44 protein-coding genes and 3 pseudogenes are annotated in these 42,192 nt (G+C 45.6%); 15 read left to right on the top strand and 32 right to left on the bottom strand.

What is annotated here, in order from left to right; genetic code table 11:
• Window positions 1-122: 122 nt before the first annotated feature.
• The 6 genes and pseudogenes from NDI35_RS26280 to NDI35_RS26305 all read left to right on the top strand — a co-directional run bounded on the left by NDI35_RS26280 (window position 123) and on the right by NDI35_RS26305 (window position 4,384).
• Window positions 123-1,424, top strand: a complete 1,302-nt coding sequence (locus NDI35_RS26280; RefSeq protein ID WP_445315298.1) for a group II intron reverse transcriptase — start codon at window positions 123-125, stop codon at window positions 1,422-1,424.
• 69 nt (window positions 1,425-1,493) lie between these two features.
• Window positions 1,494-1,757: a hypothetical protein gene (locus tag NDI35_RS26285; protein ID WP_445315339.1), complete on the top strand. Its 264-nt coding sequence runs from the start codon at window positions 1,494-1,496 to the stop codon at window positions 1,755-1,757.
• 204 nt (window positions 1,758-1,961) lie between these two features.
• A pseudogene (locus NDI35_RS26290) lies at window positions 1,962-3,033 on the top strand (IS630 family transposase).
• Between the two features lie 61 nt (window positions 3,034-3,094).
• A complete protein-coding gene (locus tag NDI35_RS26295; protein WP_445315299.1) occupies window positions 3,095-3,337 on the top strand; it encodes a hypothetical protein in 243 nt (80 codons plus the stop codon).
• 250 nt (window positions 3,338-3,587) lie between these two features.
• Window positions 3,588-3,959 (top strand): annotated as a pseudogene (locus NDI35_RS26300) (Hsp20/alpha crystallin family protein).
• A gap of 245 nt (window positions 3,960-4,204) precedes the next feature.
• Window positions 4,205-4,384 (top strand): hypothetical protein, encoded by a 180-nt coding sequence (locus NDI35_RS26305; RefSeq protein WP_445315300.1) that lies wholly within the window; start codon window positions 4,205-4,207, stop codon window positions 4,382-4,384.
• Window positions 4,385-4,441: 57 nt separating this feature from the next.
• Here the strand turns inward: NDI35_RS26305 and NDI35_RS26310 are convergent, their stop codons facing one another.
• From NDI35_RS26310 to NDI35_RS26385, 16 genes are all read right to left on the bottom strand, one after another.
• Complete coding sequence (locus NDI35_RS26310) at window positions 4,442-5,224, bottom strand: 3'-5' exonuclease (protein ID WP_445315301.1); 783 nt, start codon at window positions 5,222-5,224, stop codon at window positions 4,442-4,444.
• A 116-nt stretch (window positions 5,225-5,340) separates the two neighbouring features.
• Entirely contained in the window at window positions 5,341-7,275 is a 1,935-nt protein-coding gene (locus tag NDI35_RS26315; protein WP_445315302.1) for a hypothetical protein, read from the bottom strand.
• Window positions 7,197-7,667 (bottom strand): hypothetical protein, encoded by a 471-nt coding sequence (locus NDI35_RS26320; protein ID WP_445315303.1) that lies wholly within the window; start codon window positions 7,665-7,667, stop codon window positions 7,197-7,199. The genes NDI35_RS26315 and NDI35_RS26320 overlap by 79 nt, the downstream gene beginning before the upstream one ends.
• 2 nt (window positions 7,668-7,669) lie before the next feature.
• A complete protein-coding gene (locus tag NDI35_RS26325) occupies window positions 7,670-8,134 on the bottom strand; it encodes a hypothetical protein (protein ID WP_445315304.1) in 465 nt (154 codons plus the stop codon).
• Window positions 8,037-8,477, bottom strand: a complete 441-nt coding sequence (locus tag NDI35_RS26330; protein ID WP_445315305.1) for a hypothetical protein — start codon at window positions 8,475-8,477, stop codon at window positions 8,037-8,039. Before NDI35_RS26330 ends, NDI35_RS26325 begins: the two co-directional genes overlap by 98 nt.
• 75 nt (window positions 8,478-8,552) lie before the next feature.
• Window positions 8,553-8,909 carry a hypothetical protein gene (locus tag NDI35_RS26335; RefSeq protein WP_445315306.1) on the bottom strand — a complete coding sequence of 119 codons (357 nt, stop codon included), beginning with the start codon at window positions 8,907-8,909 and terminating at the stop codon, window positions 8,553-8,555.
• 68 nt (window positions 8,910-8,977) lie between these two features.
• The gene (locus NDI35_RS26340; RefSeq protein ID WP_445315307.1) at window positions 8,978-9,184 is read right to left on the bottom strand and encodes a hypothetical protein; all 207 of its coding nucleotides are present in this window, start codon (window positions 9,182-9,184) and stop codon (window positions 8,978-8,980) included.
• Between the two features lie 11 nt (window positions 9,185-9,195).
• Window positions 9,196-9,363 (bottom strand): hypothetical protein, encoded by a 168-nt coding sequence (locus NDI35_RS26345; RefSeq protein ID WP_445315308.1) that lies wholly within the window; start codon window positions 9,361-9,363, stop codon window positions 9,196-9,198.
• A gap of 221 nt (window positions 9,364-9,584) precedes the next feature.
• Window positions 9,585-9,788: a hypothetical protein gene (locus NDI35_RS26350; protein WP_445315309.1), complete on the bottom strand. Its 204-nt coding sequence runs from the start codon at window positions 9,786-9,788 to the stop codon at window positions 9,585-9,587.
• Window positions 9,789-9,818: 30 nt separating this feature from the next.
• On the bottom strand, window positions 9,819-10,142 hold the full coding sequence (locus tag NDI35_RS26355; RefSeq protein ID WP_445315310.1) for a hypothetical protein: 324 nt from the start codon (window positions 10,140-10,142) through the stop codon (window positions 9,819-9,821).
• Window positions 10,143-10,148: 6 nt separating this feature from the next.
• Window positions 10,149-10,478 (bottom strand): hypothetical protein, encoded by a 330-nt coding sequence (locus NDI35_RS26360; protein ID WP_445315311.1) that lies wholly within the window; start codon window positions 10,476-10,478, stop codon window positions 10,149-10,151.
• A 34-nt stretch (window positions 10,479-10,512) separates the two neighbouring features.
• The gene (locus NDI35_RS26365; protein WP_445315312.1) at window positions 10,513-10,698 is read right to left on the bottom strand and encodes a hypothetical protein; all 186 of its coding nucleotides are present in this window, start codon (window positions 10,696-10,698) and stop codon (window positions 10,513-10,515) included.
• A gap of 312 nt (window positions 10,699-11,010) precedes the next feature.
• Window positions 11,011-11,607, bottom strand: coding sequence for a hypothetical protein (locus NDI35_RS26370; RefSeq protein ID WP_445315313.1), 597 nt, complete (start codon window positions 11,605-11,607; stop codon window positions 11,011-11,013).
• Window positions 11,585-11,923 (bottom strand): hypothetical protein, encoded by a 339-nt coding sequence (locus NDI35_RS26375; RefSeq protein ID WP_445315314.1) that lies wholly within the window; start codon window positions 11,921-11,923, stop codon window positions 11,585-11,587. Before NDI35_RS26375 ends, NDI35_RS26370 begins: the two co-directional genes overlap by 23 nt.
• Window positions 11,924-12,036: 113 nt before the next feature.
• On the bottom strand, window positions 12,037-12,222 hold the full coding sequence (locus tag NDI35_RS26380) for a hypothetical protein (RefSeq protein ID WP_445315315.1): 186 nt from the start codon (window positions 12,220-12,222) through the stop codon (window positions 12,037-12,039).
• Window positions 12,219-12,806 carry a hypothetical protein gene (locus NDI35_RS26385; RefSeq protein ID WP_445315316.1) on the bottom strand — a complete coding sequence of 196 codons (588 nt, stop codon included), beginning with the start codon at window positions 12,804-12,806 and terminating at the stop codon, window positions 12,219-12,221. The genes NDI35_RS26380 and NDI35_RS26385 overlap by 4 nt, the downstream gene beginning before the upstream one ends.
• 194 nt (window positions 12,807-13,000) lie before the next feature.
• Here NDI35_RS26385 and NDI35_RS26390 point away from each other — a divergent pair, with 194 nt between their 5' ends.
• The 5 genes from NDI35_RS26390 (at window position 13,001) to NDI35_RS26410 (ending at window position 18,435) form a co-directional block, all read left to right on the top strand.
• Entirely contained in the window at window positions 13,001-13,285 is a 285-nt protein-coding gene (locus NDI35_RS26390) for a hypothetical protein (RefSeq protein ID WP_445315317.1), read from the top strand.
• 318 nt (window positions 13,286-13,603) lie between these two features.
• Window positions 13,604-13,834, top strand: coding sequence for a hypothetical protein (locus tag NDI35_RS26395; RefSeq protein ID WP_445315318.1), 231 nt, complete (start codon window positions 13,604-13,606; stop codon window positions 13,832-13,834).
• 31 nt (window positions 13,835-13,865) lie between these two features.
• Entirely contained in the window at window positions 13,866-14,369 is a 504-nt protein-coding gene (locus NDI35_RS26400) for a hypothetical protein (protein ID WP_445315319.1), read from the top strand.
• A gap of 287 nt (window positions 14,370-14,656) precedes the next feature.
• Window positions 14,657-18,091: a DUF3854 domain-containing protein gene (locus NDI35_RS26405; RefSeq protein WP_445315320.1), complete on the top strand. Its 3,435-nt coding sequence runs from the start codon at window positions 14,657-14,659 to the stop codon at window positions 18,089-18,091.
• 110 nt (window positions 18,092-18,201) lie between these two features.
• Complete coding sequence (locus NDI35_RS26410; protein ID WP_333180220.1) at window positions 18,202-18,435, top strand: hypothetical protein; 234 nt, start codon at window positions 18,202-18,204, stop codon at window positions 18,433-18,435.
• Window positions 18,436-19,123: 688 nt separating this feature from the next.
• Here the strand turns inward: NDI35_RS26410 and NDI35_RS26415 are convergent.
• Both NDI35_RS26415 and NDI35_RS26420 read right to left on the bottom strand, forming a co-directional pair.
• Window positions 19,124-19,252 (bottom strand): hypothetical protein, encoded by a 129-nt coding sequence (locus tag NDI35_RS26415; RefSeq protein WP_445315321.1) that lies wholly within the window; start codon window positions 19,250-19,252, stop codon window positions 19,124-19,126.
• Between the two features lie 20 nt (window positions 19,253-19,272).
• Entirely contained in the window at window positions 19,273-19,437 is a 165-nt protein-coding gene (locus NDI35_RS26420; RefSeq protein WP_445315322.1) for a hypothetical protein, read from the bottom strand.
• Window positions 19,438-20,378: 941 nt separating this feature from the next.
• On the opposite strand from NDI35_RS26420, the gene NDI35_RS26425 reads away from it, so the two are divergent.
• The 3 genes from NDI35_RS26425 to NDI35_RS26435 all read left to right on the top strand — a co-directional run bounded on the left by NDI35_RS26425 (window position 20,379) and on the right by NDI35_RS26435 (window position 23,169).
• Window positions 20,379-20,801 carry a hypothetical protein gene (locus NDI35_RS26425; protein WP_445315323.1) on the top strand — a complete coding sequence of 141 codons (423 nt, stop codon included), beginning with the start codon at window positions 20,379-20,381 and terminating at the stop codon, window positions 20,799-20,801.
• Between the two features lie 56 nt (window positions 20,802-20,857).
• Window positions 20,858-21,211 carry a hypothetical protein gene (locus tag NDI35_RS26430; RefSeq protein WP_445315324.1) on the top strand — a complete coding sequence of 118 codons (354 nt, stop codon included), beginning with the start codon at window positions 20,858-20,860 and terminating at the stop codon, window positions 21,209-21,211.
• Window positions 21,212-21,306: 95 nt separating this feature from the next.
• On the top strand, window positions 21,307-23,169 hold the full coding sequence (locus NDI35_RS26435) for a tyrosine-type recombinase/integrase (protein ID WP_445315325.1): 1,863 nt from the start codon (window positions 21,307-21,309) through the stop codon (window positions 23,167-23,169).
• A gap of 61 nt (window positions 23,170-23,230) precedes the next feature.
• Here NDI35_RS26435 and NDI35_RS26440 read toward each other — a convergent pair.
• The 4 genes and pseudogenes from NDI35_RS26440 to NDI35_RS26455 all read right to left on the bottom strand — a co-directional run.
• Window positions 23,231-23,389 (bottom strand): annotated as a pseudogene (locus tag NDI35_RS26440) (DNA/RNA non-specific endonuclease); the annotation flags it as partial.
• Between the two features lie 114 nt (window positions 23,390-23,503).
• Window positions 23,504-23,788, bottom strand: coding sequence for a hypothetical protein (locus NDI35_RS26445; protein ID WP_445315326.1), 285 nt, complete (start codon window positions 23,786-23,788; stop codon window positions 23,504-23,506).
• Between the two features lie 160 nt (window positions 23,789-23,948).
• The gene (locus NDI35_RS26450; protein ID WP_333049748.1) at window positions 23,949-24,200 is read right to left on the bottom strand and encodes a ribbon-helix-helix domain-containing protein; all 252 of its coding nucleotides are present in this window, start codon (window positions 24,198-24,200) and stop codon (window positions 23,949-23,951) included.
• Window positions 24,197-24,787, bottom strand: coding sequence for a nucleotide-binding protein (locus NDI35_RS26455; RefSeq protein WP_445315327.1), 591 nt, complete (start codon window positions 24,785-24,787; stop codon window positions 24,197-24,199). The genes NDI35_RS26450 and NDI35_RS26455 overlap by 4 nt, the downstream gene beginning before the upstream one ends.
• 555 nt (window positions 24,788-25,342) lie before the next feature.
• On the opposite strand from NDI35_RS26455, the gene NDI35_RS26460 reads away from it, so the two are divergent.
• Window positions 25,343-25,687, top strand: coding sequence for a hypothetical protein (locus NDI35_RS26460; RefSeq protein WP_445315328.1), 345 nt, complete (start codon window positions 25,343-25,345; stop codon window positions 25,685-25,687).
• Between the two features lie 769 nt (window positions 25,688-26,456).
• Here the strand turns inward: NDI35_RS26460 and NDI35_RS26465 are convergent.
• The 10 genes from NDI35_RS26465 to NDI35_RS26510 all read right to left on the bottom strand — a co-directional run.
• Complete coding sequence (locus NDI35_RS26465) at window positions 26,457-27,479, bottom strand: phage tail protein (RefSeq protein ID WP_445315329.1); 1,023 nt, start codon at window positions 27,477-27,479, stop codon at window positions 26,457-26,459.
• Between the two features lie 77 nt (window positions 27,480-27,556).
• Window positions 27,557-29,815 carry a putative baseplate assembly protein gene (locus NDI35_RS26470; RefSeq protein ID WP_445315330.1) on the bottom strand — a complete coding sequence of 753 codons (2,259 nt, stop codon included), beginning with the start codon at window positions 29,813-29,815 and terminating at the stop codon, window positions 27,557-27,559.
• A 64-nt stretch (window positions 29,816-29,879) separates the two neighbouring features.
• On the bottom strand, window positions 29,880-30,302 hold the full coding sequence (locus NDI35_RS26475) for a GPW/gp25 family protein (protein ID WP_445315331.1): 423 nt from the start codon (window positions 30,300-30,302) through the stop codon (window positions 29,880-29,882).
• A 153-nt stretch (window positions 30,303-30,455) separates the two neighbouring features.
• Window positions 30,456-31,574, bottom strand: coding sequence for a type III secretion system chaperone family protein (locus tag NDI35_RS26480; RefSeq protein WP_445315332.1), 1,119 nt, complete (start codon window positions 31,572-31,574; stop codon window positions 30,456-30,458).
• A gap of 89 nt (window positions 31,575-31,663) precedes the next feature.
• Window positions 31,664-32,044: a hypothetical protein gene (locus NDI35_RS26485; protein ID WP_445315333.1), complete on the bottom strand. Its 381-nt coding sequence runs from the start codon at window positions 32,042-32,044 to the stop codon at window positions 31,664-31,666.
• A 21-nt stretch (window positions 32,045-32,065) separates the two neighbouring features.
• Window positions 32,066-36,655, bottom strand: a complete 4,590-nt coding sequence (locus NDI35_RS26490; RefSeq protein WP_445315334.1) for an eCIS core domain-containing protein — start codon at window positions 36,653-36,655, stop codon at window positions 32,066-32,068.
• 185 nt (window positions 36,656-36,840) lie between these two features.
• Window positions 36,841-37,338: a PAAR domain-containing protein gene (locus tag NDI35_RS26495; RefSeq protein WP_445315335.1), complete on the bottom strand. Its 498-nt coding sequence runs from the start codon at window positions 37,336-37,338 to the stop codon at window positions 36,841-36,843.
• A gap of 18 nt (window positions 37,339-37,356) precedes the next feature.
• Entirely contained in the window at window positions 37,357-39,057 is a 1,701-nt protein-coding gene (locus NDI35_RS26500) for a VgrG-related protein (RefSeq protein WP_445315336.1), read from the bottom strand.
• A 15-nt stretch (window positions 39,058-39,072) separates the two neighbouring features.
• Complete coding sequence (locus NDI35_RS26505; protein WP_445315337.1) at window positions 39,073-39,717, bottom strand: CIS tube protein; 645 nt, start codon at window positions 39,715-39,717, stop codon at window positions 39,073-39,075.
• Window positions 39,718-39,747: 30 nt separating this feature from the next.
• A partial coding sequence (locus tag NDI35_RS26510) for a hypothetical protein (RefSeq protein WP_445315338.1) occupies window positions 39,748-42,192 on the bottom strand: 2,445 nt, incomplete at its 5' end.

The raw sequence follows: 42,192 nt of genomic DNA on the forward strand, positions 1-42,192 counted from the left end.
GTAACATTTTCTATAGATGGGGTTGTTTAACGATATTGACCCCATCTTTTTTTACCATAAATCGGTCAAACCTTTGTTAGCTATGGGTTTTAACGGGGTTGTCACCCCGTCAGCGCCTAGACTTGAGCCTCAATCTCAAGTCAAATGTTAACAAATGGAAGCACCAAAGGCTGAGAGAAATTCCCATACCCAAAAAGGATGGGTCAACCCGATTATTAAAAGTGCCAACAATGTACGATAGAGCGTGGCAATGCTTAGTCAAATACGCTATTGAACCTGCACACGAAGCACTATTCCATGAACGGAGCTATGGATTTAGACCAGGCCGAGCAGCACATGATGCTCAAAAATACCTGTTTCAAAACCTAAACTCTCAAGGTAAAGGAATAACCAAACGAGTCATCGAATTAGACATCGAAAAGTGCTTTGACAGAATCAGCCACACTGCCATTATGGATAGACTCATTGCCCCAATGGGCATCAGAAACGGAATCTTCCGTTGTCTAAAAATAGGAGTAAACCCAGAATTTCCCCAACAAGGAACACCGCAAGGTGGAGTAGTCAGCCCACTTCTGGCAAATATAGCATTAAACGGGATAGAGTCCCTTCACCCATCCGTCAGATACGCTGACGATCTGGTGTTTTTTCTCAAACCAAAAGATGACGCACAAAAGATCCTTGACAAAATCCGTCAGTTCCTTGCAGAAAGAGGGATGAATGTTAGTGAAAGAAAGACAAAAATAACCGCAGCGACAGATGGATTTGACTTTCTAGGATGGACTTTTAAAGTTCAGAAAAACGGGAAATTCAGGAGTTTTCCCTCAGTGGAAAACTTCAAGAAGTTTCGACAGAAGGTAAAAAAAATCGTCAATAACTCGAATTATGGGGCAAAGGTAAAAGCCAAAAAGCTGGCTCCTATTGTCAGAGGTTGGAGAAACTACCACCAGTTTTGTAAGTTGGATGGCTCCAGATTTAATTTATGGTCACTCAACAATAAAACATGGAAGGTATTTAACAAAGAAAGTAAGCTAACCCGCTACCAGGTCAATCACCTGATAGACCAAGCATTCCCAAAAATTGGATGGCACGAAAATAAATTCGTGATGGTAAAAGGGGATAAATCACCTTTCGATGGAGATATCCTTTACTGGACAAAACGCAACAGTGCGTTATATGACGGTATAACCTCTAAGATGCTCACAAAGCAAAAACATACTTGTGGACACTGTGGACATCTTCTTACGGGAGAAGAAAGAGTTAATTTACACCACAAAGACGGCAATCATGAAAACTGGAAAGACACAAACCTGATGGTTGTACATGAAAGCTGTCACGACTATATCCACATGAGCAAACAAGATTGTCGGAAGCTGGATGCAATGAAAGTTGCACGTCCAGATTTAAAAGAGAGGGGCGAGACATAATAGCCTCCCTCGACTCTACCCAAAGCTGACGGTCAAACGTTCTACAAAATTGGCATTACAACTCGCCTGATCGAGGAACGCATCGCGGAAGTGCAGCGGGATGTGAGAGTGCATTACTCGGATGTTGCCGTCAACTTGCTGGGATTGTGGGAACACCGGGGGAATGTCGAGCTGTACTTCAAACATCGGTATCAACCCTTTAACTACCGGATTGGGAAACTGACAGAGTATTTTGCGTTTCCGTTCGTCAAGGCGGTGCTGAATGATTTGTACGGGATGGAACCCAAGGTTCTGTCGGCTGCCCTCGTCGGATGCGATCGGCGATCGGGATAAAAGATGATGTGAGCCAAAACCAGATGTCAACGGATTAGATAAGTGCGTAGAAGGCGTAGCCATCGCTCCCAAGTACAACCATTGACTCTTACACAGTTTAGAGAAACGCTTTGGGCTCTTACGACATGGTTGAGCTAACGACACATAATACCATTTTTTTAAAGATGTGATAGACTTGTGTAAAAAGTAAAGGCGAGAATTACAATGTCTGGTCGTCCTCATATAAAAATTACAGAATCTGTAGAAGATTTACGAGAAATCCTCAAGCAACAAAAAAGAATACTAGCTTATAATAAAGTTCAAATGCTTTATTTGTTTCAGTCAAAACAAGTAGAAACTGTTCGGGAAGTATCCACAGTTTTAGGTAAAAGTGAGGCAACGATTCATCGCTGGCTCTCCCAATATAGAAAGGGCGGTCTGAAAAATTTGTTAAAAAATAGGCAGGTTTTCGGTCGCCCAAAAAAGTTCTCAGTTGAAGTAGCAGCTTCATTGCAACAAGAGTTGCGAGACCCCGAAGGGTTTCAGAGTTATAAAGAAGTTCATCTCTGGCTCTGGTTGATTAAAGGAATAGCCAGTAGTTACCCGGCTGTATATTCTTTAGTAAGAGGTGAATTAAAAAGTAAATTAAAAATTCCAAGACCTCGCAGTATTTCTCAGAAATCTACGGCAATTAATGAATTTAAAAATAACTTGCATCAACAGATAAAAGCTTTACTACAAAAAGCTTTACCTCAAGTAAACAAATACAAAAAAGTCACTTATTGGTGTAGTGATGAAACTCGCCTAGGGCTGCATACCATTCGTCGGCGCAAGCTGACGCTTTCAGGCGTAAAGCCCATGGGGAAGCATCAATGGAAATTGGAGTGTTTTTGGCTGTATGGGGCAGTATCGATCGCTACGGGAAAAAGTTTTTTTTGGGAGTTTTCGCATTTAGACAAAGTTTGTTTTGAAGCATATTTACAACTTTTGTCAATACAATATCCTCATGAATTACACATCATTCAAGTTGATAACGCACCCGCTCATAATTTAAGCTCATCTGAATTACCAGACAATATCATTTTACTATTTCAGCCTCCGGCTTGTCCTGAAGTAAATCCCACAGAAAGAGTGTGGGAATATCTCAAAGGTTTTTTAGCGAAAGTCGGTGTTTAGTAATCTTGACGAACTCCGCACAAAAGTCCAGGAAATTTTGGCATCTTTCACCGATCGCCTCATTGGTTTTCTCACCGGATGGTCTTGGATTTTACATTCTTTATCTCTATCACATCTTTAAAAAAATGGTATAACCTCTTGGGCGATCGCGTTTTTAAGAAGGGGATTATGCTCACGCGCTCATGAGCGCGAGCGATGGCTATGGGAAAGCAGCTCACGCCCGCTCTGCACCTCCTTACACTGCTACACATCATCCGCACCGTGCTTTTGGTACGGTTAACACCAGCGATAGTTCCCCCGACGCTCGCGCCGTGCAGAGTTCGCTCGGCAGGGTCATCATGGCGTTGACACAGCATTTTCGGTTTCTAGGAATAGCTTTGTACGGTTTTCTTCAATTCCAATTTCCCCTGATTCTTTCACGTTGATTCTGGCAAATACGACTAACTGGGTTGGGTTCTCCTGACTGTTCCTGCCACTTAGGAAGCGGCATCATAATAACTGTAAGCAATGAGCTTCAACCAAAACAAACTTATAGAGCTTTACCAATCTTTGAGGTGACACATTATGTTGATGCGCTCTTGGCAACCCTTCACGGAAATTGAAACCATCCGTCAGCAACTCGATAAAGTTTTTGACCAACTGGCACCAACAAGAGATAACTCAGAAGCCGCTTGGATGCCCGCTCTAGAATTTGCTGATGCTGGGGACAACTTCGTATTAAAAGCGCAACTGCCTGGAATTGACCCCAAAGACATTGACGTTCAAGTCACTCGCGAAGCAATTTCCATCTCTGGCGCACGCCGCTACGAAAACACTGACGAGAAATCGGGGTAGGTCCGCTCTGAATTCCGCTACGGTAAATTCCACCGGGTAATTTCCTTGCCCGCACCCATTCAAAACGACTCCGTGCAAGCTGAATGCAAAGATGGCATTCTAACGCTAACCCTGCCCAAAGTGGCTGAAGCTCGCAATAAAGTTGTCAAGATTAATTTAGCCGAAATTGCTGGAGCTTCAACGAATCCCGCTTTGGAACAGGCTAACCAATAACGAAACGATCTGCTGTGCTTAATAGAGTGAGGCAAATTTTCCTTTCATTGAGCCTGATTGGATTTACTGGCCGGGCAACGGAACTGGAAAAGTTGATACCGGGAGCTACACTTGCTCTCGGTATTCTTTATTTGGGAAAGCCGAGCGAAAAGCTACCTACAACTGTCCTGAACCCGCAGTGAATTCAGTAACGCTTACGAGGCAGGCTTCCAGTAAATGCAGTCGATGTGCACTTCGCGAGCAGAATGCCCAATCGTGAGTCCAGGGGCATTGAAGTCCCTCACTCATGCGTTCCACCCACTTCTGTGGTGAATAAAGATGCTTGGAGTGCGGAGCGACCACCGCAGGCAGTCCAACGTATCGCCGAGACAATTATCCCTGTTCCCGGATGGTGCGGTGGATTGGGATATCATGAATTTTTCTGAGGAATCGGCATGGGGCAATTGATTTGATCCGAATCCGCTGCCATCCGCTTAATAAGCTCAAAAGCAGCCGTGCAATCTCAAGAGAGCTCGGTGTCCGCCGTTGAGAGGAACATACCGATAATATGAGTGATAATACCTTGAGTTTCCGGCCCATTGCGCTACCCATTCCATCAAACAGTCGGAGCGCTTTGCCAACTTCAAAATCGGCAAACTGTGAAGCCGACAGCAGTAATTTAAAATTGGGATATCAAAAGCAGAATTGTAGATTAATACTCGTTTATCTTTCAGGGCTGCATCAATCCGGGGATAAACTTCAGGGAAGGTAGGAGCATCGGCCACCATTGCATCGCTAATGCCGTGAATCTCTGTTACTTCTGCAGGTATCGGAATTGAGGGCTTTATGAGCGTATCCAGCAACATTTCACCGAGATGATTGATAATTGCTATCTCTACAATCTCAGCATCGTATAACCCCGTAGTTTCAGTATCTAGAATCACCCAATCGTTCTGGCTTAATTGTTCTCTTGCCCAAAGAACAGCACTCACCCTATCTCTTTCTATGAAACCTACTTCTCGATACCACTCTTGATAATCCCGCTTGATTTTGGCTTTGAGGCGGTTGGCGGCAAGGGTTTCCAATTGTTGGGAAGATGACTTTCTTTTGGGTTGGCAGGATTCAGGATTAGTCGAATCGTAGAGGAACAGATCGTATTTTCGCGTTTCGATAACGCCTGAAGGTTTCAGAGGTGATAAACCAAGTTCACCTAGTTGCTTTTTAGTTTTGAGATGTTCTGGTGGCTCATTGAATTCACCCCACCAACTGTATTTTGTTAGTTCCATAATCGCAGTTACCCCATCTCTGCCATTTCATTTTCGCACCAATGTAGAGAATCAAAGCAACTGCAATTAGCATATTTGTTGGTAATGGAGTGCCTAAGTTTTACCCAAAATTTATGCTATTCCACAATCTTTCCAAAGGTTGACTCAAGGGCATGATACCAGTCTTTCGCTTTCTGGAATGCTTTACCTCCCGTACCGCAGCCAAACACATCTCGACTGCTTGCTGTGACTCCCAATCTCAGTAGTTTTAAGCTCAACCAAAGCGCTTTATCTGGTTGAGTAGGAATCAGGGCAATGACTTCACTAACTCGCTCTACTTCACTGCTTCCCTGACTGCTCAGTAGCGCCATCACCCTCGCCAATGCCTTCGAGCGCTCTGGTTCAGGAAGTAGGGAAGTAGTGCTGGAATCCTTATCCTGCAACACTTCATTAGCTTCATCCGCCACTTTGTTCGCTTCACCTTCTGATGAAGTAGCAGTATCCTCCCGTGCAGTAACTTCATCCGCCTGCCATGATTCTAGGAGCCTTTTCTTGGCTAATTCCCATAGTTCTTGAGAATCTTCTGATTCTTGATTGGTAGCCAACTCAGTTGCTTGGGATGTTTCACTATTTACAGAAGTTTCTGTAGTTGATGGGTGCTGAGGAAGCTTTCGTTTCCATTCGCTCAAGTCGGGTACAACAGCCGGGAATTCGCCTAACTCGCAGCTAATCCATGCCGCTCTATTTCCCAGCGATTCCAAGTAATCTCGAACTTGTTGGTATTTGGCGTATTGCTCGGAGTCCTTGGGGAATTTGTTGCGGTAGGATTCACATTCTTCTACGGCAAACTTGCCCATGTAAATGCTACAGAAACACTCCGCTAAATCTGATTCTCCCTCCAATCCCCAAGTTACAACTTGTCTGCCCTGCGCTAAAGCAAAGATGCGGATGTTGGTTTCCCTGGCTAAAGTAATCATTTCACCCATAATTTGCTTGGCACTGAGAGAAATAATCTGTTTGGTTTGGCGATTGACAATCGCTCTCACATTACGCGAAATTGCTTTCCATTCATCAACAGCTACATTCCAAATGGGTGAATCAATCCCCTTTGCCATTAATGCTGTACGCCGCACTCTTTCACTTTGCAATGCTTCCAAAGAGGAGCGGATAGCTTTGTAATCTTCAGGCACTCCTATTACATCCAAGCCAAGCCATTGATGCGGCCACCGTTTGACCGTAATTACCGACTGTTTTTGGGATGGCATCACATCCATCAGCCAATCAAATAGCGTGGTTTTTCCGCATCGGGTAGCTGCAACTCCTCTAATGTGAGGAAACATCTCAGGAGTCTCCCTAAACTGTTTCCAATCAAAGAATTTCACTCCTAATTGGGGAGTTGCTGGCAGTTCTACACCCAATAACTGATTGTTATTTTGGGCGGATGCTGCGTGTGGTGCCTGTTCCGCCTTTTCAACTTCCTCTGACTTTGATTCCATTGGAGCGGGCAAAGATTTGGGAGTGGCGGCGGTTAAAGCCTCCAACAGTTCGGGATTCTTCTCCAAATAAAGCGTGTTGTAGCCGTCGTAGAGTTCGCGCTTGAAGTCCTTCACTCTCAAGTCAGCAGCAATCGCTGTTTTCTGGATTTCTTCCTCATCCAAAATGTCGCTTGTAGTTGCTTCTAACTGCTTTTGCCGAGCTTCATTGAGAGCAGCCTCTTCCTCGTTCTTTCTCTGCTTCACCGATGCTGCACCCGATGTGAAATAACCCGCACCAAAGCTCATTGCACCAATTACGCCGGATGTTGTACGCAGCAGCCCCCACCCTTGATGCAGCTTCACAAACTTAGCATTCTTGGGATACTGGGAACCCGTTACCACAACAGGCGTACAGGGATTTGTAGTCCGGTCACAGTAGCTGACGTGTTTGTCAAAGTACCCGAACAAGCTAAATCCGCTACACCCGATGCCCACAATCAAAGAAGCAATGGCACTTTTCACCGCATCCACCTCCGCAGCAGTGCGACCAACAAAAGCAGCGTCACCGACACACCGACAATCGCGACAAGCTGCCACACTGGGATGAAGCCAAAGCCGACACTTAAAGGCATATTTGCCAGGAGCCACGCCGCATCCCAAAATGCAGCAACAGTTCCGACAATCACTACCAACCCGCTAATCCGACGCATCGACAGCAAGTAAGGTGTAGGGTTTTTCGGTTTTACTACAAACAGGAACCCGGCTACTAAAATCACTGCGACGAGCATTACAGGAGCACTGAGAACCCTCGAAACGTGAGCGATGGATAGGCCAACCGCAAACCAGAATCCTTGACCGCAGAAGCTATTTAGGTTTTTGAGAAACCTCAATGGGTCTGATTCTTCTAGGTCGGGGAGTTGTGGTTGTTGTGAAGGTGGAGAGACAGGGGGATTTTGAGGTTTGGGAATGAGAAATGGTGGTAACTGCATGGCTACTTCCCAGAGAAATAATCAAAGGCTTTACCGCCCCATTTTTTGAGCCAACCGCTTGCCTTGGTAGCGTTATTGCTAGCGTTATTGCTAGCGTTATTGCTAGCGTTATTGCTAGCGTTATTAGTAGCGCTGCTGGCAGCACTCAATTGCGGGCTACTCGATGATGGCAAACCGTATTTCCCGCGAGTACCGTAAGCGATTAAATCTTGAATCCTTTGTTTCTCTGCCTTTTGGGCTTCTTGAGCTTCTTGTCGCCACGAGAAAAGTGCTTCTTCTTGCTCTGGCTTTTGGGAGAGTACCGCTTTTCTGCGGGCTAATCTGTTAGCCACTATCTGAAGAGAAATCTCAAGGTCGTATTCGGCTAAATCACCGTAATCGATAACTTCTTGGTCGAGAAGTCTGACGCCAACATCCGAATCTTTGGCTAGCTTTTTGGTATTGGCCTGCCAACCTTTCCATGCCAAGAATACGTCGAGTGTAGCTCGATCGATCGATCTTCTCCATGCCCTTAGCACCAGCTTTGACGCATCGGGCTACAAATTCGTTGTATTTGACAACGCCGTCAATATAATCGTTGACGTGTTTTTCTAACTTGTCGAGGTTGTCAATCAGAAACTTGATTTCTTCAACCGAATCTACGAATGCTCCCAATTCTTCCTCGGACATCCCGGCAAAAGCTGATGGGTCAAAACCGTAGTATCCCTGAAAAGTAGCCAACATTTCAGGTGCGCTATCAAATGCTTTGACTTTTCCGACTAGGGCTGGAGCGATGGCTCCACCGCCTGTGTATTTAACAATTGCACTCATGGTTGGTCTCCTTTAATCCATTCTGCGGGTTGGTATGCAATCAAATCCCTTGTCAGCAGCAAGGCGAGTGTAAGTTTAATTTCCTGGCGGGTCGGTAGAATAGGAACTTTTATCAGAAACTTTCCATTCACCTGACAAATACCAGTCCACCCATTTTGTAGCTGAATCAAAAGCTATATCCTCATTTTCTTCAACGCCAATTTCGATCGGGTCGGGGTCGCCGTCATACACGTACCAGCAGGCGAAATCTGGCTCAACAACGAGTTTTATTTTCAATCCAAAGTGAGCAAAAATCTTAATCTTGTCAGAGGTGAGTTCCGCCACTGGTTCGTCTTCAAGAATTTTCCCTCTTTTCTTTAGCTCATCAAATGCAGCGTCAAATACTGCATTTAAAGCAGTTGTGGGTAAAGCTCCTATAATTTTAGTCAGCATTGCATTTTGCCTCATTCAGTTGCCTTGCTTTCGCGTTTACATTAGCTAGTGTCAAACAATTCCCAAGCTTACTTACCTCCTAGTGACGGTGCAAATTGATAGCTGTGGTTCGTGCTGTTGTCGATATTCTGATCACCTTGAACTACCGTGGGTGGTAAATCTTTTACGGCTTGCCGATAACCGTCGTGCCAGGACGATTTGACTAAATAAACCAGCATCACTGGAATGACTGCAAACAGGATTGACGCACAAATTGCTGAGAGTTTTTCTGACATAGTTGTTACTTCTAATTTTCGTTGCTGTGGTTAAAATCAGGAAGGGTCAAATGGTGGATGAACCTTTGCGTCAAGTCGTCGCTGATTGTGGGCGGTTTGAGTTGAATCAACCAGTCGCCGCCTATTGCTGGCTGTTCGAGCGTTAAATCGTCGCTGATTGCTGGCTGTTTGAGTGTCAAATCATCGCTAATTGCTGGCTGTTGATGGTTAAATCATTGAAATCGAAAGATTGGCTACCATCTGGTTTTTTGTTCATACTTTTTGGTTGTTAGCTGTTGCAGAGTACATCTCAATTGTCGCATTACCAATTCGCAACCAACCTCTAAACTCGGTGAATTAATGTCTCGTTAATCTTCTACTTGCTAATTTCATTGGGACTAAATGAAATGTAAACCTGTCCTTAACCGCTACATTTAATATGAGCCGGAATGTAACCGAAAATCTGACAGATTCCCTGCCAAAACATCTCTTTACAAATCAGGTAGTTGTCGAGAATTTGCCCTTGGCGGTACACAGCCCACGCCATGTCTACAGATTTGACAATTGCCTCTGGTGCTGGGTCTAGTTCCACTAACTGCTTTACTCTGTCTAATTCGCTGCTCATTTCTTGTGACCTCATTAACCACGATTCTTCCTAGAAGTTGATATTGATAGCATCGCGTCGTTTCCACCACGCTGTTAATCGACTTATCCAGCTTTTTCTATTACCTCGCTCCTCATCTTCGCTTTCAGGCTCATCAACATCATCATCTTCATCCTCATCCTCATCTTCTGCGACTGGCGGACTGTGCCAATTACAGTTAGGTCTGTCTATCCAGTAGGGGTAAACTCCAACAGGTTTTCCATTTACCCTATCGACAAGATTAATTCCTGCCACATTGCATTTAGCGTAGAATTCGTCTTCTTCTGTAAGCGTTGCAGGAGCTAGCAATCTTTGATAGTCTTTGTTTGTGTCCATATTTTCCTATCCTGCTGATTCATATCCATCACATTCATAATCTTGCTGGTCAGTCTCGAATCGGTAGCAAACTCCGGGATAAGGGCATTTTCTCGGCCCTACACAATTAGGGGGAAAATATTTCTCTTTGGGCTGGCAAAGATTTTTACTTTCGTCTACCGCTTCTAAGTAAACATCGCTCTCAATAATGTTGTACAGCGTACCGTATCGATTGCTGTACAAATCGAGGTCTTTGATCTGACAGAATGCTAGACATTTGTTGTCGGGAGCGTACACAAAAACGTGCTGCTCTCCGTGCCATAACAAAACCTCTTTTTTGCTGATGTGAACTAACATCGCTGTACTCCTTAGCTCTATATGTGCGCCTTGCTCAATCTGGCAACAAAATTTCGTTATCTGTCTTGCTAAAGATGACTTTTTTGCCGTGCTCCACACAGTAAGGCTTTAGTAACTGGTACTTTTCATCCCGGTCAGTCAACAGGCTGTGTACCAGTTTTTGTTCTTGCCATCCTGAATTGCAGTGTTTAACTATTGCCAAGACTTCTCTGATTTTCACGCGCACCCTCCCACTAATACTGCCACTTCGCTCACTTGGCTAATTGCAGCCAGTTTAGACTTAACGATCCGCCACAATCTTAATCCAGGACACACTAAATACAACTCAATAAAACCGTAACTTTCCAGCATCAGACAAACCTTATTAGCACGATTGTTTCTTCAGCATAATTGCGATTGGGAGGCAATATAATGCCAGGTTTTTTAGGTTGCCTCCCCTGTTGTAGGCTCAGGAAAAAGATGAGATTTAGAAGCACCTTTTCCCTTTGAGCCTGCCTTAAAGCTAGGGCTTCCCCCAACTCTCGGTGAGCGCCTACCAGAGTCCTGGTGAAATCCTCCGCGGCGGTACTGGTTTGGTGGGTAAAACAGGCTTTGGGACTGGCAAATTGGCATCCCGCAAATCCAAGGGAGCTGCTTTTACGGCCGAGGTGAGAACGCTGAAATTACCTCGGATATTCGAGGCCATATCGGTCAAACCGTGGGTTAGATTTGCACTCAGAGAAATCTTAAAAGCATCTAGGATTTGGTCGCTAACGGCTCCGGCAACATCGGCCATCCCCAAGGATGCTTCGCGAGTCATTCCCTCAATGGCTTGTATCGCTCCGCTTTTCTCTTCTTCAGCATCGCGCTTTTGGTCGCTGGCGATCGCATCTTTGTCGATGTCATTGCAGTATTCACCGCGTCCGTTCCGAGTTCCAACTACTTGTTCGAGTGCCAAACCGGGTGCAATTCGCTGATTCAGTACCAACTCGAAATAAAGGTCGATTTCTGCGCTGTCATCAGGGTTCAAAAGAGAGTTTTGCCAATCGAGCTGTCCTAAAGCTTTGCGAGCGTTGGTTACGTCAGAAACTTTGTTGAGTCCCCATTTGGTTTTGATGTCGCGACGCTCAATTGTCGGTTCGGTATTCATGGGTGGGTAATCCTTCTTGTGCTAATCGTTCTCGAACAGTGGCAATGCAGCGGTTGGCTTCAAGAATCCAAGTTTCTAGGGTTAGCAAGCAGTTCAAATGAAATTGAGAAAATGTTCGGCGGTAAGGTTGTCTCTGAAACTCAGGGCATTCTGCTTCTAAAAGGGCGAGTCGGGTTTTGAAAGTAGCTTCAGGCATCAGTTTTCCCCCTTTACCTAGAATTAACCTTACCTCTGCTCTGAAGTAATTTCGACGGTTCCATTGACCGCACCGACTGTTAAAAACAGCTACGTCTACAGGCTTTTTAGGTGTTGGCATTTTCTCATTGGCATTTGATTGGCTACTTGGCGGGCTACATCACCCGAAACTCTGATTCTTTCGTTAGCTGTTTTCGGAGTCGCCCGAAGTAGCTAACGAAGAATCAAAAAAAATTATTTCCTTTCCGGCGTGCTAAATGATTTGGCATCCCAGATACCCCATACTTCCCGGGCAGAAGATACGGCACCTTGGAGCGCTTCTGCTGGCGTGCGCCCGAAAACTATAATCTGGCGGGGTGGATTGTACTTGCGGGTGACGGTAACGCTCCACCGAAATTGATGGCTTTTGAGTGCTCTCATCGATCGTCCCTCCCATCACCAGGTGTGGGTGCAGCTTCCGATGAAGCTAAGAGGGAACCGGAGAACAAGCGAATTAGGCGCAGCGCTTCTGGTTCGGACAGCCAAACATCCAAGTGTTCCAAGGAATCGGAAAACAAATCCGATAGTTCGCATTGGGAGAGCGCTTGAAGCACCGTCGATGAATAGTGTTGGGCGTAGGTGATCGCTTCAATCAGGGCAAGCTTTTGGATGCGGTTGCAAGTGCTCAGCAGCGATTGCCAGCAAGAATGGAGTTGGCGGCTGGAGAATTGGTCGGCTATTGCTTCCAAAGCGGCGATCGCTTCGGAATCACTTGGCAAGAAATCAAAATCTTGGGGCCAGCGATTGCCAAAACATTCAACAGTACCGCACTCTTTAATGGAGCGGGTGAGCGTATCCCTTTGGCGCAGCGAATAAACGACCGCTTCCATCAAAACCCAAAGAGCGGGTTCTGCCATCGCGTCCACGGATGCCAACAACGAAGGGTACAAAGAAGCGCTCGTCACCTTTGGCGTTGCAGCAGCAGCGGACACCTCAACCGTTATCGGTATCGGTATTTGTGTCATGATTGAAAAACCTCATTAATGTGAGTGCCATACCCCGCCCTTTGAGATTGCGAGTCATGGGGGGCGGGGTTTGGTTTTGGTGTTAAATTATGTCTGTGTATGCACAGACATAATTATGTATGCACAGACATAACACTTTTGCTTCTGGGTTGTCAAGCCCTATGATGAAAATTGTTATTTGTGCATACACAGACATGACCAGAAAACCCGCAGAACGCAGCGCTTGGGGCGAAAACAAAGAGCGCTACAGCATTTTTGTAACTCCCACCGCGATGAAGGCGATCGACACCAGGGCTGAGGCTCTTGACATCTCGCGCTCTGAATTTTTGGAACAGTTCGCCCGTCAGATGGTGGGGATGACCAACACTGAACTAGCAAAGGAGGATAGGGAGGAATTGACCAAAAGTCTTGGAGCAAAGTATCGCTTTAGCCCGCGAAGAACTTGCTGGCAGGGGTTTGTTTCTCAAGCGCAAGGCTAAGGGCGATCGGGTTCAATTGCTAAAAAATCAAATTATGGAATGGGAAACACTACTTGAAAAACTAGGCTGAACTGCGGGTATACACCAAGATTTGTTTATCTCGCGTTTGGTGTATACCCAAAACAGCAACGCCAAGTGTGCTGGATTAAAAGTTCAAAATGTCTCAGATTTTTTGCCAAAAGCTTTTGTGGACTGCATTTAGGTAGAACCAGAGCTAAGAACGGCATTTCAATTTTTTTGAGTTCCAAGACCCCCCAAACCCTTACTATAAAAAGCTGGAGGCGTTTTAAAATACATCCATTTAAAGGAGTGACTGCAATGATTGGATGGTCGTTTAGCAAAAGTGAGGATGACGATTCGGAGCAGGAAAACAGACATTCGGCGTCATCTGAAGAAGATTGCAAGGAAATGGAAAAAAAGTATGGGTGGGAACTCAAAAGAGTCGAACAAAACGAGGACGATTCAGACCTATCGGTCGATTGCGTGTTTAAGGGCAAGCAGACCAGCTTCTGGGATATGTGGGGCGACCATCAAGACGACCCGGACTAGATGAAGCATAACTATAAAAGCATTTGATGTGATGACACAAACTGAAGAACTGGAACTTTACGACCCATTGGCAAGCAAGTCTACGCTGAGCCTTTACCTAGTCAAAGAGCAAGAAAAATGGATTCCTATCGAGAGCAAAGAGCTTGTGATTGGGAAACAGTTGACTCGACTGTTACAGCTTTCTCACGATTCGCGTCCTCTACTGAAGCGCAAGGTCAAAGTTGGAGAACGGCTCACTTACCACGTTAAAAAAGAGGGTAGCCCTTGGAAAGCTTACCTTGTCACTCCCTCGGACTGGGTAGTGGTCAGAGTGTTTCGGTACGAAGCTGACCTATCAGAAATTGAGGGGGATATGCCAGAGTTTCGGGACGTACAGATTGCTTACTGCGAGCGCCAGCCTTTGATGCCAGAAGAAGCTGAGGCAATGACTTATGAGATTGTCAGCAAGGTTTCCGTTGATTCATGCGGTGGCGACAGGGAAGCTTATCAGAAATTCCTTGCCAGCGAACAATCTAAGCCATACGTTCGAGTTTAAAATTGGAGGATCTATCAACTCATGGAATTACAGAGGCTCTTGGCAACAACCGAAGAGCCTCGCAGCCCAAGACCAGACCAAAAAAAAGAGTCCGCTATCTATAGAAGAGACGGCGAACAACTAAATTAAAAAAACTTTAGATTCATCATAGTTCATTTCTGCCATTACCGCAAAATTTGCACCTTTGCACATCAACGGTAGTTACAGCAGAGCCGTCTCTTCTACATTTAGCGGGTTTTTGCAATAAAAACCAGTTAGCACCGCTATGAGTAGCGAGAGAGGCATCTATGAACGTTGTTGCAAATCAATTTTTATCAACTACCACTTATCTTTGCCCCAAACACAAAAGCCACATTGAGAGCCGGGGGCTGTTGAACGACTGGAGCTACGCCAACTGCCGCACTGTATCTGCGGATGAGGCATCAGTTTACTTGGGCTACGCGGCGAAGTGTGGCGGCATCCTGTTTCTGGGAAAAACAACGCAATTCCAGTTCAGACCGGACAAGCCTTGGAAATCAGAAAGCTGCAAAAAAGCGCCCAAATATCGGACGCCGGTGGGTGAATACGACGCATTCTTGCCGCAGCATCCCACCGACAAAAACTACTGGGATACCGAAAATCTCAAGCAGCACTGCTACCGCATCAACGACCATCCGTGCATTGTCCTCACTGAAGGCCCGTTCAAAGGAATCGCCGGGTGCGCTAACGACATCCCAACTATTGCACTGCTGGGCGTTTCAATGGGTCTAACCTCTAAAAAAGGAGACATTCAAGGCAAGCGCTACTTGGTCGAAACTTTAGAAAAGTACGCCCGTGCCGGCTTCGGGTTTATCTTTGCCTTCGATGCCGACGCCGCCACCAACCCAAACGTCACCTGGGAACAGCGGAAACTCGGTCTTGTGTTGCTCAAGTTCGACGTTCCGGTCTACAGTGCAACTGGAGGTTGGGATGCGGGCACCGAAGGCGAGACAAAAGGCATGGACGATTTGATTCAACGAAAGAGCATTGAAGCTTTTAGAAAAGTGCTGGCCACGTCCGTTACTTTTAAGGACTGGGAATCAAAAACCTTTGGAGGCGACGGTGGCAGCGGTGGAACTAGAGACAGATACTTAGTCCCCAAGTCCACAACGTTTGAGGCACACTGCCTCAAGAATTTATTTGGAGATGATTGGATAGTTGTCAACGATGCTTTCTACCAATGGAACGGGCGCTATTGGCAATTCCAAGATGAAGCGGACGTGAACAAACTCATCGGCGACTTTACGGAGAATTGCTACGAAACAGCAGAAGTCGGCAAAAAGTTTAAGTTCGGCACCAACAAATTCTTAGATTCGGCTTTTAAATATTGCCGGAAGGTGCTGCACCAGAAGGTTGACACTTCTCGGAACCACCTCAAATCATTCTCAAACGGCACTGTAGATTTGAGGACTGGCGAACTGTTCCCACACGACAAGGAACATTACCTGCTTTCTTGTTCCCCCTGCGATTATGTGCCAGGGTCAGAATGTCCGCAGGAATTTAAGCAATTCATACTTTCTGCCTACGGTGCCGAACAAGTAGAAGTCATCAGGGCCGTAACTTCGATGTACTTAGACCCAACCGCACCTTACGGGAAGTTTGCTTACTTGATTGGGGATAGCGGTAGCGGGAAAGGCGTGATGCTGCGGACTTGGGCAAACTTACTTGGCGAAGAAAACAGCGTCAGTTCCAATAGCTTGACCGAACTGACAAAACCTGAAGGCCGGCATCAATTATTAACTGGTAAATCCTTGTTTTACATCCCCGATGCTGGCGGATTTCTGAGCGGACTCAAAGCTTTTTACGAATTGGTGGACAATGGCGGCATTTCGGGACGCGCTCTATTTTCGGCATCGGCTTACCAGAAAAAATGGAACGTGCGATTTGCGATCGCCTCCGTCGAACACATCCAAACGGAGAACAGTGGCGATGGTTGGGACAGGCGCTGCATTCCGTTGCAAACCCGCGCCCGAACGGCAAGCATCGAAGATCCGGAGCTAGGCCGCAAACTATCGGCAGAGCTGGGTGCGATCGCTGGTTGGGCGCTATCAATGGACAAGACAGAACGCAATCGCATTTTGCTCGTACCGTCAACCAACCCGTCAATTGTCGCGTTGAAACAAGACGGCGCAATTCTGGGAGATAGCGTCCGTTCGTTTGTAGATCGCTGTTTGAGAGCGGGTGGGGATAGTTACGTCGGCAGCGATTTGCACAGTTGGTACGCGGCATATTGCAAAGCCCACAATCTCTCGCCAAGCGGTTACAACAAATTCGTTCACCACTTGCAGCGAGTATTGTCAAATCACTGGAAAGCTTCCGAGGTTGTGCGAGAAGGCGACAAAATCAAGCGCATTCCGGCTCAGTGGCGGGGACTTCAGATTTTACCGTGCTTTGTTGATGTAGCAGTGGCAGAGGATGAAGAGGGCAGCAACCGCCCCCATATCCCGAACTGGGCTTGCATCAAAACTATTTGTGCTGATGGCGGATTGCAAGAATTAACTCAAACCCGCACGGTTACAGGCACTTCAGCGATTGCAGAAATTCCAGCACATTCTCAAATAGCTCAAACCGTTGTGGTTACAGACGTTACCAGCAATTCTGAAATTGTTACAACATCTAAAAACCCTACAACCCGCATGGTTACAGACGTTACAGCGTTACAAGGTAAAATTCGCCAGTATGAAAAGACCTCATCATACGAGATCGCAGATGATCCTAATAACACGGCTGAAGGTGAACCCTTAACTGATGTAACTCCTGTAACCACAGCTGTTACACCCACTTTTGAGTCCTCAGCACAATCCTGTAACAGCTCAAAAACTTGTAACAACCCTCAGCTATCCGAGCCAGGGACGATCGCCCCGGAGGAATCCAAACCAACAGAGCCAACCGAACCAACAGAGCCGCCGAGCGTCCCGATGGTGAATTGGAATGTCGGCGAGCGAGTAAAAGTTTCGACTCAGTATCCCGGAGCTCAAGAATATATAGACGAGCGGGCCACCGTAGTTAAGGTGTGGAGCGATGGGCTATGCCGGATTGAGCTTGACCGCGAGATTTCAGTCATTGGAGGTAAACCTACCAAGCAATTCAACCTTAACGGGCGTTACTTAGTTTCAGAATTTGCGGCCGACTCAAATCTCAACGAAGACGAACTAGAACTCGTTAACCTGATGCGGTTCGCGGTTACACAATCAGACCCCCTAGTTACCGATGCCGTGAAAATAAGTCTCACGGAAACTTGCGACAAAGGTTTCGCTAACCGAAAAAAAGTTTGGTTCGCGTTGACGGCGAGTGAGCGAACTGTATTTAAAGCGCTACTAGCTAAGTTAGAAGCTCAGCCTCAGCCGAAACAGTTACCTCACACCCCCGCCCCCTCCAAGTCCGAGCCAAAAACTCTATCTGCCCCAATCGAACTCTCGAAGCAGGAGTGGGAACAGCCGACAACAGAAGCAGTGACAGAAATCGAACTCTCGAAGCAGGAGTGGGAACAGCCGACAACAAAAGCAGTGACAGAAATCGAACTCTCGAAGCAGGAGTGGGAACAGTCATTTGTGCCGATCGCCCCATTGGAGTCAGAGCTAGAACCGGAGTTGCCAATCTTCACAGCGGATACTGAAGCGCATCAGCTTGATTTGCTGCCAGATTTCAAGCCGCTTTCAGACTCCGACGGGAGATTTTCGCCCGAATCTGAAAATTGGGCTTAATCCAAGAACACACTGCGAGCCTTGTCCAGTCTAGGCTTTCGTTTCTCTATATCGATCTTGGCTCTTAGTCAGCTTCACTCCAAGTAAGTGAGTTATTCCCATGAAAACATTTGTCGAATTCCAGCAGACTTATCTGTTCGCGACTCGCCCCGTCGAGAGAAGCCGCCATCAATCGCATCATGAACAACCGCGAACATCAAATATCGCAGGCGAAACTCGCAATCGCCACCGCAAACCGAAAACTTGAAAATTTAGAATCTTCGCGGATAGTGTTCCAAAGAAGAGCTGAGTACGAACAGGAACCGCCCGATGTGGGGGAGTTGCGGGAGGAATTGACCGCCTAAATCAGCGACTGGTGGCCACCTATCCACTTCCTGAAATTACACCCTCTAAACGCGAGAAGCGGCTGCTGCGAGCGAGCAAGTCAAAGAATTCGTTGAAGGCGTGATTCTGAGTCTCAGTACCGAATCAATAATCAGGTGGAATCCACATGGGGGGGTGTTGACGGGGTGACAAGCAGATTGAAAGCAAAGGTGCGTCAAGGCTTTGAGTTGAGTGACCAAGCGAAAAGATACGCTTGCTGTAATTCAATTCAGATGCAGCAACTTGACTATTAATTCAATCCAGATGCAGCAACTTGACTATTAATTCAATTTAGATTTTATTAAAAAGGCTAAAAAATAGCTCATTTCTGTGTGCCCTAAAGTCAGGCATTTGCAGTATAAAGTCAGGCATTTGCAGTATAAAGTCAGTGAGATTACAGGCATTTGCAGGGACTGTACTCTACCTGTATTTACCCGAAAATATCCTGCAAATGCCTGAATTTTTCGGTCAAATTGCTGTTTTTTTGTGCAAGGACAGCCTTTGCTGGTTGAGGCTGGTTATGGCTGTTCTTTCTCGGTAGCAAGCAATGGTTTTGTCCGTACAAACCGGACTTTTACGTGCAGATAAAAAATAATGCACCCTTATGAAAGGGGCATTGTAGGTGTCAAGGGGCTTAATTTTTACCCGATCTGAGACTGTGCCGGCTGCTCACATTGCTCCTGCTGTTGTGGCGACTTTTGTGGCAGCACAGGCATCAATTGCCGCAACTTTCCCATCGCACTTGGGTAGCGAGCGAGCGACTTGAGGGACAGCTCGATCGCCCATGACAGAGCTCATAGAATCAAACTGGCTCACGGCTACCCATCTCGCGCCGTAGCTTCAGCTATTGAGGAGGATTTTGCGGCGGCAACCGACGCGGGCCTTTCTTGCATCCACCGATGTTTTGGCGATCGTCGGCGGATGGTGGAATTTGCCCAGTTCAAACAGCTTGTGAGTTCTCCGGCAACAACCGGAAAAGGCATAAAAGCTAATAATTAGTAATAAAAACTAATAATTAGCTCATAAAGCTGATCGCCCATAGCTTCTGTTAGTGGTTGTCTCTTCCGTTTCAGAATTGAAGAGGCAACCAGGGGCGAACACATAATTTTGCATAAATTCGCATAAATCAGCATATTGCTGTTCGATTTTTCGGTCTGGTCTCGGAGAAATTGGGGGCGAAAGTATGGGTACTTGGTAAGTTGGTAAAACCCGTGGGGAGTTTAACAGCTTTAATGAGGATGAGGCGAGCGGGGTGGGAGAGAAGCTAAAGTTTGGAAAAATCCCCTAGACGTTGACCACGTTTTTTAGGCACTGCCGATGGCAGAATAATTTATGGCGGCTACGTCGGCTGGATTCACCCTGAGCGATGGAATCAGGTGTTTTTGCCTATGAGAAGAAACTGGACGTAAAGTAGACAGGGTAAAAAGCAAACTTTAAATAAAAGTTAAGTTTTCAATCATTACCATGCTCTTATTAAGAGCTAAAGGCTATCTAGCAGAGACTTAAGGACTACACCACTTACAACTACAAAATTAAGTTTTCAATCACTACTATGCTCTTATTAAGAGCTAAAAGCAATCTAGCAGAGACTTAAGGACTAAATTACTTACAACTAAAAAAAATGTGGCTGATTTTGATTGACAAGGCTATAATAATTTTTATGTAGCCTAAAAGCTTATAAATTCCAGCACTTGCTGCTCGACAATAAGCAAACACTACTATTCAAACTTAGCACTCATAACTTTCTCTATAATTTCGACAATAACCTTGTCTGGCGAGCGTTGGCTTCTTCAACCCTTGACAGCCAAGAACTGAATAAAATACCAATCCTGACAGGAGTTCCCCCGAACTCCTTTTTTTTTGTTTATTTTTATGCCGAATTCAATTGAAAGTTTGTTCACCCCATCAAAAAGGAGCTTTCGACATGGCTAAACCCAAACACAAAAGTATGCGGAATCAGCCCGAGATGTACGACGAAACCAAACGATCTTTCACCCTTAGTCTGACGCCAACAGCCGTCAACATACTGGATTCTCTTGCCAAAATACACGGTATTTCTCGCTCAGAAGTTGTTGAGCAATTTGCTAGAAGACAGGAGCATTTACCAGCTCATTATCAAAAAGGAGCTTTCGACATGGCTAAACCAAAACACAAAAGTATGCGGAATCACCCAGAGATGTACGACGAAACCAAACGACCTTTCACCCTTAGCCTTACACCAACAGCCGTCAACATACTGGATTCTCTTGCCAAAATACACGGTATTTCTCGCTCAGAAGTTGTTGAGCAATTTGCTAGAACACAGGAGCATTTACTAGCTCATTTACCCATTCAAACTAACCATTAGTCCGACAACCAAATTTTTGGACAATCCAGCCCTTTTTTATTTTCACTGATTGCACTATGAATCTTTTTATTTCCAGAACCACACAACTGTATTTTGGCTATCAAGTACAAAAGCCAAAAAAGGCTAATTTGCAAAGGTTAGCTACTAAACAAGAGTTAATCTTTGCTAGTTTTAGTCACCCGATTGGTTGGAGTGTGGTGTCGAGCTTCTACCTTGCTAAGCATAGTGAGGTGTTAGCTCTTATGGCTTATTTAACCTTTTTTGAGGTTATAAGTAGCCAAATATTTATTTATAAAATAACCGGGTTTTTAAGAAACAAAGCCTTGCTATATAAGGTTTACAGCCGACCGCCGCCCCGTGTAAAAACTACAGTAAAATTATGGTTTACTGTAGTTTTTACTATTATTTGAATGAGAGCTACTTTCTGAAAGCCTCTTTTCAAAGCTTCGCAGCCCTTCCACAAGACCTAAACCAGAATACCTTCATTTTACGAGGACTTATAAAAATGAAAAAAAACTTCTCTTTGACCGATATTCTCGGTCTTTATGCTACTCACGTTCAGAGCCAGCACCCGCAAAAGAAAGCGCAAGAAATTATCGCTCAAACTGAAACTGCGATTAACCGTTACACTTTGCCAGGATGGGGCTTGGAGCCTTTCAAAGGTCGCAAGCCCACGCGAGTTGAAATAGACAGGGCAACGGCCTTTAAAAAAGGCATAAACGTTGAGCAATTCACAACTGCCTTAGAAGCTCAAGAAAAAGCCTTTGAACTGCTGCAACCCTCGGATAGTAGTAAGGAGGTTTATAGCTGCCGACTTAAGGAACTTATTTCTTGGTGCATCAAGCAAGGCTGGTGGCCGGGAAATACCTTACCTGAGAAACCTGTTGATTGCTGCGGAGGTCGTCGCCGTCGGGGCTATGGAATTATGGCGAAAACGCTACTGACAAGTCGCTCTGCTTTGCCGCCTTACGGTCTGGGGTCAAACCAAGTGTCAGAGAAGTTAAAAGCTCAAACTGAACAGTTCTACAAGTTTCGTACCTCCGCCCACTGGCCGGGTAGATTAGAAGACCCGGTGAAAACGAAAGCCTGCCGCAACCAAATTGGTCTGCTCCTTCACTTGTTCGGCTGGTTCCATCACTACCGAGGAGTGCCGTTGCAAGAGCTGTCTTTGAGTACGTTAATTCCGCCGGTTGAACTCAAGTATGCGGCTTCTAAGGAAGCTGCAGCCATAATGGCTGCTAAGGCGGGGGATTATGTAGATTGTTGGGTCTGCGAATTTTGTAACTTTTTGATTGAAAAACGGAATGCCAAAAGCCCCCATACTCGCAAGAATTACCTCTGTGCGCTGCTGGCGGTGGCGAAGTTTCAATACCACAAAGAAATCACTTCTAGCGATTACAGCGAAGTGCCGGCGGTGAAGGTTTTGCGGGGACGGCTGTCACTGGGAACTAAGGAGTTGAACAACCACGTTCCAGTGGCGGATATGGATAAGAAGTGGCTGGATTTGCCGCAAGTTTTGGAACTAATTGTCGAACCGCTGCGCTTGGAGTGCCAACCGAAGTTGGCGTGCGGTTCTCGGAGGTCTCTGAAGGCGATTGCTTACAGCTTCCAGCGCTACGTGCTCTGGGGGTGTTTGACCTATAGCCCTCCCCGGCGACAGCAGGAGTTAAGGGAGCTGAAAATGGCTCTTGAGTGTCCTGTGAAGCGGCCTGTAGATGTGCCTCCTGACGGTTTGTACCAGCCCCTGCCTACGGGTCGCAACCGCGACCGCAATTGCGGTTATCTGCATAGGACACCGGATGGCCGCTGGTTCAAAGATGTAACGTCAGAGTCTTACAAAACGGGGAAGAATTACGGACACCAAGATTTGGAGATTCCTAACGTGCAGTTCCCTGACGGGCGATGTTTCTATGACTATTTGGAAACCTGGCTTTATGGCTATTATAAAATGCCGGACGGGAGTTGGCGTTCTTGCGGGGCAGCTTTCAAACCAGGTGAGCAGGAGGTTGGGCGTTTGTGGCCGGGTCGCTTCCAGTTCGACCCGGTAGGTGAATTCGTTTTTGTGCGGCACAAAGGCACGCCTTTTGCTGAGGACAGTATGGCTAGCTATATCAGTAATGCTGCTCATGGTCTAACGGGGCAGCGGTTGACTCCTCATTTGCTGCGGGACATCTTTGCGACTCATTTTTTGGATAATGGAGCCTCTGACTCTGACATTGCTTCTCTGGCTTATGGAATGGGGCATAGTCCGGAGATTCTCCGGGCGATTTACGATCGCCGCCGCCCTGTGCAGAAGCACCGACCGATTCAGTTAGCGGTTATGGAGTTAGTGCAGAAGTCTTTGCATCCCGATTCAACTTCTGACTAGCGAACTGTAATTCGCTTTCCCCTGCATACGTGCAGGGGTTTTTTTTACTGTTTTTCTGACTTTAATCACAACGGGACTTACGCAAGTCACCCCAGACACGTCTATTGAGTTCATGCACTTGGGGCATCATATTGCGGGTTAAAAAGGTAGTGTGGTTATTCGCTTCGTTGCGGGTGCGCTCTGCGCTTGGTGCAATGTGTCTCCTGCTGTAGCCGCTTTCTGTGTTATCGCTTGGTCACACTTTGTACCCAGCCGCAGCGAGAGCATCGTCGAGGTGGAAGTTGTCCTGGCGGTCGGCTGTCCCAATCCAAGATTTATTGAGCTGCCACGAAACTCAGTTGGCGGTGTGAGTTTTGCTGTTGTAGGAGAGGACGTACTGCGGCTTCACCATTAAATAGTTGTCGGTGCTGGCAAGACTGGGAGCCGCATTGCTAGGATTGCCCAGAAGTAAGTTGCGGTTGTTGGTTGCCGAAGCGATCGGTGGCTGCGTTGTGGGCTTCTGCACTCTTGGTTTAGGAGAAACTCGCGGCAGTGAAGATGGCGGGGCTGATGTCAGATTACAGCCAGCCATCATCCCCAAAATCAGAGCGATCGCCCCCAACTGCCGTATTTTCTTCATGCTGCACCGCTCCCTTGCGAGTCCAGTGCCAGCTTACTAACATACGCACCCAACATTACACGAACTCAAAAATGCAGCGATTGACGGGAAAGGTAACTGCTGCAAATAAGAGAAAAAACTGGCAGCGCTCAAACATTCAAATGTTCAAATGTTCAAATATTTAAATGTTTTTACTGGCACTAAGCTGCTGGAGGTATTGAGCGACCGATTTTTCAACCAGCTCGCTGATTTCTTCACCTGACTGTGCGGCAGCAGATTTGAGGTCGCGGTGCATTTGTTTGGGCAAATAAACCGTGGCCCTGACAAAGTTTGGGTCTTTGCTTTTGGGTAACGCCGGAGTTGGTGCAGGTTCGAGGTTAGGTTCGCCGGGTTTGAGTTTCTTGGCCTTTAACAAATCATCAAAGCGGCTCACGGCAATATCTCCTTGCCGACAGCGGCATAACAACCCCAAGCAGCTTTGGCGTAGGCATCTTTGACAGCACTTACGGGAACCCCGGTCAGGGCCGCTTTTTGGAATACTGCCAGCCGCCTGATCTCAGCTTTAAATATCGGCAACTGAGCTTTCTCGATCGTTCTGCGAGACTCAATCCCGACTTTGCTAGGAGCAGGTGGGATGAGGGTGAGCAAAATGCGGTAATTGGATTTTAGGGAATGCAAAGCTTCCACCATTTGCACCATCGCGGTGAGAGCCATCGCATCGGGAGAACTCGGCAAAATCAGCAAGTCGCACCCTTGGGCTACAGTTTTGAGTTCGTCGGGGTCTGGTCTGGCCGGCGTGTCTATCACGATGTGCTCGTAATCTCTGGCAAAGCGAACTCCTTGCTTTTCATCCACCACTTTGAACGGGAGGGAACCCCGCGCAGCCCAATCCAAAGCACTGCGGTTGAGGTCGCCGTCTACCAAAAGCGTGGGCGCTTTGGTTTGCAGATAAGTCGCCAAGTGCAGCGCTGTAGTTGTCTTTCCGACTCCGCCCTTAAATGAGGCGATTGTCACGATCATAGGTTTATCGATACGTTGAGTTAATCAATTTTACCTTTTAATCATCTAAACGTCTAAAAATTTGAATGTTTGAATGTTTAGACCGATGTCGTATCTTACCAGTTATAGGGCGGGTTAGCTCGGCTAATTAACGATAACAACGTAGCGCTCGGTTGCAGGTGATTGGAGGAGGTGGATCTTCCCAAAAATCAAGCAGTTGCTGCACTGCAAGAGTTTGCCCCTATGCGCTCTCTCGAAGGTGTGATACTTCGCGGGCCGCATCACCTGCCGTTTGTTTAATCATCTAAACGTCTAGATGTCTAGTTGAATAATTCAAGATTTACGCAACTGGTACCTGGCGATGAGCGCGCATAGCGAAGCTATCCCGTAGGAAATCGCTCTCACCGCCCCATTAAGAAATCCCTCTAACTGGTGCAGCAATTGGCGCTCGGCAATCCATAATTTATCAGTCACGACTCTGCTTGACAAAAAGAGCCGACGATCAAGTTCACTGTCGATCTGCCCGAATCGCTGCACCGCAAAACAACTTGGAGCTCCGCCGCGCAACAAGTTGAGATGAATGACCCAGATTTGAGTCAATTACGGGTGCGGGTGTGGCACAATTTGCATTTTCGTTTATCCCCTTCTCATCCGATGTCAGTGTTGCTGGTGGAACGACTTTCTGATGGTTGTGCCAGGGTTTCTAAGCCAATGTGGTGGGCATTTGTGGGATTATCCATGCCTCCTGCCTGTGAAGTTTGGTTGCTTTATTTACGAAGATTTGCGATCGACCGCTGGTATCGTTTCGCCAAGAATCGTCTTCACTGGACAGTTCCTGCGTTAAGTACGCCCGTTCAATGCGATCGGTGGAGCGATCTCATGCTGATTGTCACTTGGCAATTATGGTTGGCCCGTCACTGAGTAGCACAGCGACCTCTGCCTTGGCAAAAATCTCAAGTTAAGCTCACTCCGGGACGGGTAGCTCAATCTTTTGGGAGCATTTTATTCTTGTTAGGTACACCAGCTCAACCTCCTAAACTTCGAGGCAAATCTCCTGGTTGGATTAAAGGAAAACAACGGCGACGTAGAATTCGATATCCCACCGTCGAAAAAGGGTTTTCTCGCCCGATAAAACCCGCCACAAAGTCCCCTTAATCTCAAGTTGTTTATTTTTCATTTTTTAGTGCATTCAATCTATCGTAATGCATCTCTTTATTCTGTCTTAGTCTAAAGTCCAGTTCCCAATTCAATGGTATTTTTGTTGTCTTGATTCATCCTCTAGTTGCGCCACGCAACTAGAGGATGATTTGGTTTAATACTCCAGCCCAATAAACAAGTTCTTTTGTCTGGCAGGGCAATTTTTAAGTATTTATACTGTATCGCTCGGTTCGCGCTAGACCATCCCACGGAATTTACAGCCCGCCCGCACCCCATGTGACAGTTGGGATGCGGAATGTGGGAGCGAGGGACGCCCCTCATCAACCAACCGAGGGCAAAGTTTGGAACTTTTGGAGAGGCTATGGAAGCATTTGTGACAGTTGCGTAAGTCCTGCCTGATTTACCACGGTTTGAGCCTTAACTGAACCGTATTGCTTTATAACCCACATTCTGCAACCCCCAAGGGGGCGGAATGTAGTTTAAAAATTGCTTTGTTTGCAGTTGGAATGTTTATGTCGCCTATTCGCTACACCTATGCCTGAGAAATTAAAAGATCGTAAGTACAAAAAGCCGGTTTTTCCCGCTCGATAATATCCCTAACTAATCGTTCATCAATCTGCTTACCGGGTTCCGGACGCAAGCGCACACTAAAATGAAATGGACGCCCACTCCCCAACATTGAATCTCTACCAATTAGCGTTTCTCCCATCACAAAACCTCGAGTAAAATTTTCTTCGATACTGATGTGTTTTTCTGCTTCTCCTAAAGATTCGTCTAATGGTAACTCTGTATAAAGATGCAGATAAAAACGCAAAGCTCGGCGCGTCCCATGCCAGCGATAAAGTTCTACGGCGTTACGAATTAGACGGCGTTGTTGTTTAATATCCCAACGGCGATCGATGGGCCAAGCAACCCAATTCGCCAAAAAAGGAAGTAACGATTCCGGTGCGGTCAAAGGGTCTAAATAAGCCCATAAAACGTCAATTGTTTGGACAGCAGGGTCAAATGCCTGCTCGAAAATAGTTAAAAATCGTCCAATAAAATCTACTTCGCGGTAAATGGTGGGGACAAAATTTATGTAGGAACTTGAAGGACGCACGCAGAGGTTAAACACTCGATAGGCAACGAGTTGCCGTTCGGTTTGGGCTTCAGCGTAGACAAAAACTTGGGCTTCGTAATTAATTTTTAAGCGATCGCGCCCTCCCTCTAAAGCATACTGATTTTCAAAATAATCCTCTGGAATTCGGAAACAGAGGGCTTTATCCACTTTTTGATTAGCAGCAATTTCTTCGGCTTCTTCCTGCTGCCAAAGGCACCAATTCAAAGGAAAAGCTCCTTCAACTTCCAATCGCCATCGTAGCGAATGAGTGCCTAAGTTCTCTAACTGTACCAACATTTCCCCCGGTTCCCCAGGATAGAGGAGGAGGTTGTTGGCGATCGCCACTTCTGCATTATTGTAGCCAAAACCTGCTAAAGCCGACGAGTCTGCTACTTCTGGAGGTTGCATGGATGCGAGTTTAATCGCTAAAGTAGGACGGTAATTAGATTGAGACATTACTTAAAACTTATTAACAACTCACAAACTTACAACTCACAACTTATTAACAATTCAAAACTCAACCCATTCCCCCCCTAATCAAAAAACTCTATACTATGACCAGATATTAATCGACTATTTTCTTGATTGGCCCAAGAACAGATCAAACCTAAAGAACCTGGATTAATCATTTCTTGGGGCGCAGGTTCGCGGAACCATCCTGAAACATATTTTCGTAATTCAAACAATTCTACCATTCCTAAATAGCGTATCCCTGGAATTTTTTGGCATAAAGCAAAGATATCGGAACGAGATACGGGGCGACCTAAATCCCAACCTTTCCCCTCAATCCCACCAGTCAGAGGATTAAGAAAGCGGTATAAAGCTATCAGCAACTGAGTGCGGATCTGTTCTATAACGCGAGGATTATTATATTTAGGTTCGATAATAACTTCAGTTGTAACGCTAACCCCGACGTATTCTGGTTCTTGTAACTTCACTTGCACTCCCAAAGGTTTGCGGTCTTGCATATATTCTAAAATTTCTGTCTCTAACATAGAGTTGAGGACAAAATATTGTTCTGGGTCCATCCCTAACCGAAAATCAATCATTTCTGTCTCAACTTTCGGCACAATTAATAGCGTAACTCTGCCAGGCGTCGTATTCATTGCATTCGTAAGACAATGAGCGCGAGCGACAGCTCGGGTTGCTGTTTTAGCGACATTTTCAAAATCTTCTGGTGTGACTGCCGATTCTCTTGTTCGCAATATTTGCGGCACTCGAATCACAGCTTCATCTAACGATTCGGGGTCAATTCCTCCTGTTGCGGGTTGATAATTTATAACGCTCTTAACGTAAGGAATTGCTTGTTTAATTACCAATAATTTTTCCGCTTGCACGTTGCCCCTACTTCCCCCTCCTGTCCGGTAAACTCTCATATAAATTTCCGCACCTGGGGGAGGAACTTTGCCGTATTGTCGCTCTAATGACTCGTTAGGAGCGCCATTGGCGTAGTCTGGCTGTAGATTAGATAAGTTTCGGGCTTCTGTGGAATTTCGGCGTACAACTGTGCCCCCTGGTTGAATTTGCGATCGCTCTCTAGTTCTCTGCTTTAATTGTGCTGGTTCTCGAATCAACGGACCAAATTGAACCATACCTGTTTGGGCATCAATAGTATAGTGGAGGTCGTCAGGGCCAGAGGCGCCAAAATCAGTAACTTCTTCCCATGTTTCGGCTGGGCTATTAATCGGTTTAACTTCAATACATTCGCCTAGTTTGCGCCTTAAAATCGGTTGAGATTGTAATTGAAATAGTTGCCCTGCTTTGCCATCACTGACTCCCAAAAGTTCGTTTTCAATCCGAATGCATTCGCTGGCATTTACCGCACCGCCAATCGCTCGAACTTTTATACCAAAAATGCTAGGCGAACTGCTATAACTTGGTTGTAATTCTCTCGGATAAGTGTAAACGCAACGTATCCAGTGTCCTCGGTATTCCGTTCCGAAATCGGTGCTAGGCAATAGTTGGGGTAAATGTAATATTACATCTGCTCCATCAATTAAAGGATTAGTGCCTTGCTCTCCTAAGTCGCTAAAACTAAAGCCTTTGGTTTTATCGTCTTCTGGTTTTCGCAAAATTGTTGACTGCCAATTTCTACCATTCCAAGCTTCCCATTTTAATGGTGGGTTATCTGGATCAATGCCGGTGCTTCTAGCGACTTGTCCTCTAAAAGTGACAGCAATTACATTTCCCGTAATCGGATTTTCTATGTCTTCTTGTAAAATCAAATAAAAACAGTTATTGGGAAGCGATTGCTCGAACAGCAACGTTTCTTCTAGATTCCACCATTGGTTGTTGCTGGAGGAGCGCTCGCGGGTCGCGCTCTGTCGCAAATTGTTCGGTCGCTCTTCTTCTGTTAATCCTGTTAGAAAATGTTTAATTTGAGGGTTGCCGATCGCAAATTCTTCATCTGTACTAAAAATAATCGCTTCTTGAGTTTCGGTTCGCACCGTAGCAACTTCGGTGGCATAGGGAATTCTAATCGGTTCGGGTTGTGCTTGAGTTAGATAAAATGTTAATTCGCACTCAGCGGGTGCAGGAGGTTGCAGGCGAATTCCCAACAATTCTAAAAACGCGACGTAATTGCGCCGGGGAACTTGATTAAACCGCATTAACATTTGGTCGGTTAACCAAGCAAACAGTTCAATTAAAGTTATTCCCGGATCGCCTGGGTTATGATTTGTCCATTCCGGACAATAGCGGGGAATGCGGAGTATACATTCTTCTACCAAATCCTCAAAACTTCGGTCATCCAGATCGGATTTCGGTAATTTGGGTAAAAAATCAAAGTCCATAATTTATATCAATTTTGTTGTTGTTATATTATTCACTATAAAACTTATCCCGTCCCCACGTCAGTTATTTTTCTTCGAGGGCTAAGTAAAATGGATAAACTAAACTTCGCGTATCGAGACTATTTTTAGGTTGATATACGATCTCAATATCTACTCTACCCCTGATTGGGTCGGGGTCGGCACGTACTTCTTTTAAAATGATCCGTGGTTCCCACATTTCCAAAGCTTGTTCTACATACAGGCGAATTAGCATCAGAGTTTGAACGTTCATTGGTTCAAATACTAATTCTGACAGGCGCGAACCAAAGTTGGGTCGATATACCCGTTCCCCCAAATCTGTTCGTAGGATAATCACGATCGATTCTTCGATGTTGGGGGTACCCGTACTGAGTTGGATGCCTCCCTGGACGTTGACTTTCAGGGGAAATCCCAATCCCGCCCCAATGTAGTCTTTCTGCGGCGGATAATAATAATTGTCTTCAGGCATAGGATTTATTTTCAGCAATCTCCTATTGTAATACCAATTTGAGTGGGTGCGATCGCCTGTCTTGGCGCGCAGGGTAGCTAGTTGAGGGAGAGATATGCCTCGGGCACGCTGGGGCGATATGGCTCCGGCCGGCTACCGCCATCGCCTGATCAGTTATGATTCTATTTGGGCGATCGCATCTTTCGGTTCCACCTCCCCGTAGATCACAGACATAATTCCTGGCAAGTATTGATCCATCATGGTAACGTTCGCGTAAACCAACTGTTTGATTAGTTCAAAACTGAGGGAATCTCCCTGAACATCGATGCTGGTTTTGTAGCGAATTTCCCCATCGGTAAAATCTAGTTCAAAGTTGCCGATAATCGTGCCAGAATTGGCTCTAGTCAGAAATTCGGCTATTGCCATTCGCTTGGAATCTGGTGCGTTGACCGGACAAATAGAGTAAAATAGGAATTGTTCTTGTTCGACTCTAGCTCTAGCGTAGCAAGTCCATTTGCCATTTTCACCTTGGAAAGCCATTTGTAAATTTGGTTTTCCTTCAATTTGGTAAAAAGGCCATTCATCTAGTTTGAAGAAATTGATTATTTCCTCAAATATTTGTCCGTTGGGAGTGGTGGATTGAGCGATCGCATCCACAGCAGCATCAGCCACCTCTTCAAAGAAATTGACGATTCCCTCAAGGATTTCAGAAGTGCCTTTCTGAGTCATCGCCGAGAGATTTGCTTCCGTCCACTCTTTGAAGAAATTGGCGATCGCATTCCCAACTTCTTCACTATTAATTCCGCCACTTGCGACAGCAGAGGGATTAATATAATTCCAGAAGGTGGTGTAACCAGTTTCGCCTGATTCCTGTTGCTGTTTGACGGATAACCCCAACCAATTTTCTGTCGAAAGTAGGGGGTCGTCGGGTTTTTCTGTGCTTATATTGAAGAGATAGTTTGCAGCTTCGTTAGGATTTGCGGCGTGTTCTACCAGGTGCGGAAGTAAGTCGGGTTTTAGACTGATTTCGATTTTGATGTCGGGTGAGGGTAGGAATCCGCCAGTAAAAGCGCCGCGCAATTCTGGCTTAAGATTGAATAACGATTGAGTATCGATGCGTTGGTAGAGTTCTGGGTTGACAGAGAAGGTGAGGCGACACTCGATGAGTTGGTCGTCAAGTTTTGTTAGGGATAGGGCTAAGGTGTGGAAGGTTAGGGGGGATTGACAGGTGTCGCGTAGGGTTAACTCTCTTTCTTCTAATTGGAATTGGAAATGTTCAAGAGTATCACTCATCTTGATCGAGAGCTTTTGGTTAATTGTGAGTTAATTTGGGTCAGACATTCGGGAAATTATAGGTTTTTATCTGCTCAGGTAAGACCCATTTATTCCGACAAATCTAGCCCAGCCTCACTTAATTTTTCGTTCATATCAGGAATATACCATTCGTTACTATCTACTCTAGTTAAAACCCCTAAAATATACTCACTTATATCAATTGTTTCGTCACCCCAAGGCATTTTGATATTTTCAGGAACATCACCTGTTAATCTATAATTTCTCATCTGTCCTTCTGGTAAATCAGGATAGTAATTTAACGTAATCCACATTCCCAAAATTTTTGTCTCTAAAGCTTCATCACCTTCAAATTCATTAGCTTCTGATGGAGTAAAAGTGCAATTTAAAGCCTTGCTTACTCGTAAACCTATCTCTTCAATATTGGCTGTATCATTTATCCTTATTTGAAAATTTACTTGGGTATTCATAAGAATTATTCTCCCTAATAATTATTCCTTGTTTGGGTCTTTAATAATTAAAGGATTGCCTATTGAAGCATCTTGGTTGATGTTTTTTGCTAGTTTTTGATCTCTTTCAATAGAAGAACTGGCATTTTGATCAGTACGAATAAAAACATTAAATCGAAACATCTCATCTCCAACATCTCTGTTGCCCGATATTTTAGCTAGTTCTTTACGCATATCCCAGATTATTTGATTGAATCCTGGTATATTACTTTTTGAGCCTACTATCTCTCCTGGTTTACGGAGTACAGCACCCTTTTGCAGTGCTTGCTTATACAGTGCATTACTCTTGACATAAGCATCTATGTCGAAATCGGTTGGATTAAACACATAAGGTTCTCCAGAAGGTGAACGTTTTTTGGGATTTAGCTTAACACCTGATGCTAAACTTCCCTTAACATGAACTTCTGCATTAGGATCTAAAGCTTGGAATCTAGGAACAAATTGTTGCATTTTGCTTTGTACTTCTTCTTGCTTAGCTCTCCAGGCTTTTTCCCAATCCTCATCTGCCTCGGATAGAGTTATGTCAGGAGTTTCATTTTCGGGGTTGACCTTGCCTTCAACGTGATATATAGTATCTCTAGTCTTCACTAATTCAAGTGAAGTAAGTTTGTACTTCGATTGAATGGCAGGCAGTTTTGCTTTGACTGTATCAGGGGTCGCACCCTTTTCTCGCATTATTTGCTCTGACTTTTTCAAAGCTTTTTCAAGGTCAGCTTCCTTCTCCTCCTTGGTGCGTTCGTCAGGATTACCGTCGTCTTTATTACTCTTCTTATTCTTCCCAAACCCAAGTTTATTGCCAATCTTCTTGGCAAACTTCACAGCCTGAGCAATGACCCAATCGATCGCCTTTTCAATCGGCCCTCTTACCCTCTTAATAATGTCTTGAATCTTGCCGGTAATGCCGCCCAAGCCCAACAAACTCGCCATAAAGCCGATGATCACGGGTAGCGCCTTAGACATAGCATTCTCTATAGCCTTCGCCGCACCACCAACTGCACCGTTAGCAATAGCCGTCACCGACTCAATCACCGCGTTCACTAACTCGACAATCTGACTTCCCCGTTGAATAAAGAACGTGATGATGTCAATAATCGCCTTGCACGCCCTGACGAACGCACTAGCCGGATTCAACAAGCTGAGAATCCACATTATCCCCTGTTTAATCACCGTCTCGATGACGAAACTCTTGATGGTGTCAATCACCATCGACTTCAGGTCGCCAATCTTATCCTGTATAAACTGCCACAGACCCCCCACTCCTTCATTCTTCAAGATTACAAACATCTCGAAGTTAGATTCTAAAGCGCTGACGGACTCCTCTCCGTTCTTGCCGATCGCCTTGACAGCTCGCGGTCTGATAGCCTGATAAGTGGTTCCCAGTACCTGCGTCGTCAGGCTAAAGATGCCCTTCATGTCAAAACTCTCCGGCATCTGAACCCCTGTTGAAGCCAGTGTGCCCGTCAGCCAGCCCACCATCCCCTTCTGGAGATGCTGTTCGCTATTCGACTGAAAGTTCTGGAAGCCTTGCTTCAGACCCCCCACGAGATTGCCCAGAAAACCAATTGGATCGAGGATAATCTTGTCAACTGCACCCCCTGCTTTTGCCAACACGCCCATCAGCAGGTTCTTCATTTCCAGGATGATTTTGATTGTCCCACCCATCGCGTCCATCGCCTTGTTCATGAGGCCGCGATTTTCCGCCTTCATTTCATTAATCTGGGTATCCAGCACTTGCAGATTCTCGTTGTACTTCTGCGCCAGCGAGTCAATCAACTCATTTTGCTTGTTCTCGACACTTTGCTCTAACTCATCAAACTTAGCCCCAATATTCTGTGCCGCTTCTTGTCCGACTTGCCGCAGAGATGGGTCTAAAGAAGCAACGTATTTCTGGATTTCCTGCCTACCCTTGGCAATCTCGGCTTTCGCTGCATTCAGCTTAGTGGCTACTTTGTTGGCAATTATGTCGATAGTTTGGCCCATGCTGGCGAGGAACATACCCTTGCCTTCCTCGTAGAAGGCGTTTACCTCGCTAGGCAGAGGCAAAACTAGGTCTATCACCCATTGGCCCTTACCTGCTAAGCCACTGTAGCGATCGTCCTTGTAGCGCTTCATCCGTTGGTCAACATAACTCTCAAACTGCGTCTTGGCAGTAGCAGCACCGGAGTCGAACTGTTGATTGACTTCTCCATCCAGTTGACTGAGTGCCGTTTCGACTTTCTGTTTAGTATTGTTGTAAATTCCTTGAATGTGGTTAGCGACTTGGGAGCGTTTTTGCTCGTCTTGCCCTTTGGTATCTGTCTGAAGTCCGACTACCTGGGTCAACAATTGCTCTCTCTCGCCGTGCATTCCCTGCAATTGAGCTTGCGCTGTCGTCTGCGCTTGAGCTTGCGCCTGGGTAACTATCCCTTGCTCTTGCTGGCGATAGGCGTTTGGTGCTGTATTGGCGTGAGTTTGGGCTGTTTTCTTGGATTCTAATGCTGTCTGGAATTGCGGTTCGTTTGACTTCGCCAGTTGTCGATCTGTAATATTGGCATCTGCCATCTGCTTATCGATAGATTTACTACCGGCTTGCAGGGAAACTTCAGATTTCGACTTAGGCTTAGGCGCGGCTTTATCCGCACCGATATCAGACGGTGCTTTACCTGCTTGTTTCGGCGGTAGTGCGGTGACGGATTTGGGCGGAATACCGCTAGCATCGGGTTGTTCCTTGGCTTTTTCTTCGATGGGGTTAGCTGCTTGCTTCTTCTCCTCTCCAACTTGGGAAGACAAGTCGCCCTTCACCGAGTCGAGTTTATTTTGGTCTTTGAAATTGTCGGCTTCTTCGAGAGTTTGCGGAGTAGCAGCAGAGATTTTTTCCATCAGCGCTGCTTTGAAAGCACCAGCATTGAATTGTCCTGGCTGCTGCTGGTTCATTTCCTGAACCTGCTTGTCCTGGGCTTTGCTTTCTACCTCGTTGGCTGGAGATACTGCGGCTGCTTGCGCTTCGGCTGATTTTTTCCCGGCTGGGGGATGGTTTTTTTCCTGGGCGGCGACACTCTTGGTGCTATTTACTACTGCCTTGAAGCCAGGGTCATTTTGAGCTGATTTGGGTGAATTTCCGCCACCGCCGCCACCGCCGCCAGCAGCACCACCAGATGACGCCCCAGCACCCGCACCGGATGACGCCCCAGCACCTGCACCCCCACCTCCGGCGGGTGTCGATGGCGCACCAGCACCATTACCTGGTGCAGGCTTCTCGATAGTATTAGCCCGTTCCCCTTTCTCTGACTTGGCGGATGGTGAGGCTGCGGGAGTTTGGGGTGCCACCTTAGCTGCTGCTGGCTGTGCTTGGGGATTTTCCTTCCGCTGTACCTTTGCTTCCACAGATGTCAACTGGATAGCATCTGCTTTGGCTTGCAGTTTGTTTTCCTTCTTCTGATGCCCAGTAACAGATTTAGTCGGAACCGCACCTCCCTGCTGGATGATGTGAGTCAACTCATGGGCCGTCAACTCATCTTTACCAGGAGATTTCCCCGCCCCATAGTAAATATCGCTACCATGAGCAAACGCCTGCGCTCCCAACTCCTTATTCATCTGTACGGCATTCGAGTCGGTATGCACCCGTACTGAGCTAAAATCAGCCCCGAAGCGCGACTCCATGAAACTACGTACATCATTGGGTAAAGGACTACCCCCACCCTTAGAACCCGCGAGTCGGTTTTCTACACTGCCAGAAGCCACAGAACTCCCATCAGATGCTCGCCCGGCCCCTGACTTCATCTGGACTTCTTCTTGCTCCCCGGACAATCGCTGCACCAGTGGAGTGATAGAATTTACCAGAGGTTGCATTTGGACTGCTTCTGTTTCTTCCCCGGTTTGACGTTGAATTGGCGGCTTTATGGCTGAGTCTGGCATCCTCATGACTTTGGCCGCCATGCTGTCAGCTTCTTGTTCGTATTTATCCCCCGGTGCGCCAACGGTTAGTTTGGTTTGAACTAATTCCTTGTTTGGCTCTTCTTTTTCTTGTGGTTCGCCTTCACTAGACTTAGCCTGAATTGCCTCGTCTGGCTGCATCTGGAGAGATTCTGTTGATTCTTCTTGTTCCTTCACGCCAGAGGTTTCAAGACGCTGAATTCCTCCTGGGTAAGTGTTAGAAGCTGCCGAACGAGGAGGCGCTTCTATTGGAATATTTCGCCGATTAAACGGAGCACGGGCGATTGAAGGCTTTTGTGCTGGCGCCTCGGTGGATATTGTTGAATTGCTTAATTCAAGTGCGCTTTTTTGTGCTGTATCTGCTGAAACTCGATCACCAATTACTGCCCCTGGTTCTTCCTGTTGGCGTTGAATCCCACCTGGTAAAGACATCCCATTACCCCGAGAGGGCGCTTCTACACTGATATTTTGCCAATTCAAACTACGACGGATTGTTTTTGGTTGAATCCCTCCTAATTCCTTCGATATATTTGAATTGCTGCCCAAAGATTCAGATTGCTCCTCAGTCAACGGGCGTCGATGCAATAGGGGCGAACTTGCTTGAGTAGCCTGGGGTGGCGTCGCCGAGGTTTTATTTTTGGCTAATACTCGTTCGTTCATCACCTAACTCCTCCAGGCACTGCCAGTAATTGCAGATTGCTAATTTCAGATTTTAGATTCGATGCGGGACTTACGCTCCCAAACCCGGTTTCTCTGAAAAATCGTCGCTTTGGAACCCGAGATTTACGCGCTAAACCCTATTTCTAGGTTGCTAGTAAGTCCTGTTGATATTTTTAGGACTAGGATTAACCGCCAATTAATACGGTAGGACAGCCCGCTAAAATTTTATTCGGTGGTCCAAGTGCTTCCACAATTGTATCTCCTAAGCGACTGGCGGGGAGCCCGTTAATCAAAACTGTACGACTACCACTGATTACAACCCCAGGGCCATGGGGGGGGAGTGGCAAAGGTGTAGCGCAATTATGGATATCTGCCCTACCAGCGCTACTAACAATCGTACTGCTCATGCTTGTCGCAGCCGTTGCTTTCGTTGTCTCTTCAGCCGTTTTAGCTGCGGGCAATCCTGGGGTTCCTGCTGCTGCTAGGGTGGCGGCTTCGGCTGCTTTAATCCCTATGTCGCTAATTCGTTTTGCCGATAGTATTGCACCTGCTGAGGCTAAAGGAATCCCCCGCCAAGCTGGTAAATTGCCTATCCATACATTAGGGCTACCAGGCCCTCCCGTTAATACAGGTGGGAGGGGATGGGCTACGGGATCGGTAATTCTAGCTGCTGGTCTACCCATACAAAAACTCCTTAACTGTCAGTTCAGTTTAATCAACCTACCTGTGATAGTAACGATGCCCTTGGCATTGATATCAATATTACCCGTAGAACTCAAAGTAATACTACGCATCCTGTCATCCAAACGTAATTTATGACCACCCTTAGTTTCAATTTCTACAAACTTTTGGCTGTCATTAATACGTAATTTATGGCCCCCTGCTGTCTCAATATAAGCTCCTTTCTGACTAAGACCTTTATCCTCCTCCACAAACTGAATCTTATGCCCGACGCGGGTTTGAAACGTCCGCAAGCGCACTTTGCCATTAGCAACATCATTTGCCACGGGATTGGGCGGTGCATCTTTGCCGTTCCAAACTCCACCAATTACATAGGGACGATGAATATCGCCCTGTTCAAAAGCCACCAGCACTTCGTCATTAATTTCTGGCAAACAGTCAAATCCTCGCTGATTGCCCGCACCTATTGCTACTACTCTAGCCCAATTGCTGGCGTGTTCTTCTGTTAGTGTAGGAAACTTAACTTTAACTCGACCCCAACCTTCCGGGTCTTGGTTATCAGTAACAATTCCTACTAGAAAAGTTTGTCCTGGCTGTAAGTGATTTACTGGAGAAAGCGCGGTCAAAAGGTTGCCTCCCCGCAATCCCCGCACACTGAATTCTGTAATGTATACTCGCTCGTGATAGGTATGACGAGTTTCCGTAACGTAGTATTCGCCGCTGTGCTGTCCCATGTCTTCTAATGTGACGATGCGCCCCGGTCGAATATCGGTATTTCCTTCAGCTTTGGCATCGGCATAAATAAATTGACCTCCTAATTCGTCGCACAAAGCTTGGGCTTTGGTATCGGCTTCTTTGGGGTTAAAGCACGTCCAGTTTAAAATCATTTTGGGTTTAGGAGGCTTGCCCTTAAACTTATTGCTGGTCTCACTACCTTTACCGTTTTGTGTTTTAGTTATAACTTGTTCTTGTTTTTTTGTGGAGATAATTGCTCTTTTTTCTTTGTAATCCCAGGCTCTTACTTCTACTTCTTTTACTTGCTCTGCACTGGTGACTCGCACGCGGAAGCTGTGGAGGTCTGTTAACCATGTAAGGGTTAATTTTTTACTATCAGCTTTTGGTTTACGAAAGTTCAGTTTCCCATCTTGAAGAAATAGTTCAAATCCAATTCTGTCGGCTCGTTGCCGCAAAAATTCCATGTTGGTTTGATTTTCCTGAAAAGCATAGTCATGCGCCACGCCACTAGCATCGATAGTGCCAGCCTTTATGCCAACTTCCTGAATTATTTTCTTCACAATGTCACTGTCGGTCATATTCTGAAAAGAACGGTTGTAACGTCCTCGATGCAAGCGGTGACCGACATCATAACCACGAACAATTACGGGAGCTTGAGATTTTTCGCTAAAAAAGGTTTCAATTCCTGTAATTTCGCCTTCTATGACGTAATTTTTCTTGCTTTGATTGTAATCTTTAGATTCTGTTGTGCTGGAGGTAAAGCCAATTTTGACAGGTTTACCAATTTGTAATAAGTTGTGATAGCGCCAACGTTCATCCTGGCTGCGACCGGGAAAATAATCATTTTGAATCACTAGGGTAAACATTCCTGGCAGATGCAGGCTTTCTTCTACAGTGACTTGAAGAATATCTTCCATTAACTTTGGAGGAGCTTGCTTGCCATCTATTTCTAGTGTCGGTAGGGCGCGGTAATGGACTCCTGTCATAATTTTTGAGTGGTTTTATTTATTTGGGTTTATTAGCTTATAAAAAGATGTGGTATCTATTAAATTTTGAAGGCGATTCGTTTTACTTGATAATTTTCGCTTATCAAAAAAATTATCCGCTCGACGGTCTACTTTAGCCGGAGGTTTAGCACCTAAAGGTCCGTTTTGGTTGGGTTCATCGGCTTCCTTTAAAGTTAGGCTATCGATGACAGCACGGACGGGTGTTCCATCTGGGAGAAACATGGTAAGTTTATAATTCAATTTTTCAATGAAGCAGCGTCGCAGATAAACTTGTTTTCCCCACATAAATTGATAAATTGGCGGGCGTTCTTTTCCTTTGACAAATTCAACTGATTTCCTAAAGTTTTCGATATATTGTTTAACAACATCTCCTCCATCTTCGTAAGTGTCAAACAAAATTTTATTGATGGTAACTTTGTAAGCTTTTACATGAGAAAAACTAACTTTAGGGGTTCCTTTATCTTCGGTACGTGCACCGGGACTTTCGGAGGTTTCTACAACTCCCTCGAAAACTAATTCCGTGGGATTAAACATAAATTCAATCTGTGGCACACCATCATCAGATATTAAAAGGGCTTTAACCAAATTTCCGGATTTACTTGAGGTTGATGTGATGGGTGAACTTGTAACTGATGCCATAATTTATCCTTGATAGTAGGTGTCTTATTACTAATACAAGCGAGTGCTGTAGTAGCCGCCCTGACGCTCTCGATTGATTTCTAAACGCTGCCGAACTAGGTAATAAATTTCTCCGGTCAGTTTTTGTAATTTATCATCAACTGGGGAAAGTTCACCAGTAGGGCCTGCTTGTGGCGATCCTGGAGTCGATCGCTCTGGTGCTGATCTTACTTTAGCAAAAGTTCCGTAGGTTGAGGTAATATTGCTCAGCCAACTCGGATAACCTAATGATTGGTAGCCTTGACGCTCTTGTTCTATTTCTAGCCATTGTCGCATAAGCGTGTAAACTTTTTGAGCCAATTTTTCTAATTCTTCCTCTTCTATGGATCGGTTTTTACCTGCAGTGTCTGCTGTTATTAGTTGGGAAGTCTCTCCCCTAGTGGTCAATGTGTAATTGTCAGACACATGGGGAGAAGCCAAAGTATAAGAAGGTGAAGATTCCGGTTCAGGTAAGGATGCAGGCGGAGCTTCGTTTTTAATCGGGATACTGTCTGGTGTTGTGGTAGAACTTTCACCCAATAATTCGGATATGTTTGACCATGATGTCGGTGTATCGAATGTATTATTTTTTTCTTCGTTGTTATTGGTGTATTTGTTCTCTAAGTTTGCCCATATCGAATTGTTGGGGTTGTTGAGCCGTTGTGAGAAACCCAATGGTTTGAGAGAATCTATATTAGCTGGTGCATTGTTAGTATTTTTACCTAGTAGTTCAGATATACTTGACCACGAACTTGGTATATTTTCCACTTTTGCCGAATTGGTGGGAGATTCTGTATTAGGTGTGGGAGAAATATTGGGGAAATCTTCTTCTGGTAATTTGGAAATATTGGACGGAGAACTACTAGATAAGAGGGAGGTTTCCTGAGAAATAGTATGTTGCTTATCTGTCTCATGATTTACAAACTTAGAGAGAAATAACTCTGATTTGGGAGCCAAGAATTTTGAACTTCCCAAAGGTTGGACAAGGTTAAGACTTGGAATTTCTGAGCGGGTCTGGACAAGATTTGTCTGCGAAGAGCTTATGATATCTGAAGATATTTCCGAGCGAGCATTAGGAAATATAAAACTAACATCCTCTCTATTGTCTATAAAATTTTCTAGCGGTGGTGATGTATTTTTTAGAGATGATAATGGAAAAGATTTAGCTTGAATTAAATTGGCAGAAATTGGTGCCACCTCCACTTCTCCATCTGTTTTCGCCGTTAAACCTTCTGTTTCTTGAATTGGTATTGGGGAAGGTTTTGATTGGATTAAATTGGCAGAAATTGGTTCCGCCTCCGCTTCTCCATCTGTTTTAGCAGTTAAACTTTCTGTTTCTTGTGTTGGTACGGGAGAAGGTTTTGATTGGATTAAATTGGGAGAACTTGCAGCCGCATCTAATTCTTGTCCAGTTTTAGCAGTTAAACTTTCTGTTTCTTGTGTTGGTACGGGAGAAGGTTTTGATTGGATTAAGTCGGTAGAACTTGGGGTCGCATCTACTTCTCCATCTGTTTTAGGCGTTAAACTTTCTGTTTCTTGAGTTGGTACTGGGGAAGGTTTTGATTGAATTAAGTTGGGAGAACTTGCAGCCGCATCTAATTCTTGCCCCATTTTAGCAGTTAAATTTTCTGTTTCTTGTGTTGATACTGGGGAAGGTTTTGATTGGATTAAGTTGGCAGAAGTTGGAACCGCATCTACTTCTCCATCTGTTTTAGGCGTTAAACTTTCTGTTTCTTGTGTTGGTAGGGGAGAAGGTTTTGATTGGATTAAGTTGGTAGAACTTGGTTCCGCCTCCACTTCTCCATCTGTTTTAGGCGTTAAACTTTCTGTTTCTTGAGTTGGTACGGGAGAAGGTTTTGATTGGATTAAGTTGGTAGAACTTGGTTCCGCCTCCACTTCTCCATCTGTTTTAGGCGTTAAACTTTCTGTTTCTTGAGTTGATACTGGGGAAGGTTTTGATTGAATTAAGTTGGCAGAAGTTGGAACCGCATCTACTTCTCCATCTGTTTTAGGCGTTAAACTTTCTGTTTCTTGTGTTGGTACGGGAGAAGGTTTTGATTGGATTAAGTTGGTAGAACTTGGGATCGCATCTACTTCTTGTCCCGTTTTAGCAGTTAAACTTTCTGTTTCTTGTGTTGGTACGGGGGAAGGTTTTGATTGAATTAAGTTGGCAGAACTTGCAGCCGCATCTACTTCTTGTCCCGTTTTAGCAGTTAAATTTTCTGTTTCTTGTGTTGATACTGGGGAAGGTTTTGATTGAATTAAGTTGGCAGAACTTGGGGTCGCATCTACTTCTCCATCTGTTTTAGGCGTTAAACTTTCTGTTTCTTGTGTTGGTACTGGAGAAGGTTTTGATTGAATTAAGTTGGCAGAACTTGCAGCCGCATCTACTTCTTGTCCCGTTTTAGCAGTTAAATTTTCTGTTTCTTGTGTTGATACTGGGGAAGGTTTTGATTG

It is taken from the genome of Microcoleus vaginatus FACHB-2002, from assembly GCF_040004035.1.
GTDB classification, from domain to species: domain Bacteria; phylum Cyanobacteriota; class Cyanobacteriia; order Cyanobacteriales; family Microcoleaceae; genus Microcoleus; species Microcoleus vaginatus_C.

Coding starts and splice junctions, on each gene's coding strand:
- NDI35_RS26430 (WP_445315324.1), top strand. CDS start 20,858: ATGAATCTTTTTATTTCCAGAACCACACAACTGTATTTTGGCTATCAA.
- NDI35_RS26425 (WP_445315323.1), top strand. CDS start 20,379: ATGGCTAAACCCAAACACAAAAGTATGCGGAATCAGCCCGAGATGTAC.
- NDI35_RS26295 (WP_445315299.1), top strand. CDS start 3,095: ATGAGCGCGAGCGATGGCTATGGGAAAGCAGCTCACGCCCGCTCTGCA.
- NDI35_RS26360 (WP_445315311.1), bottom strand. CDS start 10,478: ATGTTAGTTCACATCAGCAAAAAAGAGGTTTTGTTATGGCACGGAGAG.
- NDI35_RS26385 (WP_445315316.1), bottom strand. CDS start 12,806: ATGACACAAATACCGATACCGATAACGGTTGAGGTGTCCGCTGCTGCT.
- NDI35_RS26465 (WP_445315329.1), bottom strand. CDS start 27,479: ATGTCTCAATCTAATTACCGTCCTACTTTAGCGATTAAACTCGCATCC.
- NDI35_RS26415 (WP_445315321.1), bottom strand. CDS start 19,252: ATGAGCTCTGTCATGGGCGATCGAGCTGTCCCTCAAGTCGCTCGCTCG.
- NDI35_RS26350 (WP_445315309.1), bottom strand. CDS start 9,788: ATGAGCAGCGAATTAGACAGAGTAAAGCAGTTAGTGGAACTAGACCCA.
- NDI35_RS26420 (WP_445315322.1), bottom strand. CDS start 19,437: ATGCCTTTTCCGGTTGTTGCCGGAGAACTCACAAGCTGTTTGAACTGG.
- NDI35_RS26370 (WP_445315313.1), bottom strand. CDS start 11,607: ATGAATACCGAACCGACAATTGAGCGTCGCGACATCAAAACCAAATGG.
- NDI35_RS26330 (WP_445315305.1), bottom strand. CDS start 8,477: ATGAGTGCAATTGTTAAATACACAGGCGGTGGAGCCATCGCTCCAGCC.
- NDI35_RS26485 (WP_445315333.1), bottom strand. CDS start 32,044: ATGAATACCCAAGTAAATTTTCAAATAAGGATAAATGATACAGCCAAT.
- NDI35_RS26500 (WP_445315336.1), bottom strand. CDS start 39,057: ATGACAGGAGTCCATTACCGCGCCCTACCGACACTAGAAATAGATGGC.
- NDI35_RS26445 (WP_445315326.1), bottom strand. CDS start 23,788: ATGAAGAAAATACGGCAGTTGGGGGCGATCGCTCTGATTTTGGGGATG.
- NDI35_RS26390 (WP_445315317.1), top strand. CDS start 13,001: ATGACCAGAAAACCCGCAGAACGCAGCGCTTGGGGCGAAAACAAAGAG.
- NDI35_RS26335 (WP_445315306.1), bottom strand. CDS start 8,909: ATGCTGACTAAAATTATAGGAGCTTTACCCACAACTGCTTTAAATGCA.
- NDI35_RS26305 (WP_445315300.1), top strand. CDS start 4,205: ATGCCCAATCGTGAGTCCAGGGGCATTGAAGTCCCTCACTCATGCGTT.
- NDI35_RS26355 (WP_445315310.1), bottom strand. CDS start 10,142: ATGGACACAAACAAAGACTATCAAAGATTGCTAGCTCCTGCAACGCTT.
- NDI35_RS26380 (WP_445315315.1), bottom strand. CDS start 12,222: ATGAGAGCACTCAAAAGCCATCAATTTCGGTGGAGCGTTACCGTCACC.
- NDI35_RS26375 (WP_445315314.1), bottom strand. CDS start 11,923: ATGCCAACACCTAAAAAGCCTGTAGACGTAGCTGTTTTTAACAGTCGG.
- NDI35_RS26405 (WP_445315320.1), top strand. CDS start 14,657: ATGAACGTTGTTGCAAATCAATTTTTATCAACTACCACTTATCTTTGC.
- NDI35_RS26505 (WP_445315337.1), bottom strand. CDS start 39,717: ATGGCATCAGTTACAAGTTCACCCATCACATCAACCTCAAGTAAATCC.
- NDI35_RS26340 (WP_445315307.1), bottom strand. CDS start 9,184: ATGTCAGAAAAACTCTCAGCAATTTGTGCGTCAATCCTGTTTGCAGTC.
- NDI35_RS26470 (WP_445315330.1), bottom strand. CDS start 29,815: ATGGACTTTGATTTTTTACCCAAATTACCGAAATCCGATCTGGATGAC.
- NDI35_RS26495 (WP_445315335.1), bottom strand. CDS start 37,338: ATGGGTAGACCAGCAGCTAGAATTACCGATCCCGTAGCCCATCCCCTC.
- NDI35_RS26475 (WP_445315331.1), bottom strand. CDS start 30,302: ATGCCTGAAGACAATTATTATTATCCGCCGCAGAAAGACTACATTGGG.
- NDI35_RS26460 (WP_445315328.1), top strand. CDS start 25,343: ATGAATGACCCAGATTTGAGTCAATTACGGGTGCGGGTGTGGCACAAT.
- NDI35_RS26320 (WP_445315303.1), bottom strand. CDS start 7,667: ATGCAGTTACCACCATTTCTCATTCCCAAACCTCAAAATCCCCCTGTC.
- NDI35_RS26490 (WP_445315334.1), bottom strand. CDS start 36,655: ATGAACGAACGAGTATTAGCCAAAAATAAAACCTCGGCGACGCCACCC.
- NDI35_RS26455 (WP_445315327.1), bottom strand. CDS start 24,787: ATGATCGTGACAATCGCCTCATTTAAGGGCGGAGTCGGAAAGACAACT.
- NDI35_RS26480 (WP_445315332.1), bottom strand. CDS start 31,574: ATGAGTGATACTCTTGAACATTTCCAATTCCAATTAGAAGAAAGAGAG.
- NDI35_RS26310 (WP_445315301.1), bottom strand. CDS start 5,224: ATGGAACTAACAAAATACAGTTGGTGGGGTGAATTCAATGAGCCACCA.
- NDI35_RS26395 (WP_445315318.1), top strand. CDS start 13,604: ATGATTGGATGGTCGTTTAGCAAAAGTGAGGATGACGATTCGGAGCAG.
- NDI35_RS26435 (WP_445315325.1), top strand. CDS start 21,307: ATGAAAAAAAACTTCTCTTTGACCGATATTCTCGGTCTTTATGCTACT.
- NDI35_RS26400 (WP_445315319.1), top strand. CDS start 13,866: ATGACACAAACTGAAGAACTGGAACTTTACGACCCATTGGCAAGCAAG.